Source organism: Gammaproteobacteria bacterium (assembly GCA_021647245.1).
Lineage (GTDB): Bacteria > Pseudomonadota > Gammaproteobacteria > RBG-16-57-12 > RBG-16-57-12 > JAFLJP01.
This window is the reverse complement of the sequence record JAKIVC010000009.1, coordinates 1-57,671: the sequence shown is the minus strand read 5'-3', so window position 1 is coordinate 57,671 and position 57,671 is coordinate 1. Positions and strand designations below refer to the sequence as shown.

Genomic DNA, 57,671 nt, shown 5'->3' with positions numbered 1-57,671 from the left:
GATAGGGAAGTGTTTCGGAGTCCGGGTTAGAGACCTGGCTTTTGATTCGCTCAATGGTTTTGGTTCCTCGCTGTTCCGCATGGGTAAAAGGGTTAGAATCAGCGGTTTTTTATGTTAGGTAAGGAGTAGAGCGTTTGAATAATAGAGTTAGAGCTCATGATCTATTGAGACCTTTGCACGAAAAATAGTTTTTTACCCGCAGTGCCAATACTACCGGGTAATTACTCACCCACGTCCACCTCTTCAACTTTAACCACCTCGGGATTGTCCCATGGGCCGCTGACTCGGTATTCAAATTGAGCTATTTTAGCGAGGTCGTCCTGGAATACTTTTTGGGCTAAAAAGAGCAGTGCTGCAATTTGCGGGGTGGCAACGCCTGTCAAATAGGTGAGCAGTGGTAGGCTGTCGGTAACGAACGGGGTGACAATTAAGCGCTGGTCATACTCTTTTTTTGCTAAGTCAACCGACCCCAGCATATCCATTCTCACCGACGAACCCAGCAAGGTAAAGTTATCGGTTTTTGCAAGGCCATCAACGACATCGTAGTGGCCTCTAATTTCGTTAAAACGAAACCCTTTGCCAAACAGATCTCCAAAATCAAGCAGTAACCGGCGGGGCAGCATCTGGATGCTGAATAGGCCCATTATGCGCCCGGCACCAGGCTCAACATCCAGAATACGCCCATTCTCCAGTTTGAAGTCTATTTTCCCATCTATTTCTGCCACTTCAAATTCACTTAAACCACCCAGCCAGTCAATCGTCGCGTTAACATAACCCTCGCCATTTTTAATTGTTCCAGCAAAGCCCAAGCCACTGATGGTGCGACTGATGTCACTGCTTTCAAGCCGTAGCTTCAGGCTGCTCACACCTAAAGGGAGTGGCTCTGCATGCCATGTTCCCTCAAGTCGCAGTTCGGCAGAATCAGGATGCAGCAGTAACTCTTCCAGCTGGTACCCTCCCTCTAGCCAGCGACTCTTCAGCCGCATTGCTCCCAAGGGGAGTGTGTCATAACTAAAGGATTTCACTTGGATTTGCAGTGGCGGCAGCTTCCACATATCGAAAGGCTCTTGCGACTGTTGTGGCTCAGCTTTCGATAGCTTATTGAGGTGCAGGTACTCCATTTCGGCCACAATCGGATTTTGCAGTAGCTGCTCTGATAGTGCTATACGCCCTTTCGCCTGTGGGCTGTCAATATCGATAAACCACTGCCAGGCGAGCTGTGTGGCTGTTAGGTCAACTGATTGAAGCTGCTGATCAAACAGCTCCAGCTCACCCAGTTTGAGCTTTACGCTGCGAACAATGCCCGGTTCGCCGTCACCCAGTGGCTCTGGCGTGGGCAGCAATGCAAGTAGTTGACTTAAAGAGAAGGCGCTCAACTCACCGTTGATAACCAAGCCTGGCTGCTGTGGCAGTTGCAGCGCGCGCTGCTCGCCAATCAGCACTTCACCCCTTAGGCGTGGTTCTTCAAAGCTGACCCACGCCGCCAGTTGCTGATCATAGGTTAGCTGCATCTGTGGTGGGGCGTTGTTGAGGAGTTGCAGCTCAACAGTGAGTGGCCGCAGCTGCTGTGCTGGTTTTTCTAGCGTACCAGGCAGCGCTAGCGCCAGCCCTAACAGTGTGCTGTCCAATTTAACGGAGGCTACACGCTGGGCAGCTTCTGGATTATGGGGAATAAAAATATGGCCACTCAAGGGTGCCTTACCACTCATCAGCTGGGAGAAGAGTGGGAGATTGAAATACTGGCTTAACATATCGCCACTCAAATGGCTCTCGATCTGTAATTGTGTCGCGCCACCCGGCACATCATGTGCTGTTTCAGCACTTACTGTGATGGGTTCTCCGTAGAGCAAGCCATTGATTTTTTTGATCGCCAGTCCAGCGGTTGAAATGTGCAGCTCTCCACTCAATGCTTCAAAGCTCAAATCGGCTGGCAAAATGTCTAAAGCGACGTTCTGTAGTGAGCCATGGGCATTAAAAGTGAACACCCCTTTTTTAGCGAGAGGAATCTCCAGCGTCAGCGCCACTTGGCCCTCTCCTTTAGCCTTAAACATGGAAAGAAAGTCCACTGAACCCGCCACCGGGCTTTTCAGTAGATACTCCAAAATATCGGGTGTCTCTGCGAGAATATCGCCTGAGATGCTCAAGGAGCTGCTCTCCCCCCCCATATCAGAAATGGCGATATGACTCTGCTGGATGTGTGAATTGAGCACTTCGCCCTGTGTCGCTTTTATCGACATGGCAGCCTGTTGAAAAGCAACGGAAGCATTGATATTGGAGATGGGCAGCCACCCTTTACCAGGCACAATGGTCGCGCCTACCGCCTCAAAGGCCACCTCAAACTGCCCCTCACCGTGGCGATAGGGGAAGTCCGCTATTGCACCATGGTAGATCATGCCACCGCCCACCACTTCTCCTGTGGCAATACCTTGATCAAGCCAGGAGAGTACCGGTTTGGGGAGTAGTGTGAGCGGGAGATAACGTGAGGTGTGTGCCATATCGGCTCGCTTGAATTCAAGTGCCAGGTCAAGAAAAGGGCTTTTGCCTGTCGGCATGAGAAGGTTGATAGCGCCCTCCAGCGAGAGGTGTTGGTTGGAGAGTGAAAATCCTCGGCTATCGAGCGACCAACCCTCTTCCTGTACTCTCCAGCTAAACTCACCGTGTAGCTGCTCAAGTGGGATCGGCTGGCGGAACATCTTTGGCCACTCGAATGAACCGTTTTCTATATTCAGCTGCAACATGCCCTGATCTGGGTTTAGCGCAAGGTGACCACTCACATCGTTAAAGCTCGGCAGCTTATCCCAAGCGGAGAGTGAGATTTTGTTAAGGTCACTACTGACACTGTATTGGCCACTCTCTGAGTAGTGAGCCACAATATTAGCCAGCTCACCCTGCGGCTGTAGGGCGGCCAGCATCGCCTGCTGCTCGGCAGGGAGAAGATCCAGATAGCGAATAAAGTTGTCAATATCTGCCAAATGCAAATAGTCACTCTGTAGGGCGATGGATCGCTCATCACCCGGCACGATGCGAACCACGTGGTTACTCTGAGGCCAGCGGTGCTGCTGGTAACTCAGCGCCAGATCATTCAGTGCAACCTGCCAGCCACCCTCTATTCGCTGCCAATCAAGAAGGGTCTCGATATATTCAAAGTCTCGAGACTCCCCCCCGGCGGCCTTCAACTCTAGCTCTTGCAATGAGAGGATGCTTTGCATGCTGCTTAGCGAGCCGTTAGCCCACTCACTCCACAAGGAGAAGTCCAGACGGCCGCCGGTCACCTGCTGTCCCTGAATCGTCTGCTCCGATAGCCAGTGTGGCAGTAAGATCGCATCACCCGAAAGATAGGCCTGGCCATGCCAATCTGAGCCGAGCAATGGATTACCCACCAGGTCAACAGCCAGTTCAAGTGAAGCCCCTTCTGTGGAGGGGAGCTGAACCGCACCCGATAGTTGATGGTGGTCACCATCATTGGTTAATGAGAATTGGACATCATGAACACGATAATCAAAGGCAGTGTGCTGATCAACCCAGATCAACTCAGCTACATTGACGCTCAGGCTCCCCTGCTTTAAAAGCCACTGCAACAAGTGGTTTGCGGTACCGCCTTCATCCTGCTTGTTTGGTTCGGGGTTATGCAGCTCCGGCACACTGATCTGACCTTGTGGATCACGCTGCAAAGTCAATTTATCGAGGGTAATGTTTAAATGGACAAATGAGATTTGCTGCTTGAGCAGCAGCTGAGCCATATCCAGGCTGAGGCTTATTTCGGGTAGCGTGCTAACGGGAAGTGATTGATGATCCAGCAAGGTGACATGGCGAAGAATAACCTCAGGATAGGTGTAACGCCAGCGGGCATCAAGCTCGCCTATGGAGACCGTTTGGCCCAGCACCTCCCCAGCCCACACTTCAATATCCTGGCGGTACTCGTCCACATGGGGGAAGAGCAATCGAGCCGCAGTCAATAACAGCGCAAGAGTGACTGCAACGGTTGCTAACCCCCCCCAGAAAACAGTGATGGCCCAACGTCTCTTTAGCACGATCAATTCCTGATAAGCAGCAACTGCCGATGTCCCAGCTTTTGGGTAAAAACACGAGGTTTAGGAAGGCTACAAAGGCACAACGTCAAATTGCTCCTGGGTATACATCACTTCAACCTGAAACGTGACCGGCTTTCCAATAAAAGCCTCCAGCTCAGCCACGCTGCTGGACTCCTCCTCCAGCATCACATCCACCACATCCTTAGATGCCAGCACCATGAAGCGTTGCGCCTCAAACTGACGCGCTTCGCGGGTGATTTCACGAAATATTTCGTAGCAAACCGTCTCGGGTGTTTTAAGTGAGCCACGCCCCTCACAGGTGGGGCATGATTCACATAAAATATGCTCTAAGCTTTCACGGGTGCGTTTACGGGTCATCTCAATTAGGCCCAGGCTGGAGACTTCGCAGATGTTACTCTTGGCATGATCTCGTTCTAGGGCGCGCTGTAACTCATTTAATACTTGAGTGCGATGCTCGGGAGCCTCCATGTCGATGAAGTCGAGAATAATGATGCCACCTAGATTACGCAGTCGTAGCTGTCGCGCTATCGCCTGTGTCGCCTCCAGATTAGTTTTGAAGATGGTCTCTTCAAGGTTACGATGGCCGACAAATGCGCCGGTATTGACATCGATAGTCGTCATCGCCTCTGTCTGATCAATTATCAGATAGCCGCCCGACTTTAACTGCACCTTTTTGCTCAACGCCTTCTGAATTTCATCTTCAACTCCGTAGAGATCAAAGATTGGGCGCTCCCCTGGATAGTGGTCAATTCTATCGACTACCTCGGGAATAAATTTTCCGGCAAACTTTTTTGCCTTGGCATAACCTTCACGGGAATCAATGCGTATTTTTTCTACATCAACACCCACAAAATCGCGCAGTGCACGCCGTGCCAGTGACAGATCTTCATGGATCAGCAGTGGCGCTTTGCCTTCCAATTTTCGCTCCTGAATCGCACTCCACACCCGCTCCAGAAAGTGAATATCATCGGCTAATGCCTGTTCACTGCACCCCTCAGTGAATGTTCGGATGATATAACCGTTGTCATTATCATCGCCCACCACCTTGCGTACCGCATTTTTCAAGCGGTCACGCTCTTTTTCATCAACAATTTTTTGTGAAACGCCGATGTGTGCAATACCCGGCATAAAGACCAAAAAACGCGCAGCAATCGAGAGTTGCGTGGTCAGGCGAGCGCCTTTGGTGCCCAGAGGGTCTTTAATCACCTGCACCAATACCTCTTGCCCTTCGCGCAGCAACTGGGAGATCCCCTCTTTGCCATCACTCTCCTGGCCCTCCACCACGATATCCGATTCATGAAGAAAAGCGGCACGTTCGAGGCCAATATCGATAAAGGCAGCCTGCATACCCGGCAACACCCGCACCACTTTGCCTTTATAGATATTACCTACTAGGCCACGCTTACTTTCGCGCTCAATGTAAACCTCTTGTAAGACCCCATTTTCGAGCACCGCAATGCGGGTCTCCCGGGGTGTTACATTGATCAACAGCTCCTCTGACATAATTACCCTTCAACTCTTTCCCGCTTTACGGGTTGTTATTTAGAGACCTTCACAGTTGTAGTCTCATTTCCCTCATGCCCAGATAGCAACACGGATCTTACATATCATCTCGCATTTCTATTGGGGGCTTAGGGCATTTAATCTGTTTTTGTCGCCAGCATCTTTGTCAGTTCAAACAGCGGCAGCCCCATAATGCCTGAATAGCTGCCTTCAATCCGTTCAATAAAAGCGGCGGCAAGGCCCTGGATCGCGTAACCACCTGCTTTGCCCTCAGGCTCGCCTGTTGCCCAGTAGTCCAGCTGCTCTCGCAGGGGTATCTCTCGAAAGTGGACACGACTCACTGAAACAACACAGTCACACCCTTTTTCCGTTACCAGCGCCATTCCGGTCATCACCTGATGTACGCGCCCCGAGAGCGCCGTTAACATTTCGATTCCATGCTCGCGGCTGAGGGGTTTTTCCATTACGCGGTCACCCAGTACCACCACCGTATCCGCCCCCAAAACAGGGCGCTTTTCTGTCACAAACGTCATCTCCCAGCCCGCCTTCGCCTTGCTTGATGCTAGACGACAAACATAATCTGCAGGCGGCTCTGCGGCTACTCTCTGCTCGGCTACATTCGGCACCACCACTTTATAACAGACACTAATTTGATCAAGCAGTTCACGCCGGCGGGGCGAGCGGGAAGCCAGATAGATCTTAGGAAATTGTTTTATCATATAAGAGGGCTCCAAACTAACCGGCTCGGTGGTAGGGGTGCCCTTTTAGCAAGCTCCAAGCGCGATAGACCTGTTCGGCCAATACGACGCGCACCAACGGGTGCGGATAGGTCAAACGCGACAGCGACCAACACTGGTCGGCACGCGCACGACAGCGGGGAGCAAGCCCTTCGGGGCCACCCACCAGCAAGGCGAGATCACAGCCACCCTGTAGCCAGCCATCCAGTTGTGTCGCCAGCTGTTCGGTGCTCCACTCCTTGCCGCCAACCTCCAGCGCTACCACATGCGCACCTTTGGGAATCGCAGCCAGCATCTTTTCGCCCTCATCCTGAGTCAAGCGAGCAATATCTGCATTTTTGCCGCGTTTTCCTGGCGTAATTTCTACCAGATGCAGGCGGCACTCCGCGGGCAAGCGACGAGCATACTCCGTATAGCCCTCCACCACCCAGTGCGGCATTTTACTGCCTACAGCAATCAAGTGGATCTGCATCGGCAACTATGACTCTTGTTTGCTGGTATCGCTGGGTGCCATCTCCCACAGTTTTTCCAAACTGTAGAACGCTCTTGTTTGTGGCTGCATCACATGCACCACTACATCGCCAAGATCAACCAATACCCACTCACCCGCTGCTTGGCCTTCTACACCAATCGGTTGCTCTCCCGCTGCTTTGGCTTTTAATACCACGCTCTCTGCCAATGATTTAACCTGACGATTGGTTTGGCCCGTAGCAATCACCATTACATCACAAATACTGGTTCTATCACGCACATCAATTTCGATAATATCAATCGCCTTAATCTCTTCAAGGGCATCAATTACCAATTTTTTTAACTGTTCACTGTCCATCATTACGACCCTGGTTGTCGACGTTTGTGCTACACAATTTGTGTGTAATCACTCTCTTACGTCTGATTTTGATAAATTTTCTGTTCTCTAATCAACGCTAATACAGATTCGGGCAACAGCCCCTGTGGTAACTCCCCCGCACTGATCATGTTACGGATTTGAGTAGCGGAGATAGGAAGCTGACTCACTGTCACCATTAATATTTTCCCGGCCGGTGCCGCCAGCAGCGCCTCAACACTGTGTACCTGACGTTGCTCCAGCAACATTCGCAGTATCTTCTGTTGCTTTAATGCCCCTTGCCACCCTGGCCGCTCTATCACCACAAGGTTTAGATATTCGGGTACCTTTGACCATTCATGCCATCCTGGCAGCCCCAAAAAAGCATCCATTCCCATCATTAGACAGATGCAACACTCGGCACCCAGTTCACGGCGCAGGCTAGCCGCTGTATCAACCATATAGGAGGGGCCGCTGCGCGCCAGCTCTTGGGCATCGATAACAAAGCGCCTCTGCCCATGCACGGCTCGTTGCAGCATCGCCAGTCGTTGGGCGGCGGTCGCTCCGGGCTGCTCCCGGTGCGCTGGTTCGCCGCAGGGGAGCAGGCGAACCTGCTCCACCCCCAGCAGCTCAGCCACATCGCTTGCGGTACGCAGGTGGGCGTTATGTACTGGGTCGAAGGTACCGCCCAATATCAATGCGGCCTTCATGAATGCATGCGCCTACGCCTAAGTGCGGATCTGCCCATCACCAAACACCACATATTTCTGTGAGGTGAGTCCCTCCAGACCCACCGGGCCACGGGCATGGAATTTGTCGGTGGAGATACCAATTTCTGCACCCAACCCATACTCAAAACCATCGGCAAAACGGGTGGAGGCGTTGATCATGACCGAGCTCGAATCAATCTCACGCAAAAAGCGCCGGGCACGCGTGTAGTTTTCTGTGATGATCGATTCAGTGTGCCCCGAGCTATGCTCATTGATAAACTCAATCGCTTCATCCAGATCTTTCACCACTTTGATCGAGAGGATCGGTGCCAGATATTCAGTGTCCCAATCCTCATCCGTTGCCGGATTAATATTGGCCACCACGTTCCGGGTGGTTTCACAGCCCCGTAACTCAACCCCCTTCTCCTGATACATACCACACAGTTCTGGCAATACCTGCTCTGCAATCCCCTCGGCAACCAGCAGATTTTCCAGGGTGTTACAGGTGCCGTAACGCTGGGTTTTGGAATTAAACGAAACCCGCAGAGCCTTTTCAATATCAGCCTGGTCATCAATATAGATATGGCAAATACCATCCAGGTGTTTGATCACCGGCACAGAAGCACCCTTGCTAATCGCTTCAATCAGCCCTTTTCCTCCCCGGGGGATAATCACATCAATATATTTGGGCAGGGTGATCATCTCCGCCACAGCGGCGCGATCTGTGGTTTCCAGCACCTGCACCAGCGAGGTGGGCAGCCCCACCTTATCAAGCCCCTCCTGAATAGCAGCGGCAATCGCTTTATTGGAGTGGATCGCCTCTTTGCCACCACGCAATACAGCCGCATTGCCAGACTTGAGACACAACGCAGCGGCATCCGCTGTCACATTGGGGCGCGACTCGTAAATAATACCCACCACTCCGAGTGGCACGCGCATCTTGCCGACTTGCAGGCCAGAGGGGAGATATTTCATATCAGCAATTTCACCTACCGGATCGGCGAGCGCGGCAATTTGTCGAATCCCTTCGGCCATCTGGCTGATACCCTCATCAGTCAGTGCCAGTCGATCGAGCATCGCCGCATCCAGGCCACTCGCTTTGCCCGCCGATAGATCTTTGGCATTTTCAGATTTCAGAAACTCACGTTTCGCCTCGAGCGCATCGGCAATCGCCAGTAGCGCTCTGTTTTTATCCCCGGTCTCTGTGCGGTTCAAAATACGCGAAGCGGCACGCGCTTTTTCCCCTAACTCACTCATGTACTGCTTAATATCCATCACTATCCTCTTGCTCTCATGCAGCGAATCAGCGTTTAAGACCCGTGTGCCGATCTCAGCTTAACCCTGTTTGTTTTATTATAACCCAGCGGGCGCTCTTGGCAGGCGAATACCGGCCATGCGCATCGCAAGTGCGCTTAGTTCATCCCAAGGGTTACCCTGCGACTGCCCCTTAATCATGCGGTCAATCTCTGCACACTGCTCCAACATGTGCACCCAGTGCGGGTAACGGTAGCGCAGCAATGCCGCGCTGATGGCTGCTTTGCGCTTATCCCAAATCCGATAGCGCCGCAAAAGGGCATCATTTACACCCCCTCGGCGAGCCTCATAGGCGATATTCAGAAGTGTACGTATCTCTCGACTGAGCGCCCAAAGAACCAGTACTGGCTCCTCCCCCTCGGTCTGCAAGCCATTGACAATTTTAATTACCCGCACTGCATCACCCAGCAGCGCAGCATCAACCAGCGCAAATACGTCATAGCGAGTACTATCCGCCACCACCGAGAGTAGCTGCTCTACATCCAGATGGTTCTGGCCAATCAGCAGGTGCAGCTTTTCAATCTCTTGAGCAGCTGCCAGCAGATTTCCCTCCACCCGGTCAGCCAACACAGCGGCCACTTCCCCCTCGGGCTGCAAACCAATCTTGCGCATTCTTTGCTCAATCCAGCGTGGCAACTGTGCTCGTTCAATTGGCCACACCTGCACCATAAAACCGGCATGTTCAACGGCTTGGCACCATTTACTTTTACTGGCTGCCGGCTCCAGCTTGCCCATGGTAATCAGCAGAAGGGTATCGGGTGCCGGTGCTTTGCAATACGCCTGTAGCGCTTTGCCCCCCGGAATACCCGGTTTGGCATTCAGCAATCGCAACTCGATGATACGCTGCTCTGCAAACAGTGAAAGCGCATTCGCCTCCCGCTCCAGCTCGCCCCAGTCAAAGCCTTTTTCTACATGCAGTACTTCCCGGCCGAGATAACCCGCATCACGCGCCTGTTGTCGAATCGCATCACAACACTCGGCCATCTGTAGCGGTTCATCGCCACTGACCAGTATCACCGGAGGTAAAGCGTGGCTTTTCAGGTGCCTCTCCAGCTGATTAGCGTAAACTTTCACTCAACATTTCCTGTTAGATCACCCAGTGCCACACGTCGCATAAAACGCTCAATCGCCTGTTGGCGCATCCGTTTGACCATCTGTTCTTCTTGCCACTGATGCCCCAGCGCCCGTGCAGGATCGTATGCATAACTGCGTTGAGAGCGATACTGCTCTGCCTCAATCAACGGCTCTCCCTTCGCACCCTCCAGCTTCAGTGTCACTTGGTAGTCGAGCTGATAAACACTGGCTCGGCCTGCTTCGTCCAGCGACTGAATCTGACGTTGATATTGCTCAGCCAGTACCGTAATCCGCACTGCCGCTACTCCATTCAACACCCCCCCTTGTTCACTGAGGGCGCGCCGTAACAGCAGCACGAAGTCGCGTCCCTGCGGCACCGAGTCTGTCGCTACCGGTTGCAATGAGGGCGGCCAGACTTCAGCGCTGCGCAGTTGAAAGCCACACCCCTGCAAGGCGAGCGACAGTGCCAGCAAAAGCCACCCACCATACGCTTTACGATACAACGATATTGACCAGTTTATTGGGTACCACAATAATTTTTCGGATCTCTTTATCCTCAAGGAAGCGGATCACATTTTCATCTGAAATGGCGGCCTCTTCGATCAGCTGATTATCAGCCTCAGCGACCACTTCGATTTTAGCACGCAGCTTGCCGTTTACCTGAACCACCAGCTCGATGGTTTCACGCACTAGCGCCTGAGCATCGACCGTGGGCCATTGAGCCGTCAATATATCACCCTCTCTGCCCAGCGAACGCCATATTTGATGCGTGATATGGGGTACAATCGGTGCCAGCATCCGCAACAGAATATCAACGCCCTCTGCCAAAACAGCCTCCGCACCACTGCTTTTTTTATCCAGCGCGATCAGGATGTTAACCATTTTCATACCCGCCGCAACCACCGTATTAAACTGATATTTGGCGAAATCATGGTTGGCCTGATCCAATATCCGATGCAACTCACCACGGGTTTTTTTCACGCTGCTATCTGCGCTGGAGCCATCATAGTCACCCCCCCACGCTGCGATGATTGCCTGATTTTCATTCACCAGAGCCCATAAACGCTTAAGAAAACGGTGAGCACCTTCAACACCCGAATCATTCCACTCCAGACTCTGCTCCGGAGGCGCTGCAAACATGATAAACAGACGCACCGTATCGGCACCATAGCGCTCAATCAACGCCTGTGGGTCCACTGTATTTCCCTTGGACTTGGACATTTTACGGCCATCTTTCAACACCATGCCCTGGGTCAGCAGGTTTTTAAATGGCTCGTCACCTTGTACCCAACCAAAGTCACGTAACAGCTTATGGAAGAAGCGCGAGTAGAGCAGGTGTAAGATGGCGTGCTCAATGCCGCCAACATACTGGTCCACCGGCAGCCAGTAGCGAGCACGCTCATCCAACATCGCCTCGCCATTATCAGCCGATGCATAACGGGCAAAATACCAGGAGGACTCCATAAAAGTATCGAAAGTATCGGTTTCACGCTCAGCTTTTCCACCACAGTGAGGGCAGCGGGTTTCAATAAACTCAGCCATTTTTTTAATTGGCGAGCTAACGCCATCCAGCACCACGTCTTCTGGCAACACTACTGGCAGCTGATCCTCTGGCACGGACACTGCGCCACAGGCAGGGCAGTTGATAATGGGTATCGGTGCGCCCCAGTAGCGCTGCCGCGAAACACCCCAGTCACGCAGGCGGAAGTTGATTTTTTTCTCGCCCTTGCCACGCTCACTGAGATAATCGGCAATGGCATCCACCGCCTCCTGAAAGCCCATGTGTGTAAATTCACCGGAGTTGATCAACACCCCTTTATCGGTAAAAGCGCCACTCTCCAGATCGATTTCTTCGCCATTTTCAGGGGCGATCACCTGTTTGATTGGAAGGTCATATTTATGGGCAAACGCCCAGTCACGCTGATCATGTGCAGGCACCGCCATCACCGCGCCTTCGCCATACCCCAGTAAAACAAAGTTAGCCGCAAAAACCGGTACCGCCTCACCGCTAACGGGGTGAACCGCCTTTAGTCCAGTGTCCACCCCTTTTTTCTCCATGGTCTCCATGGCAGCTTCGGAGGTCTCCATGTTTTTACACTCATCAATAAATGAGGCCAGTGAGACGTTCTCTTTCGCTGCGGCGAGCGCCAGCAGATGCTCCGGCGCAACCGCCAGGTAGGAGACTCCCATCAAGGTATCAGGGCGGGTGGTGAACACTTTGAGTGGCTCACCATCTACCGTAAACTCCACCAACACACCTTCGGAGCGGCCAATCCAGTTACGCTGCATGGCGCGCACCTGGTCGGGCCAGCCATCCAGTTGATCCAGATCATCCAGTAGTTGCTGTGCATAGTCGGTAATCTTCATGAACCACTGTGGAATCTCTTTACGCTCGACCACTGTGTCGCAACGCCAACAACAGCCATCAATCACCTGTTCGTTGGCCAGCACCGTCATATCATTCGGACACCAATTCACAGGCGCGGTTTTTTTATACACCAGCCCTTTTTCGTACAGTTTGGTAAAAAACCACTGCTCCCAGCGGTAGTACTGTGGCGTACAGGTGGCCACTTCTCGTCTCCAGTCATAACCAAAGCCGAGGCGTTTCAGCTGCCCCTTCATATAGGCAATATTTTCCTGGGTCCAGCGGGCCGGTGGTACGTTATTTTTAATGGCGGCATTTTCAGCAGGCAGACCAAAGGCATCCCAACCCATCGGCTGCATCACATTTTTACCCTGCATGCGCTGGTAGCGCGAAATAACATCCCCCAGCGTATAATTTCGCACATGCCCCATATGCAGACGGCCACTGGGGTAGGGAAACATCGACAGGCAGTAGTACTTCTCCTTAGAAGCATCCTCTACCGCCTCAAACAGCTTGTTATCATCCCAATACTGCTGGGTCTGCTCTTCAATTGCCTGGGGGTTGTACTGATCACTCATTGCCATCTGTCATCTGCCTGCGGAAAATCGGGTTAATCTGAATATAAAGAGTTCTCTGCACAAGTGGGTGCAGCGGCCTTATAGAGATAGAATCGGTAATTTTACCGTAGGATACCCCTCACTGCACCACCTATCCTCTTTTGGCTTGGTTTCTTTAACAAAAAGCCAGACTAGGAGGCTGTCGGACTTAGGGTGAATCTACTGCGGAAAAGCCATTCAGGCCCATTTCTCCGATCATTTTCGTTGAATATGCTCAATATTCGCCTCAAACGATCAAAAAAATGGACTCAAAATGGCTTTCCCTCGCTACGATCACCTAAGCCCGACAGCCTCCTGATATGTATTAACTCGCAACTCATTATTCCAGAAGTCTTTTTTTATGGAATAATGATTGTCTAATACCATCGGACTTTATGTATTTACTCGCCAACAATCCATATTATGGATAATTAAGCTGGTGGCGAGTTAATACATAAAGTCTAGTACATCAACCCTGCGGGCGATTCTGTGGCACTCCGCCTCAGCGTTATAGCGCTTGTCAAGGGAATAACCACTGCCTGCGAGCTATGCCTTGATGCGAAATGCCACAGAATCGCTGACTAGGCAATATAAGAGGGTTGACCTACTCGTGGGTAGGCGCTGTGTGCGTTCGAGAATAAGTATATTCGCAAGCCGGTACCTCTAGTTTGGTGGCCCTATTGAAGGGGATGAAATTATCTGCGCCCTGCGCGGCGGTGCTCGCTTCAATATTAAAAGCTGGCCTCCTGCACAGCGCAATCTTAAAATATTCCCTGTGAACGTGGTCAATGGGTGGGTGCTACGGGGGGTGTAGCCTTCGCGGCGCTACAAATTTGCCGCTATTTTTGTTAAAATCCGCGCTCGCTCAACCTGCATCCACACCATCCTGAGGGTTTTCCATGTTCGAATTGAGTCATGCACGCTATGCGAGTGTGAAGAATGACATATTGTCTGGCCTGACGGTTGCGCTGGCGCTGGTGCCAGAAGCCGTCGCTTTTGCTTTTGTTGCCGGTGTAAACCCTCTGGTTGGTCTCTACGCGGCTTTTATGGTGGGCTTGATCACGGCTGCGATTGGTGGTCGCCCAGGGATGATATCGGGTGCCACCGGCGCACTGGCGGTGGTGATGGTCTACCTGGTGGCAGAGCATGGCGCAGAATATCTGTTTGCAGCGGTGGTGTTGATGGGCATTATTCAGATGTTGGCCGGTGTGTTGAAAATGGGGGTGTTTATTCGCATGGTTCCCTATCCGGTGATGCTCGGCTTTGTGAATGGTCTGGCGATCGTTATTTTTCTTGCCCAGCTGGAGCAGTTCAAAATTACCGATGCAGCGGGGATAAGTAGCTGGTTGCCGGGTAATGAGCTGATGTTGATGCTGGGCCTGATTGTATTGACCATGGCCATCATTCACTTTCTGCCTAAATTGACCAAGGCGATTCCCTCCTCACTGGCGGCGATTATTGTGGTCACTGCACTGGTGATCTTTTTTGGCATGGAGACCCAGAGCGTAGGTGATATCGCCTCAATTGCCGGTGGTTTCCCTGAATTCCATATCCCCATGGTGCCGTTTACCTTTGAAACCCTGATGATCATTTTGCCCTTCTCGCTGATCTTTGCCGCGATTGGCTTGATCGAATCACTGCTGACCATGAACCTGATCGACGAAATTACCGAAACACGCGGTCAAGGTAATCGTGAGTGTATGGGGCAGGGCGCTGCCAACATCGCAACCGGCTTCTTTGGTGGTATGGGCGGGTGTGCAATGATTGGCCAGTCGATGATCAACATCAACTCCGGTGGTCTGGGGCGCTTGTCCGGCATCTCTGCCGCACTGTTCCTGTTGGGCTTTATTCTGTTCGCATCGGATCTGATCGAGATGATTCCACTGGCAGCACTGGTGGGGGTGATGTTTATTGTGGTGATTGCGACCTTTGAATGGTCAAGTGTTCGCATTCTGAAAAAAATCCCACCGGCGGATGCGTTTGTGTTGATCCTAGTCTCTGGGGTTACCGTATTCACCGATCTGGCCACCGCCGTCATTATCGGGGTCATTATCTCCGCGCTGGTGTTTGCATGGCAAACCGCCAAACATATGTGGGCAGAGCAGAGTACCGATGAGAATGGCGCTAAAGTCTATATCATGCATGGGCCGCTGTTCTTTGGTTCTATTCGTAGCTTTACCGACCTGTTTGACCCCAAAAATGATCCCGATGAAGTGGTGATCGACTTTAAATATACCCGCGTCTACGACCACTCCGGCATGGAGGCGATTGATAGCCTCACAGAGCGCTATACCAAACTGGGCAAAAAGGTACATCTGCGCCACTTGAGCCATGAGTGTCAGGCGTTGTTTGAGAAATCGGGTGACTTGGTTGAAGTCAATGTGACGGAAGATATTCACTACCATGTAGAGACCGAAGCAAAGCGCAAGTAAGCGCCATCTTTAGATGACGAATGTGGAGTGGTGCTCAGCTTATCGAAAGCTAGGAGGCTGTCGGACTTAGGGTGAATCTACTGCGGAAAAGCCATTCAGGCCCATTTCTCCGATCATTTTCGTTGAATATGCTCAATATTCGCCTCAAACAATCAAAAAAATGGACTCAAAATGGCTTTCCCTCGCTACGATCACCTAAGTCCGACAGTCTCCTGGGGGCATATTTATTTTATCGAGGCAAATGCGGTCAAGCTGTCCCTTAATATACTGTTGCCAAGACGGTGGTTTGGGAAGAGGGTTTCAAAATCGCCTTGCTGTCCGTGGAGGGCAAGGTAATTGAGGATCACCGTCTCTACCAACAGGTTGACATTGTTAGCGGCAGGTGAGGAGGCTGTTTCAACTGAGCCATCGCGGCGGAAGTAGCCAATCTGTTGCTGTTGTGCTTGTTGATCGGCGTTGCCACCGAGCAGTTGCGGCCGTCCCAATGGATTGTATACCAAGAAAAATGAGGCGGCTGTGGCGGAGCTATCTCCGGTCCAGACACCTTTGCCACGCCCATCTTCGCTCTCATCAAGGCTGCCATTGCTGAATACGGAGCCATCACTGCTGACATACATCATGAGGGGTTGTCCTAGTCGATGAGCATACTCTAGGCAGGCACCCATGCAACGTCCGGCACGCAGGTCTCTCAGCTCGCCGGTGGCACGCTCTCCGGTGTGGTAGTCATATCCACCTATGGTAATAGTGCCGGCGCCCGCATAACCATTCATCACCATTTTCATCACCGAAGCTGTTTTGCGGAATTCGCGATCGCTGTCAAATTCTGCCTGGCTGAAGATGCCACCGGGGCCAACAATCTCGGTGTCGAGGGTTGGGTTGAGGGCGCTGGGGTCACCGTAGCGGTCGACCAAGTCAGCGGTTTTAACATAGCCACAGCTGAGCAGGTCTTTGATCAGTGCAGCTTGTGTGACACCGGTCTGTATGTTGCCAATTTTTGCCGCACTGATCCGTTGTACAGACTCTAGTACTGCAACCGCATCAGCCTGGTCCAGTAGCCCAACTAATTTCCCTGTATCTACTAAGCCGGTGACATCTCTGGGGCGGTCAACTTTTGTGGGCCGCCACTCGGTACGAATCATCTGTGCAGGTGACATTGAGTTGCCCCCCGAATCGGAGCTGACGGAGCCGATCAGTCGTAATAATTCACCGTTTGCCCCGGCTTGTGCAATGCCATACATCGGGTTGTGGGGGTTATTGCCGGTATCATTTTCAGAGCGTGCCGGAATAACCGCACCATTGATATTGGCGGCGGTTCCAGTGCCAAGACGTTCTCGTATGCCGCGTAAAAAGCCACTGTCACTGTGAAAGGCAAGTCCTAGGGAGTCGTCGTAGTAGGGGAGGCCAGAGATAGGGTCATTGAGTGAAGGTACCATGTCGCCTGGCAGCCCCATTCGGTTGTAACCCTCAGTTGAGACAAAATCGAGCTGCCCCCCTTGCTGCCCAATGAGGACATTGGTTCCCGCCATGCTGGCGCCACCGGCAAGATCAAAGCAGATGAAGGGGATTTTCCCTGCGCCAACACTGTTGATACCGCAAGCGAGTTTAAGTGCTTCCATATCGGTAGAGAGTGCAGCTTGTGCGCTATTTAATCCAAACAGAGGGGGCGCCATTACCATGGCTCCTCCCAGTGCCAGTCCTTGGGCCAAAAAATCACGTCGGCTGTAAGGTCGACGATGATGAGTATGCAGAAGAGGCTGGTTTAGTGCGTGGTGTTTGTTCTTCTTAGTCATATTCGTTCCTTATTGCACGGTCATCACGGCGCTGGATAAAAGGGCGGCGCAGCTGCCTTTGGCAACGGCAAGTGTTCGGTCGCTACTGCAATTTATCCCACAACTGGTGAGCCGGTCGATGAGGTTGTTTAGTTCCTGCTTTACGACGGCTGGATCCGGTTGTGTGGCAAGGTTGCTACCATTGATTCGTGATATCAGTGGGTCGAGTAGCTGGTCACGCTTTTCAGTGGTGTCGAAAGCGGTGGTTGAATCGGCTAAAAAGTCGAAACCCGTAAAGTAGCTGGCACGCAAGCTGGTGTCATCGATCAGTGCGTTGCAGTACTCAATGGCCAGCTGCGAGATGGCCACTTGATGGGAGGCCAGGAAGCCATCAATCCGGCTGCTGGATGGGAGTTGTTGTTTGACCATTTCATAGGTGGCCTGAACATCGCTTTGTGTTGTGGGAACATCCGTCAGAATTGACATGCTGGCATTTATTTTGGCAAATGTCCGTAACCCGAGGCGTGGCTGCGGCTCGCTGTCGGCTGGCATGGCCGGCTGTGCGGGTGCGGGTTCCAGAACAACATTAATGTGCGAGCCCAGTTGCTCGAAAGTAAGGAAAAACTGATCCAGGTTAGGACCCTCTTGCAACGGAATAATTGTCCCGTATGACGAGAGACTCATCGGGCTGCTGACAACTTGCTGATCCAAGTTGCGGTAGACCTGCCCAACCGCAGACTCTTCACTGTTGATTCCGATACGCATCCCTTTTACAGCAAAATCGATATCCCCAGGCGTTTCGTTAAGCGAGACATATCTTGGGCTATGGAAGAGATAGCTGTAGTTATCGAACTGGCTTACTTCAAGCAAGATGTAGCTATCTGGGGTGTCGATTAGATGCGAAATGCTGAAGAGCAAGAAGTAGCGCTCACCCACACCCGCGTCTATGTTCTGCTGTATCTGATCAGCAGTGAGTGCCCGCTCATGAATGGCGACCATGCGCAGTTTTCCTTTCCAGGGTGAGCTGCCATCGGCCTCTGCACCAAACAGTAGGGTGTAGTTTTCATCCCAATCATTCAGGCTGTCACCTCGAGTAGCGGTCTCACTGGCAACCAATGTGCCATTAACAAATATTTTTCGCCCTTCAGTGCTGCTAAAGGTGATGGCAACATGCTGTTGAGTGGCTTGTAATATTTCGTCGGCATCAGCGGTTGAGAGTATCGGTTCTCCATTGGTGTCGGTGCTGCTACTGCGCTGGGCAAAGTTATAGTTGTAGAGTGTTTGCCCCAGTGTGAAGTTACGCAGGGAGTTATTTGCCGAATAACTGATGATACGGGCAGGCCCTTCCTGTGTGACGTTGGCGGGGACTAACCACGCTTCAATGGTGTAGGCGTTGCTTGATTTCAGCCGCTCAGCCAGTTTGGCGCTGGTGGCGGTGTTGCCTCGCGCTGAGGTGGAGAAGAACTCGATTCCCCAGCCACCCACCCACTGGTAATCGTCTCCTTCAGTGCCGGATAGTATGAGATTTAGAGCGGGCTCGATGCCGCTGGTATCGTACAGTGTGTCGCCAAGGCCACTTTTTAATTCGTAGCGGGCGATAATATGGTCATCAAAGCGATTGCCGCCGCTAGCGACGATTCCGTCGTAGAGGTTGAGCGCTTTACTGTTAACCAGTGCGCTGTCCAATTCGGTGATAGGGACGCCATCTGCAAAGCTTTGTATAGCGATGATAAATTCATCGGAATCGGATTGGCAATCATTCCAGCAGTTATGAAACTCTTCACTCAAGCGTAATACTAGACGGGAGTCAGCCGGGTTGTTCAGGTCGATGCGCCGGCCCGTGCGTATCGCATCATAGGCGACATTAACATCACTCTGCGCTATGTAAGGTGCCTGGGGGAAGTCACCTTCTTCGCTGTGGCAGCTGGCACAATACTGTGTCAGCAGGGGCCACACAGTGGTAGAAAATAGCGCAGCATCGGCGGGCAGTCGCTTGCCACCATCAGGATCTTGGATGGGTGGTGCGATCAGCTTGACTTCGTTGTTACCGGGGAGTGGGTCATTAGGGTTTAACCACAACTCAAGGTAGGAGGTGATGGTTTCAGCGCAAATGAGGTCGGAGGGTTCCCAGCAGTTATGGCCTGCAGCAACCCGGGTGACTATTTCAGAGTTCTTAGGCGTTGTGGTGTCTACAATGGTGAGTGCCGCTGTATAGGCGAAATTGACATTATCATCACGTACGAATTGTAATTGGTCACTGTCGGTGCCATGGCAGTTCCCACAGCGGTTGCTGGCGCGCAGGCTATCCCACACATACTCTTTAAAACGAGCAATATCATCATCTGTTGCCGCAGGGCCACTGTAGTCTTTGGGGGGCTCGTTGCTGCGATCGACTTCAGGATTATCGGTTGTATCAACCCCTTGGCAGCCCGTGAGGAGGGAGAGGGCCAAAATGAGGCAGAGAGTGTATCGATTAATCATCCGTTATTCTCCCATGCAGTAGACAGCGCTTTCGGCAAAGACGGTCTTGAGGTTGTAGTTGTTGGTTTTAAATGATTCAGTGATTTGATCGATCTTGTTGTGATCTGCACTGTTTTCAGGGTCTCTGAAACAGATGTTTTTAAATACTTTTTTAACCTGACAGCGAGCAAACGCTTCGCTGTTGGCAAGTTCGCGGCCAAGGCTTTTTGCACCCGTACCATTGTCAGGAAGACCAAGGTTGTTGGTATCCCAGCCGAGCAGCGAGTTTGCCCCGGCTCGCCAGTAGTTAGCCCAATTATCATTCGGTGTGGCATAGCCGTAAGGGAAGTTGCTGGCGTTAATCAGGTATTTTGGTTGGACACTGTTTGCGGTGTACTCCAAGCGCCCGTTACGTGCATCAGGGTCGGTACCGCTGTCATACACGTAGTTGTAGTAAGCATAGGCTTGTGCGAGTGGATCCATGCCTGCGTGGCAGCCTAGGCAGGCATTAATAAAGATGCGGCTGTCTCCACCGGGGCTGCGGGAAGCATCTTGGCGGATTCGATCAGGAGAGCGGGTGTTATCTTTTATTTGCTCTAGGTCGTTACAGAGATGGTTAAGGATGGTAAACCTCAGCATTGCACGGTTGGTGCCATCGACAAAAAAGGCTTGCGCCGCTGCTCGACTGGTCATTATGCCTGCGGTTGCGGCAGCCGGTAAGCCATTGACAGAGGATTGGGTGACGGCAACCAGGTCAGCCTTCAGGTCAACACCACTCTGTTCCATCTGCTCGTAGTGGTTGTTATTATTTTGCGAATAAGCGGGCAATCCAAGAGACGCTCTGCCAACATAAAGGATGTCATCATAAAGCAGGGTGCGGAAATCCAGATTATCACGTATTGCGCCAATCATAGTGGCAGTGTAGTCATTCAGGGGAGCAAAAGCGGTTTGCGCTTCGTTGGTCCAGGGTGTGATAATGGTTTTCAGGGTGGTGCTGTAAAAGTCCGGGTGCTCTATGGCAAGTTCGGCGGCACCAATCGCATCACCACCTTCAATGAGTAGCTGCATCTGGTCAAGCAGCACGGTGTCAGCCGGAACACCGGCGATCCTGTCGTGTATCTGCTTGGCTTGTTCACGTGAGCCGGCATAAGCTGAGCTACAGCATATGGCTGCTGCTAACAGAGAGATGGCAATTTTTTTCACGGGGAAAGAATCCTTGTTGAAACAGAATGTCGTTTAAGCATATGTGCTTTTTGCACTATGGATTGTGGGGGAATTCACAGTTCTTGAATGTGGTGACTGCTAAGCTGTATGCAACGCCCGATATGGGTCGTGTGGCTGGTTGCTTGACCTTCCTGGCTTGTGCAATTTGTCAGTTTAAAGGGGTCAATCCTCCATATGAAATGCTGTAAAAATCGATATAAGGGCGTTCTGTGCGTTTAATTTTTTCTCTATTGCTAGCGGCGCTATTGGTCTCTTCGTTGATGACGCTATCGGGGTGTGTGGATGATAATCAGACGCCTGATTCTGCACTGCCAGACTATCCAATCGCCTATGTTAAGCGTGCCCTCTACGATAATGAAGGCGAGCTAACCCCCTTGAGTGGTCGTGAACTGCTGACTTTTCGTCCGGGTGGTGACCTCTACATAAGAGACCGCGCCTCATCTACTGCACCCGAACGTATTGTGACCACCTCAGTGACGCAGGGTGCGGGCGATGTACGTGATCTGAATACCTCCTATGACGGCACCAAAATAATTTTTTCGATGCGTGAGCCAGAGATGGAGGGTGTGCCCGACGATCAGCAGCCCACCTGGAATATCTGGGAGTACGATATTGTTGGCCAGCAACTTAAGCGTATTATCAGTAGTGATATCATCGCAAGACAGGGGCAGGATCTCGCCCCGAGTTACCTCCCTGATGGACGTATTGTGTTCACCTCAACACGTCAACGAGAAACAGGACGTACATTGCTGGATGAGGGGAAACCGCTGTTCAAAGGCGTTGAAGAGTCGAGGCAGGAGCATGCCGCCGTGCTGCATGTGATGGGTGATGATGGGACTGATATTCAACAGATATCATTCAATGCCAGCCACGATTTTGATCCCACAGTGCTCATGAGTGGTCGTATTCTCTTTAGCCGTTGGGATAACATGGGCGGACAAAATGCGATTCGTCTTTACACTGTTCGCCCCGATGGTGGTGATTTGCAGCTTCACTACGGTGCGCACAGTGCACAGGTAGGGCATGGGGATGCCTCCACAGGTTATGTTCAGGTGCGGGAGATGGAGGATGGCAGGCTGTTGGCAACTCAAACCTTACGTGGACAGGAAAACCGGGGGGGTGATCTGGTTATTATTGATGCTGAAAACTATATTGACCACGACCAACCTACCGAGATTAACCGGGGTGTGCTCAGTGGCCCTGGCCAAGAGGCGGCGACTGTTCTTGATGTACAACTTGAAAATCAATCGCTTTCAGCCGGGGGGATGTTTATGTCGGCCTACCCACTTTGGGATGGTAGTCAGCGAATTCTCACCAGTTGGACACCCTGCCGCATCATAAGTGGAGGGGTAATTGTGCCGTGTCCTGCTGCTGATCTAAATAGTGAAGAGACGGTTCCCGCCGACCCACTTTTTGGGCTCTATCTGTATGATATTGGCAGCCACACGCTGCGTCCTTTGGTGATAGCCCAAGAAGGGGTTGTTATTAGTGATGTTGCCACGCTGCGTGAGCGGGACTTTCCTGCGCGTCTCTACGATGGATTTCCTGGTGATGGCCGCATTGATCGTGACCTTCATGATCGCGGAGTGGGGCTGTTACATATTCGCTCTGTTTATGATGTTGATGGAAGGGATACAGCACAACCTAATCTGGCCACTCTGGCCGACCCGCAACAGACGGCGGCGGCTGATCGTCCGGCGCGTTTTATTAAAATAGTAAAATCGGTCACACTGCCTGATCGGGATACATTGATTGTTAACAGGAGTTCGCTGGGTATCAGTGCCCAGCAATTGATGCGTGAAATTGTTGGCTACGGGATGATTGAGCCGGATGGCTCGGTGATGGTTGAAGTGCCTGCCAACATCCCTTTTGCCATTGAACTGCTTGATGAAAATGGGCGGCGTATGCGTAGCCGCCATCAAGCTTGGCTGCAGGTTCGCCCCGGTGAAACATTGACATGCAACGGTTGTCACAATCACGGTAGCGGAATGCCTCACGGTCGTATTGATGGCCCTGTTGCCGTTAATAGTGGCGCGACGACCAGTGGTCAGCCCTTCCCTAATACAAATCCTGCAATGGTTGCCCATATGGGTGAAACCATGGCTCAGACACGTATGCGCCTTAGTTGTGAGACCGACTGCGCCGAGCGTAAGCTGCAGATGGATGTTGCTTTTGTCGATCATTGGAGTGATAGCGCACTGCGCCTGCCTGATGATAGCTTTGAGTACCGTTACGCTGACCTGGACAGTGCGCTTTTACACCCCACCAATGAAAGTTGCCAAAATAGCTGGCAGCTGCTCTGCCGCACTATTGTCAACTACCCCGAGCATATTCACCCACTTTGGGATCTGCCGCGGGTAGACAGCGCACTGGTCGATAGGCGTTGTACAAATTGCCATAGTGACCTGGATGAGGTGGGTGTTTTGCGGGTACCAGAGGCACAGTTACAGCTCAATGGTGGAGTCTCGCCAGAAGATGCCGATCACCTCATCAGCTATCGCGAGTTATTCTTTGCTGATAATGTTCAAGCGCTGCAAAATGGTGCATTGCAGGATATTTTGGTAGAGAGTGGTGAGTTTGAGACAGTGGAGAGTGGTGAGTTTGAGGTAGTAGAAAGTGGTGAGTTTGAAACAGATGAAAATGGAGAGCTCATTCTTGATGATAATAATAATCCTATCCCTATCTTGATCACTGTCCCTATCTTGATCGATATTCCCATTCTGGTCACGCAGCTCGCACCGGGCCCTTCGATGTCAAGTGCAGGTGCAAATGCACGTTATTTCTTGTCGCTTTTTGATAGTGGAGCGATTCACGAGGGGTGGTTAACTCCGGCTGAACTTCGCTTGATTAGTGAGTGGCTGGATATCGGCGCCCAGTATTACAACAACCCGTTTGCGGTGCCTGAGGAGGAGTAACTGGTGAAATGTAGGCTGTTATTTCCCCTGTTACTGCTCTTTTTCTTTTCACCCGTAGCCTCTGCGGAAGAGACGGTGCCGCAAGTGGCTGTTATTGATCCCTATCTCGATCTGCACAGTGGCCCTGGGCGTGGTTACCCAATTATTCGTGTGGTGAAAGAGGGCGAATGGGTTTCGATTCACAAGCGTAAGAATCGTTGGTTTCTCATCAGTACCCGACAGGGAGAGACGGGGTGGGTTGCTAGAGATCAGCTGGAACGCACCTTAAATCCGCAAGGCGAGCAGACCACGATTAAGGCACCTAACTGGAGAGATTTCTCCCAACGTAGCTGGGAGCTGGCAATGATGGCGGGCGACCTGGATGGTTCGCGGGCCATGGAGATTTCTGCACTCTATTTTATGACTCAAAACCTTGGCCTCGAAGCGAACTACGGTATCGGTTTAGGTACATTTTTTACCTCAGAGGTTGTAGGGCTGGCGATTCAGCATCAGCCCTTTCCCCGTTGGCGGGTGGCCCCTTATTTCAGCTTGGGTGGTGGGGTGATGCAAATCAAACCTAAAGCAACGCTGGTTAAATCTGAACGTCGTCAAGAGGGATACGCGAGTGCCACTATGGGATTGCGTACCTACCTGAGCCAGCGCTTTGTATTACGACTTCAGTATAAAGAATATGTACTCTTCAACAGCGATCAAAACAATGAGGAAATTATCGAATGGAAAATAGGTTTTGCTGCTTTCTTTTAGCAACGCTTCTATTGTCCAGCTCGCAGTTAGTGCTGGCGCAAGAGCTTGATGCGCTGGGTGCGGATACTCAAATAGAGCGCCGTGATATCAGCGAGGCATTGATTGATAGTGAAAACTTCGAGGTAACGGCCTCCGCAGGCATTATCAGTATCGAAGATTTTGGCAGCAATATGGTCACGGTTGCCCGCCTTGCTTACCACATTAGCGAAGACTTTTTTGCTGAAGCGGCATACGGAATAAGTGAAGCGGGCTATACCAGTGCCGAGCTGCTGTATGGTGATGTAAAAATCTTGAGCGATGATGAACGGAGCTACCGTTATTACAATGTATCGCTTGGTTATAATTTGCTGCCAGGTGAAGCCTTTATTAGCCAGGGGCGTACCTACAATACGGCGTTCTATGTGATCGGAGGTGCCGGTCTTACCGAGTTTGCGGGGGATGAGGTGTTTACGCTCAACTATGGTGTGGGCTACCGATTACTGGTAAACGACTGGCTGGCACTGCGTGTTGACGGACGAGACCACGTCTATAGCAGTGAGCTGTTTGGAGAGAAAAAAAATGTCCATAACCTCGAAATGTTATTTAGCTTATCACTTTTTTTCTAGATCGGATTGCCAAGGAGTACCCGAATGAAACCAATAAAAGCTCTACTCGTTATTTTTATTGCCTGCACTATTTTGTTGTTTAACAATGCTTTTAGCGCCAGCCTAGAAGGTGCCGCTCCCGATTTTACCTTGGATAATCGCAAGGGCGAAAACATCCGCCTCAGTGACCACCTGGGTGAGGTGGTGATGATTAACTTTTGGGCCTCATGGTGCGCCCCTTGTCGCCAGGAGATGCCGCTACTTGAAGACCTCCATAAAAAATATCAAATGATGGGCTTTACACTGCTCGGTATTAATGTGGATGAGGAGCGTGAAAATGCCGAGAAACTGCTGGAGCAGATCCCAGTCTCATTTCCGGTGCTTTTTGATGCAGACAGTGCAGTGAGCCGCCTCTACAGCGTAAAAGCGATGCCCACGACTATCTTGGTTGATCGTGATGGCCAGTTGCGGGTTTTACACAAAGGCTATCAACCCGGTTTCGAGGATCAGTATGAAGCCGATATCAAGGCGTTGATACGGGAGTAGTGGGGTGCGATTTATCCTCTTTATTGTGTTTTTGGTACTTCTTCAAGGCTGCTCTATTGAGCCTTGGGTGTTGCCCTATGAGCGCGCACGGCTGGCTGACCCGATTATGAATATGGATCCAAATCCTGTCTCTAGTAGCTACCTTAACCATGTATACCAGGCACGTGAGTCGGCGCGTGGTGCTGAAAGCGGGCAGGGGGGTGGTTGTGGCTGCAACTAGGACAAAACGCCATTTCGTACTCATTATATTGCTGTTGGCTTGTTTGCCTTTGACGGCAGCTATCCTGCCAGAAGATCGTTTTGATGTGCTCTATCACTACTATGCGGGTGGCGGTGTGGATATTAGTGGTCCATCGTTGCTGTTTCGTAAACAGGTTGCCGCTCCGCTATCTGTGTCAACCCACTACTATGTCGATACCATCAGCAGTGCCTCAATCGATGTGGTGACCCAGGCCAGTCCCTACAATGAAGAGCGTACTGAGTATGGCTTGAATGTGGATTACCTCAATGGTAAAAATCTGCTCTCAATGGGGTATACCACTAGCTCGGAGAATGATTATGTTGCCAACACAGTGAATGTCGGTATATCGCAAGACTTTTTTGGCGACCTGACCAATATCTCATTAGGCTTTTCCCGTGGCAGTGATACAGTTAGTCGATCAACCGACAATGTGTTTGAAAGGGCGGTTGAACGACGTAACTATCGATTTGGCTTGTCGCAGATTTTAACTAAAAACATGACGGTTACGTTTGCATTTGACCTCACAACGGATGAAGGTTTTTTAAATAACCCCTATCGTCGTTATCGCTATTCGGATTTAGCAGGCGGTGAGTCATGGGATTATGAAGTCTACCCAGGCACCCGCACCAGCAACGCGCTGGGCTTGCGGGGCCTCTATTATCTCCCCTACCGGGCGGTAGTGGGTGCTGAGGTTCGCCAGTTCTCTGATACCTGGGGGATTAATGCTCAAAACTGGCAGCTTTTTTATCGTCATCCAACCGACAATGGCTGGTTGTTTGAGGTAAGATATCGCCAGTACAGTCAAAACCGTGCTGATTTTTACTCCGATCTTTTTGATGCCCAAAATGCACAAAATTATATGGCAAGGGATAAGGAACTCAGCACCTATGAGAGCCAGACATTCGGCATCACTGCCAGCTATGGGTTTAACCTTAGCGGAGTTCAGTGGATAGACCGGGGGAGCATAAACCTCAGCTGGGATCATCTACGATTTGACTATGCTGATTTTCGTAATGCGGATGTCAGTAGTGATGTCGGCAATGAGCCGCTTTATGGTTTTTCGGCTAATGTCATACAAGTATACATCTCTGTATGGTACTAAAAACATCTAACGATCTGTTTAGGGGGAATTGTGCGTTTTTTTACCATCTGTCTTCTGCTGCTTGCCAGCATCTCATTTCAAGCCAATAGTGCACCAGAAAATATAGATAGCCAGCTGCAAAACCTCAAAAAAGAGATTATGCAGCTTAATCGTCAACTCTTTATTCTTGAGGAAGAGCTGCTCTTCCCCTCTAGTACACAACTTGCCGTTTATGTATCAATCGATGTGGGAAAATACTTTGTCGTTGATAATGTAGAGCTGAAAATAGATGGTAAAACGGTCACCCACTATCTTTATACCCAGCGTGAGCAGCAGGCACTCGCTCGTGGTGGTGTTCAACGTCTTTATGTGGGGAATATTCACAGTGGGGAACATCAGTTAACCGCCATTTTTAATGGTATGGGGCCCAATCAACGCCCTCTCCAGCGTGCCGCCTCAATTACTTTTAACAAGGCAAAAGAGGTTAAAAATATCGAGTTTTCAATCAAGGATGATGAAGACAAGCAGCAGGCCCAATTTATTGCCAAGGAGTGGTAATGCTCCGCCAGATTTTCTTATGGCTCTCTCTGGTGCTGCTTTGCTGTAGCACGCCGCTCTATGCCGATCAAAATACCTCGATCAAGGATCTCGATTACGGCGTGGTCTTTTTTGATCTTTACCAGCAGCGCTATTATCGCTCTGCGGTCAATCTTGGGATTAGCTTGCAGCAGCAGAAACTGCAACACCATAAAGGTGAGGCGGAGCTATTGTTGGGTAGTATTCTGCTCTATTACGGAATGCACGATGAGGCCGAGGCGATTTTTTTGCGCCACACAACACCGCAACAAAATCCAGTGAGTGACCGTGCTTGGTTTTATATGGCAAAAGTGCGCTATCAGCGTGGCCTCTACGATGCTGGATTGCAGGCGCTGCTTAAAATCCAAGGTGCCCTTCCAGGTGAGCTGCAGCGCGAGCGGCACCACTTACAAATTATGTTATTAATGGGGCAGGGGCGCTTTAGCTTGGCCGCAGAGGTGGGCAAGCAGACACAGGCACCAGGTGACCTTTTTGCGCAGTACAACCTCGCGGTTGCACTTGAAAGGGCAGAGAAAAATAGGAAAAGTTCCGCTGCACTGCGGCAACTTATTTTAGCTGAGGCTGAAAGCCCGGAAGCGGAGATGTTGCAACATAAAGCGCGCATTATTCTTGCGCAGCGCTACCTAGAGCACGGTAAAACCCACAATGCCATTGTGTTACTCCACCAGGTTCCTATTGATACGGTTTTTTTTGATCAGGCACTGATTGCCCTCTCATGGGCCTATTACAAACAGGGCGAAAATATAAAAGCACTGGCACCGCTGCGCTTACTTAAAGAGCGCAACAGCCGTGATATTGAGGCAAAAGAGGCGTGGCTTCTTGAGGGCTATGTTCAGGAGCATGCTAATGCTTTGCATGAAGCGAAAAAGAGTTATGAGGGTGCCATCTCGCACTATCAACGGGAGATAGCGCAGGTTGACGAGGTGGTTGACTCCCTAGGAGATGGGCGTTTCTTGAATCAGCTTTTGCCGCAGTTGCACGGCATATCACAAGGCTTTGGCTGGGAGGAACGCATTGAGCTACCTAAAGCCAATACCCCTTATATGGCGGTAATGCTCTCCAGTTATCCGTTTTTTGAGGCATTGAGAAACCTACGTGATCTGCGCTACTTACAGCGTCAGCTCTCTATCTGGCGTGATGACATACCCAGCTACCAGCATATGATTAAATTGCGACAAATGCGTTATAACGAATTTCTACCGTTGCTTGAGCTGGTCAAAAAGGATAACCACTACCAATCCCTAGTCAAACAACACCAGCAGCTGACACGGCAATTGGATGCCATCGATCAGCAACAGGCAATCTATCAGCTGTTGGATGAGGGGGCTGAAAAACAGCTGGAGCGGCTATCAAAAATCGAAGTGATCATTGAAATGCTACCTGAAGGTGATCTGCTTGAGGGTTACCAACAGCGCTATCAACGGCTAAAAGGGCGGCTTACTTGGCAACTTACGGAAACATTTAAGGTGCGTAGTTGGCAGCGTCGCAAAGAGCTGCGTGCACAACAGCGTATTTTGGATGAGGTTGCTGAGAAACGAGAGGTGCTGACTAGAACAGAGCTGACCACTCCTGAAATGTTCTCCCAGTATGAGCAGTATACTAATCAATTGAGTGGTCAAATGGAGACGCTGGGCCAGCAAGTAGAGCAGCTCTACACTCGACAGGAAGAGGCGCTTCTTGAGCGGGCGGTAGAGGCTTTGCAACACTACCGTAGTCGCTTGGCACTCTATCGTGATCAAGCGTATTATCGTGTTGCCTATATCAAAGACAGTGCCCTGAATACGGTTGAGGCGGCACAATGATGCTCAATAAAAAAACTGCATTATTGGCCATCTCACTGGTGCTGAGTGGTTGCAGCAGCAAGGTGCCGATCGAAACACCTGAGCAGCGTCTTATCGCTTATCAAGCTCCGATATCCAAACATCAGATACCCAAAACTGAACTAACTGGAATGGAAGAGGAGTACCAAAAAGCGGCTGAAAGTCAATTTTTTCAAATTGAAGCACTTGCACGACATCGTCTAGCAGATCTTGCACTGGAAGAGAGTGAGGATGAGCTACTCAATGACAGCATGGATGACATGGATAGCACTACCCGCAGTAGTGGCTATTTTCGGGCGATCACTGTTTACCAGCAACTGTTAAAAGATTATCCGGATCGAGTAGAGAATGATGGTATTCGTTATCAACTGGCTCGTGCCTATGATTATGCGGGTGAGCCACGGGTGGTTTTGGAGGTGTTAACTGAGCTCGTTGACCAACATCCTGAATCAAGCTTTTTCTCTGAGGCTCAATTTCGTCGCGGTGAGCTGCTCTTTACCCTTGGCCGGTTTGATGATGCGACTGTAGCCTATAAAGAGGTCACCGATCGCGGTGCAACTGACCCCTATTTCAAACATGCACTCTACAAACAGGCGTGGGCGCTGTATCGTTCTGACCGAATCGATGCGGCACATCACCATTTCGCCGATCTACTGGAATTCCTGCATACCCCGGGCAGCATGGATGATGTCGCTGTGGCCAATAGTGAGCTGGTGCGAGATGTGTTGCGTATCCTGGCCGTTAGCTTTTCCCAAATGGAGGGTGTGGAGTCGGTTGAGGCGTTTGCACAAGCGCGTAATAACCAGCCTTATACTGCACTGATTTATCAGGCGCTCTCTGATCAATTTTCTATGCAGCGCCTTTACAGGGAAGCGGCGGGTGTGTATGGCTTTTATCTGCAACGTAATGCTAACGATGCGCACGCCGCCGGTTATCATTTGAAACAGATTGCACTATTGGACAGGAGTGGTGACTTCAAGGAGGCCCTGCAAGCAAGACAACAGTTTGTCGAAAACTATGGGGCTGACAGCGGGATATTGGAGCGTCACCCGGTTGCGGTGTATAAAGCAATTGAGCCAGCACTTCAAAAGAATATTATCTATCTTGCTAAATATTACCACGGCCTTTACCAGAAAAATAACCAGCTAGCCGATGTGGCACGCGCTCAATACTGGTACCAGTATTTCCTGAATAGCTTTCCAAATGATGAGAAAAGCAGTGGTGTCCATTTTCTGTATGCTGAAAGTCTGTACGAATCGGCAGCCTTTGAGCAGGCCGCAATGGCCTATGAGAGCGCAGCTTACGAGTACCCAGTGCACGATAAAATGGCAGAAGCGGGCTATGCGGCCTTAATCAGCCACGAAAAACGCCAAAACATTGATGAACAGCCACACCTGCAGCAATTTATCGCCAGTATCAACCGTTTTATTAGCCACTTTCCCCAAGATGTACGAATCAACGAAGTACGGCACAAAAAAGCAGATCAGCACTTGGCATCCAATGAGTATGCAGCTGCCGTTGATGAGTTGAATACGCTTGCCCATGCGTTGCCAGCCGACTCACCACAGCTCGGTACGGTTTGGTATAAGCTCTCTTACAGTCACTTCATGCTGGATGATTACTTGGCGGCAGAGGCCAGCTCCCAGCAAGCGCTCTTATACGTTGAAAAGCCTCAGCAGCGTAAAGAGATTAAAGAGCGGCTTGCGGCTGCAATCTACAAACAGGGCGAACAAGCGCAAGCTGCTGGTGACTTGATGGCCGCAGCCGGGCACTTTTTGCGTATTGTGAGTGCGGTTCCAGGAGCCGCTATTATCGCCCAGGCTCAATACGACGCGGCAACAGCTCTTATGAGTAATGGCGATTGGCGGGCGGCGGTTAAGGTGCTGGAGCGCTTTAGAGCCAGTTATCCACGCCATAAGTTAGTGATGGGTGCGCGTGAAAAGCTGGCATATTCCTATATGGAAATGGGGGAAAGTGTGAAGGCTGCACACGCTTATAGTGCGCTCGCCAGTGTAGAGACTGATCCGGAGCGAAAACGTGGCTGGTTAAGCCAGGCCGCAGAGCTTCATTTGCAAGAAGGTAATAATAGATTGGCGGTTAATATGCTTGAGCAGTATCTCGCCCTCACAAAAGTGGAGGATGTGAGTTATTTTGAGGTGAGTATGCGTATTGCGGATATTCACCACAAACTGGGTAATACCCGCTCTTATAGATCCAGCCTCAGGAGCATTGTTAGAAAGGTGGGGGAAGACAACCCCGATATCGGGCTGCGCCAACAAGCCGCTAATGCCTCGTTAAAGTTGGCAGATAGTTATCAAAAGGTGTTTGCATCGATTGCTCTTAAAAACCCGATAAAAAAGGCGCTGAAGCAGAAAAAGGAGGCGATGCAGGCAGCACTTGATCTGTATAAACAAGCCAGTCAATACCGCATCAGCAATGTTACCACCGCCTCTACATATCAAATTGCTGAAATATATCGGCTGTTTAGCCATGCACTAATGACCTCGGAGCAACCAAAAGAGCTCGAAGGTGAAGAGCAGGAGATGTATATCATGATGCTGGAGGAGCAAGCCTTTCCCTTTGACGAAAAGGCGATTGATCTGCATAAGCTGAATATCAATAGAATTAGCAGCGGCCTTTATGATAAGTGGGTTAAAAAGAGTTTTCAGGCGCTAGGGGGTCTTCAACCTGCCCGCTTTAATAAGCAAGAGAACGCCTTGGATATGATTACAGCATTAAACTGAGAATGCCCCTTGGGGAGTTCATCTGCCGTTGTCAAATGAGTATGTCATGACATTTGAGTTTAAAACCCTTGGCGTTATCCACTCCTGTTTTAAAGAGAAGTTTGGCATTCCACGACAACCAGGGTTAGTGGCAGAGGCGCGAGCAACGCTGGAGCTGCTGCCCCCTTATAATCAACCTGAGACAGTACGCGGTATTGAGCAGTTCAGCCATATCTGGCTATTGTTTGTCTTTCATGGTTCTCCACATGATAAATGGCAAGCACTGGTACGACCACCGCGCCTAGGTGGGAATCAGCGCATTGGGCTGTTTGCCAGCCGGACAACCTTTCGCCCCAACCCCATCGGTATGTCAGCGGTAAAGCTGGAACGTGTGGAGAGTGGTGTAGATCGCCTCTTTTTACACCTGAAAGGGGTGGACCTTCTTGACGGAACCCCGGTTGTCGATATCAAACCCTATATCCCCTATGCGGATAGCATTCCAAACGCAGATGGCGGCTTTGCTCAAAGCGCCCCGTCGCGTAAACATACTGTCACCTTCACAGCCGATGCCGCTAGGCGCTGCCATGAGCTCAGCCATCAATACACCCATTTGCACACCATGATAGAGCAGTTGCTGCAGAGTGATCCTCGTCCTGCATACAAAGAAGAGGATGGGGGGCGGGTATATGGGATGCGATTGTGGGATTTCGATCTGCGATGGCGCGTAATAGGGGATCGGGTAGAGGTTTTAGAGTTGGCGAAGGTTAATGGGGAGTAAGGGTTAACCAATAAGCCCGATCATTTATAAACCATCTGCAATACACGCCCATCAAACAGTTTATTCTGCCTTAATAAACGATGCCCGTTTGTGTAATAAAAATCAGTGATTTGACGCGGGTTTGGCCTGGTTGGAGCCTATAGAAATAGCCATTATTTTTAAGCGATAAATAGGTGCTTAGAAATATCGTTGACGGGCTACGCAGATTATTCTAGGATCGGGTCGACTATAAATATAAGTCAGTTATATTTGCGTGAGCAAGTAATAAGATTGACGAGGAAGGGAATGGCCATAAGAGCTAAATATAAGCTTGGCCAGTCAGCATCTGATATTCGATGTATTGATTGTACCGCCCAAGGGCGGTTTTTAGACTCTCTTATTTTTAAGCCCAAAGTTGACGTATAAAATTGTTCTGTTAAAGCATGAGTTACAGGTAATCGTTCGCTATTGCGAAGGGTTCCATGCAAAAAACAGAAGACGTTGTGCGTCAGAGTGTCAAATTGTGGCTTATTTCAGATATACAGTATATTCGGGTTCGTACCTGGATGAATAAAAACCAACAATCTAGATTGAGCAGGAGGGGCAAGATGAGTGATGGTGTTGATCACAGCAAACGTCGCACACTTACCATAGCAGCAGGTGCCATGGGTGGTGTTGGAGCTGCGTTTGTCGCAGTTCCATTTGTGTCGTCAATGTTGCCGAGTGCCAAGGCGCAGGCAGCAGGTGCGCCAGTGGAAGTTGATGTGAGTCGTATGGAACCCGGCCAGCGCATAACCGCTGAGTGGCGTGGCAAGCCTGTGTGGGTTATTCGTCGGACTAAAGACCAGTTAAAGGGTATGGATGGTCTAGTGCCACTGCTCCGTGACCCAAATTCAGAGATGCCAATGCAGCCTGACTACGCACAAAACCCTTATCGCTCCATTCGAGATGAATACGCGGTTATAGTTGGTATTTGTACTCATCTTGGCTGCTCGCCTACTTTCCGGCCTGAGGTTGCTCCGGCAGATCTGGGTGAAGATTGGGTAGGCGGATTCTTTTGCCCATGCCATGGCTCAAAATTTGATTTGGCTGGCCGTGTGTATAACGGTGCGCCAGCACCTAAAAACCTCGAAGTTCCACGTCATAAATTTATTAGTGACTCGGTAATTTTTGTGGGTGCTGATGATCAGGGGGTTGCATAGAATGAAGAATAAGCTACTTGAGTGGGTCGATGATCGATTTCCACTGACCAAAACATTTAATGAGCACTTAGCTCACTACTACGTCCCGAAAAATTTCAACATGTGGTACTTCTTCGGTTCGCTGGCAATCATGATGCTGGTGATTCAAATCGTGAGTGGTATTTTCCTTACTATGAATTACAAGCCAGACGGTGATGCAGCCTTCGGCTCCGTTGAATACATTATGCGCGACGTAGAGTGGGGCTGGTTAATTCGTTACATGCACTCAACGGGTGCTTCTTTCTTCTTCATTGTTATCTATCTGCATATGTTCCGCGGCCTGCTGTATGGTTCATACAAAAAGCCTCGTGAGTTGGTATGGATGATCGGTGTGGGTATCTTCCTACTATTGATGGCCGAAGCCTTCATGGGTTATTTGTTGCCATGGGGTCAGATGTCATACTGGGGGGCGCAGGTTATTATCTCGCTGTTCGGTGCCGTGCCCTTTGTAGGGCCGGAATTGGCATTGTTGATTCGGGGTGATTTTGTGGTCGCCGATGCGACGCTTAACCGCTTCTTTGCATTCCATGTTATTGCTGCGCCACTGGTGCTTCTCGGGTTAGTGGTTGTCCATATTACGGCTCTACACGAAGTGGGTTCTAATAATCCCGATGGTGTTGATATCAAGAAAGATAAAGACGCAAATGGTATTCCTCTTGATGGTATTCCCTTTCACCCCTATTACACGGTGAAAGATGCTTTCGGCGCATCACTATTCCTTATCTTCTTCTGTGTGGTGATGTTCTACTGGCCAGAAGGGGGTGGTTACTTCATTGAAGCGCCCAATTTTGTACCCGCAGATCCCCTGAAAACGCCGGATCATATTGCGCCTGTCTGGTACTTTACGCCGTTCTACACCATTCTGCGTGCGGTTCCGAGTATTGGAGGGTCACCGTTCCCTGGTGTAGTAGCAATGGGTATTTCAACCTTGATCTTTATGCTGTTGCCTTGGTTAGATCGCAGCCCTGTGAAGTCAATTCGCTATCGCAGCACCACCTTTAAGCTCTGGGTGGCGATGTTTGTAGTTGTATTTTTCATCCTGGGATTCTTGGGTACGAAAGCACCTAGCCCGCTGTATAACATCGCTGGCCAGATTTGTACTGTTCTGTACTTTGCATTCTTTGTATGTATGCCTTGGTACACCAAGAACGAAAAATGTAAGCCAGTACCAGAAAGGGTGACCGACAAATGAAAAAGTTAATGATCGCCATTTTGATGATGGCATTACCTGCTTTGGGAATGGCTGCAGGCCCTTCAATCCCACTGCTCTCTGCAAACATTGATTTGGATGACAAGGAGTCTCTACAAAGAGGCGCGGCAATCTTTATACATAATTGCCTGAATTGTCACTCTGCTCACTACATGCGTTATAACCGCGTGAGTGAGGATCTTGGCATGGCTGAGTCAGAGATCAAATCCATGATGTTTACCACTGATAAAGTGGGCGACACCATGGTGGTGGCACTGGATCCAAAAGAGGCGAAAGCCTGGTTTGGTACACTGCCTCCCGATCTGACCGTTATCGAACGCTTTCGTGGTGCGGACTGGTTATATACCTACTTCCTTTCATTTTATAAGGATGATAATCGCCCATTTGGTGTGAATAACCTGCTGTTCAAGGATGTGGGTATGCCACACGCCATGCTCAGTATGCAGGGCCTCGCTGATCCTATCTATCGTGATGAGACATTGCCTGATGGTTCTATCCGCAAGGTTGTTGAGTCACTTTCTCAGCCTGCAGGTGGCGCAATGAGCACGGCAGACTATGAGGAAGCGGTTCGTGATCTGGTCGGGTTTATGGTCTATATGGGCGAACCTGCGAAGCTGGTACGTTACGACTTGGGTTGGAAGGTAATCGTATTTTTAATCTTCCTAACCTTTTTGCTCTATTTGTTGAAGAAAGAGTATTGGCGCGATATACATTGAGTTAGTTGCGGTAAATTCTTGAAGAAGGGGGACATTGTCCCCCTTCTTCGTTTATAATGATTCGATTATTTTTCCAACCCTGTTTTTTTTTAGGAGATGTACGCATGGCGTCATTGGCCAACCGACGTTCGATCATGACCCTCTATTCCAACTCAAACTGCATTCATTCACATCGAGTGCGGATTGTGTTGGCTGAAAAGGGGATCACCCATGAGGTGATTGAAGTTGATCCCGATAATATGCCAGAGGATCTTCTTGAGTTGAACTCATACGGCACTGCACCGACACTGGTTGATCGTGATCTGGTGCTTTTTGGCTCTCAGGTTATCATGGAGTATATGGATGAGCGCTTTCCACATCCACCCCTCATGCCGGTAGACCCCGTGATGCGAGCGCGCAGTCGACTGATGCTGCACCGTGTTGAAAATGATTGGTACACCCTGGTGGAAGAGATTAATACCAAGGGTGAAAAAGCGGTTGCCAAGGCGCGTAAAGAGCTGCGTGAGAGCTTGACCATGGTGGCGCCTATTTTTGCACAAGGCGACTACTTTATGAGTGATGATTTTAGCTTGGTTGATTGTGCCATTATCCCGGTGTTGTGGCGTTTACCTCTCTATCGCATTGAACTGCCCGCTGAAGCTCAATCAATTAATGATTACGCAGATGCTCTGTTTAAGCGCGAAGGTTTCCAGGCAAGTCTCTCTGAAGCAGAGCAAGAGATCAGGGCGATTTAAAGGTTGCATATGGAAGAGATGACATCAAGTCGGCCCTATTTAGTGCGGGCCATGTATGAGTGGATTGTGGATAACTACCTCACCCCCTATCTGCTGGTAAAAGCAGATATTGAAGGGGTTGTTGTTCCCGAGCAGTTTATTGAAGATGGAAAAATCATCCTCAATGTTAACCCGAGTGCTGTGCAGTCACTACAAATGGGCAATGAACATATTCAGTTTAGCGCCCGTTTCAGTGGCAAGCCAATGAACCTCCATGTGCCGGTTCATGCCGTGATGGCCGTTTATGCTCGGGAGAATGGTCGTGGCATGGTCTTTAATGATGAAGTTGATGTCCCCGTACCACCTGACTTACCTCCTGAGCGGGAGCGTGCCAAAAGTGCACCCAAACCCTCACTGACTTTGGTAAAGTAATTAATCACCCCGCTTCGCGGGGTTTTTTTTGGAGTATTCAATGAAATTCTCTGCACCACTCATTGAAGGGCGTCTAGTAAAGCGTTACAAGCGTTTTTTAGTTGATGTGATGCTTGCTGATGGTGAGCAGGTGACGGCGCACTGTGCCAATACCGGCTCAATGAAAAACTGTCAGCCTGAAAATGCTCGGGTGTGGCTTAGTCGCTCAAACAACCCGAAGCGTAAGCTGGCATATAGTTGGGAGCTGGTTGAAGTTGCCCCCTCCATCCTGGTAGGAATCAATACCAGCCTTAGTAATAGACTGGTCAAGGAAGCTATCGAACAAGGCACGATTACAGAGCTACAGGGTTATCAGGATATTCGTGCAGAAGTGCAATATGGCGATGAAAAGAGCCGGGTCGACTTTCTGCTCAGCGGGCACCATGAGTTGCCCTCGTGTTATGTGGAAGTGAAAAATGTCACCCTATGGGATCAGCGATCCAAGGGTTATTTTCCTGATGCGGTAACCACAAGGGGCACCAAACATCTGCGGGAGTTGATGTTAATGGTTGAGCAGGGTTACCGTGCCGTACTCTGCTTTTGTGTTCAGCACGCAGGTATTAAAAGTGTGAGCAGTGCCGATGATATTGACCCACTCTACGGAAAGACGTTACGGGAAGCGATGAAGTGCGGTTTGGAAGTGATTGCGTATGGTGCAGAGATGAGTGTAGATGCCATCACACTACGACAAGTGATGCCGGTTATCCTGCCCAATACGCCAGCAGCAGTGCTAGCGCAATAAGTATAATATAGGGGTAGGCGACGGTTGGTCGTGCACTGTGACGAAGATATTCAACGATTGTGCCGAGAGTGCCTGGGCGTGAGGCCTCCCACTCGCTGTAAAATTGCATCCCCACGCTATCTGGCTCAGCTTTAATCTGCTTTTCCAATACCAACAAGCGATCACCACACCGCCCTTGCACCGTTCGCCAGATACCCTCTTGTAGCCAGAATATGACGGTAAAGCTTATGATGGCCAATAGCGGCAGTTCAAATAAGCCAAGGGAGGTCGCGGCTGTGATGATGGCAGCGACCTTGATAAGCAGGCCATACTGATCATAACGCTCAAAATCACGGTGTAGTATGCTCCACTCTTGTTGCAAAATTGAGTTGTCAGTCGTTGCCATGAAATATCCAGGTGAAGTCGATGCCATAAAAAAGGGGCGGCTGAATAGAGTAGATCAGCGTTCCTAGACTTTATGTATTAACTCGCCACCAGCTTAATTATCCATAATATGGATTGTTGGCGAGTAAATACATAAAGTCCGATGGTATTAGACAATCATTATTCCAGAAAAAAAGACATCTGGAATAATGAGTTGCGAGTTAATACATATCAGGAGGCTGTCGGACTTAGGTGATCGTAGCGAGGGAAAACCACTTTGAGTCCATTTTTTTGATCGTTTGAGGCGAATATTGAGCATATTCAACGAAAATGATCGGAGAAATGGGCCTGAATGGATTTTCCGCAGTAGATTCACCCTAAGTCCGACAAGCCTCCTAGGGTGGTGTTTCAGTTGCTTACCGTGTTAGCGCGGCTATTTTTTAAAGCCGCCCTGATCAATGCTGATGCGCATTGGATTGTTACGGATACGCACCCGCTTCAAGTGTTGCAGCATATCTTTGGGCATGCCCGTTGGCAGGTCAACGGTGCTGAAGTCGTTGTGTAGTTTGATGTGCCCAATGTGTTGGCTATCAATGCCGGCCTCATTAGCAATCGCACCCACAATATCGCGGGGTGTAACCCCTTGGTCACGGCCTACCTCAATACGGTATGTCGTTAGTTCAACATCGGACTGTTGACGGCGTGGACGACGCTCTTTGCGCTCACCACCGCGTGATGGACGGGGGCGGTCACGCTCATTTCGTTCGCGGGATTCACGCGGTGCAGGGATCTCTTCTTTGTACTGTAGCGGGCGCTCTTTTTGGCAAAGAAAAGCCAGTGCAGCAGCAACCTCGTGCGCGCTAATATCTTGTGATTGAGTATAGTCATCGACGAGTTGGGTGAAAAAGCCCAGCTCTTCGCTCTCAATGGTATCAGTGATCAACTGTTTGAATTGCTCAACACGTTTGGTTGCAATGCTATCAGCACATGGCAGTGGCATCTCTTTGAGTTTTGCTCTGGTTGCCTTCTCAATCGCAAACAACATACGACGCTCACGGGGCGATGAAAATAGAATGGCGACACCACTGCGGCCTGCGCGACCCGTACGGCCGATGCGGTGTACATATGACTCTGTATCATGTGGCATATCATAGTTAATGACATGGGTAACACGGGAGACATCAATGCCACGCGCCGCTACATCGGTGGCGATAACAATATCAATTTTCCCACTTTTCAGGTGGTTGATGGTGCGCTCGCGCAGCTGCTGACTCATATCACCGTTTAATGCAGAGCTGGGATAGCCTCGTGCTTCCAGTTTCTCAGCAAGCTCAACCGTGGCTGTTTTGGTGCGGGAAAAAATGATCACGCCATCGAAGGGCTCGCTCTCAAGAATGCGCGTGAGCGCATCCAGCTTAAAGCGAGGGGTGACCTGAATATAGCGTTGCTCGATATTTTCAACCGTCGAGGTTTTGGACTTAATTTTGATTTCAACAGGGTTGTTCAGGTACTTCTGGGTTACCTTCTTGATCGCCGCCGGCATGGTGGCAGAGAAAAGAGCCACTTGACGCTGTTTGGGTGCATGCTCCAAAATCCACTCTACATCTTCAATGAAGCCCATACGCAGCATCTCATCGGCCTCATCCAGCACAAAGCTGCTGAGCTTCTCAAGAGAGAGGCTTTTGCGTCGCAGGTGGTCCATTACGCGTCCAGGAGTACCCACAACGACGTGAGCGCCACGACGCAGGTGCTTAAGCTGGATATCAATGCTCTGGCCACCGTAGACTGGTAGAACATGGAAGCCTGGCATATGGCGAGCGTAGACCTGGAAAGCTTCTGCAACCTGGATTGCAAGTTCACGGGTGGGGGCTAATACCAAGACCTGCGGATATTTTTTACTGACATCAATTTTTTGCAGCATTGGCAAAGCAAACGCGGCGGTTTTACCGGTGCCGGTTTGTGCCATGCCTAAAATATCATTCCCTTCTAGTAAAGCGGGAATGCTGGCCGCCTGAATGGGGGAGGGGGTCTCGTATCCGACCTCTTGGAGTACTTTCAGTAGTGGAGCGGAAAGGGCTAAGTCTGCGAAGCTCGCATTTTCGGGTGTTGTCATAGGGGGTACCTTGTTAAGCGGCCGCCCCTCTCTATGAAAACTATCACTGTGGGGTAAACCGCATGGGTTAAAGCGACGCGCAGTATAACGGAATGGCGATCAAAAAGCTTGTACAAAATGTAAGCAATTTATCCAAGAATCATCCGAGGGGGCAGCGCAGCGGCTGATGGTACGTTACAATACGCCGTAGATTGAGTTTTTAGTGAGAAGAGTATATGTGCGGTATTTGTGGTGAACTGCGTCTGGATGGCACCTCGCCTGAGCTGGGGCTACTCAATAAAATGCTGGCTGCAATTGCCCGGCGTGGGCCAGATCACAGCGGTAGTTATTCAGATGGGCCGCTGGCGCTGGGGCATCGTCGCCTTTCGGTGATTGATCTTTCCGAGCATGCTAACCAGCCTATGGTCGATCCACAATTAAGCCTGGCGATGGTTTTTAACGGCGCAATTTATAACTACCCTGAGCTGAGAAAAGAGCTGCAAGGCAAGGGCTACCAGTTTTTCAGCAGCGGTGACAGTGAGGTCATTCTCAAGGCTTTTCACGCTTGGGGTGAACAGTGTGTGAACCGCCTACAGGGGATGTTTGCCTTTGCAATCTGGGATATGCAAAAAAAGGAGCTGTTTTTATCCCGCGATCGCCTCGGCATCAAGCCGCTCTATTTTTCTCAAAATGATCATGTTTTTCGCTTCGCATCCAACACTCAGGCGCTCTTGTGCAGCCGTGATACCGATGTCTCGATCGACCCCATCGCACTGCACAATCAATTAACCCTGCATGCGGTTATTCCTGCGCCGCGCACTCTTTTGCAAGGCATTAGCAAACTAGAACCGGGCAGCTCAATGCGAATCAACCTAAAAGGCGAGGTGACCCAACAACGCTATTGGCAGCTCACGGCACAGCGCCCCGTGCAAACATACAGCGAAACAGAGTGGATAGAGAGAATACACGATGCCCTGCGCCTGGCAGTGCGGAGACGGATGGATATTGCCGATGTGCCGGTAGGTGTTTTACTCTCAGGTGGCCTGGATTCAAGCCTGTTAGTGGCGCTGCTGGCCGAAGCGGGCGTAAATGAGCTACGAACCTTCTCCATCGGTTTCGATGATATCGGCAGTGAAGCGGGTAGTGAGTTTGAATTCTCCGACCTTGTGGCCAACCACTACGGCACTCGTCATCAAAAATATCATATCCCCAACAGCACCGTATTGCCACGACTGCCTGAGGCGGTTGATTGCATGGCAGAGCCGATGGTTGGGCAGGATGCTGTTGCCTTTTATCTGTTATCAGAGCAGGTTTCGCAGCAGGTTCGAGTGGTTCAAAGTGGCCAGGGTGCCGATGAGCTGTTCGCCGGTTACTTCTGGTACCCGGAGATGGAAGCGGCAAGCGGCAGCTACCTTGAACGCTTTGCTAAACACTATTTTGATCGCTCTCACCGCGAATTTATCGAGAGCGTTTGCGCCCAATACCAAGGAGCCGACTATACTAGCGAATTGGTGGCCGACCACCTTGGCTCACCCGGAGCGGATGAGTTTCTTGATCAGGTACTGCGCTTTGATGTGAGTACATTGATTGTAGATGATCCGGTCAAGCGGGTAGATAACATGACCATGGCCTGGGGTCTGGAAGCGAGAGTCCCCTTCCTTGATCATGAGCTGGTTGAGCTGGCGATGCAGCTTCCTCCACAACTGAAACTACAATCTGGCGGAAAACATCCGCTGAAAGAGATTGCCCGATCCATCCTGCCGCAGAAAATTATCGACCGCCCTAAGGGCTACTTTCCGATGCCCGCGCTTAAATATGTACAGGGGGAGTTTCTCGACTTCATGCGTGACATTCTCAACGCACAAGCGAGCCGCGAACGGGGGTTGTTTAAGCGTCCCTACCTCGACAAACTACTAGCTTCACCAGAGACGCACTTTACACAGCTGCAGGGTAGCAAACTCTGGCACAGCGCACTGCTGGAGCTTTGGTTGCAGCGCAATGTGGATAGTCGAAAACTATTTTAAAGTAGCCGCCGGTCATGAAGGATCGGCAAATTTAATATCACCCTGCCTCTCGGCTGAAAATGCAAGATGTTGGTTTTACTGTGTAATCAATAGTTTGTGCAGTATGTGAATCTCTATCTGGGGATTAGGCTACTACTCAGGTGCGAAAAAGGTATAATCGCCAGCCCGTTTTAAGTAAAGCTGCTTTGTAATGAAAGGTCTTAACCCCCACCAAAAAGAAGCCGTACTCTATATTGATACCCCCTGTCTGGTGTTGGCCGGTGCGGGCAGCGGAAAAACCCGGGTTATTACCGAAAAAATTGCTTACTTGATCCAAAAGTGTGGTTACAAACCCAACACCATTGCTGCCGTCACCTTCACTAACAAAGCCGCCCGTGAAATGAAAGCGCGGGTTGGGAAGCTCCTGCAAGGAAAAGAGTCACGGGGTTTAAAGGTCTCAACCTTCCATACCCTAGGGTTAAACATTCTAAAGCGCGAGCACAAAGCCCTCGGATATAAAGCCGGTTTCACCATTTTTGATGCCGCTGATAGTGCCGCACTGATTAAAGAGCTGATGCACCGCTCATTTGAGGGTGATGGCGAAATGGTACAGCAGGTGCAGTGGCAAATATCCAGCTGGAAAAACGCCATGATCAGCCCCGACCTTGCTCTAAACCAAACCGAAGGTGAAGAGCTAAAAGTGATCGCTGCCGCACTATACGAAAAATACCAACGTAACCTCAAAGCCTATAATGCGGTCGACTTTGATGACCTTATTTTGATGCCGACACAGCTGTTTTCCCAGTATCCCGAAATTCTAAGCCGCTGGCAAACGCGTATTCGCTACCTGTTGGTGGATGAGTATCAAGATACCAATGGTTCACAATACACCCTGGTAAAACAGATCGTCGGTCAGCGTGGTTGCCTGACGGTCGTGGGTGATGATGATCAATCGATTTACGCCTGGCGCGGTGCACAGCCAGAAAATATGGCACTGCTGAAAGAGGATTTCCCCGCGCTAAAACTTATCAAGCTAGAGCAAAACTACCGCTCCATGGGACGTATCCTTAAAGCCGCCAATGCCCTGATCGCCAACAACCCCCATGTATTCGAGAAAAAGCTCTGGTCTGACAAGGGCTATGGTGACCCGCTGCGGGTATTGCATTGTCGAAATGAAGAGCAGGAAGCTGAGCGCGTGGTCTCAGAGCTGCTGCACCACAAATTTCAAAACCGCACTCAGGACAAAGATTACGCGATCCTCTACCGTAGCAACCACCAGTCAAGGCTCATAGAGCGTATGTTGCGAGAGCACCACATCCCCTACCGCCTGAGTGGTGGCAGCTCATTTTTCTCGAAAATCGAGATAAAAGATATGATGGCCTACCTGCGACTGCTCGTGAATCAGGATGATGACAACGCCTTCCTGAGGATAGTCAATGTGCCGCGCCGCGAGTTGGGGCCATCTACCCTCGAAAAATTAGGCAGTTACGCCACCCTGCGCGGCATTAGCTTGTTTGCCGCCAGTTTCGAAATGGGGCTGGGAGAGTCCCTCAAAGAGCGCCAATTAGAGCGGCTGCAACGCTTCACTCACTGGATTAACCTGCAAGCCGACAACGCAAAAAGAGGCGATACCCTGGCGGTGATAAAAAGTGTAGTGACCGAAATCGGCTATTCAGAGTGGCTGGCGGAGAGCAGTAAAAATGAAGCGCAAGCCGAGAAGCGTCTGCAAAATGTGTACGAACTGATTGAATGGTTGGGGCGGATGTTGCAGGAGGGCGACAAATCGTTCGCCGAAGCGGTCGCCAGCATGGCGCTGCTCGACATACTTGACCGCCAAAATGAAGAAGAAGAGAGCGACGCCGTTACTCTGATGACTTTGCACGCTGCAAAAGGGCTCGAATTCCCCCATGTATTTCTAATCGGTGTAGAGGAGGAGATACTGCCACACCGCAACAGCATCGAAAATGATGACATCGAAGAGGAGCGCCGCCTCGCCTATGTTGGCATCACCCGTGCTCAAAAAACCCTCACTTTCAGTTATGCGGCCAGGCGAAAACAGTACGGTGAACTCACCGCCTGCGAGCCTAGCCGCTTTCTGCACGAACTACCACAAGACGATCTCGAATGGGAGGGGCGCGGCGGTGACATCTGTCCGGAAAAGAAAAAAGAGCGCGGGAAAGCCAACCTAGCTAACCTAAAAAGTATACTCAGCAAGCCTTAAGACAAGTCAGCCTAAAATCCGGCCCCTCGCAACTCAACAGTGGCTGAGTGATTTTTGGTAGCCCGTCAAACCTGTGCACTGCCTACTCATTATCGTCAGCGCGTTACCGGCAGAATCAGCGGGTATGCAGGCCGCATTCAGATTTAGTGGTATCTACCCAGCGCCCCGAACGGTCATCACCCTGGCGGGTGCAGTGGGTGCAGCCTACCGAAGAGAAGCCCTTGGCAACCATTGGGTGGAAAGGGAGTTTGTGGTCGCGGATGTAGTTATCACGCTGCTGCTTGGTCACATCAATCAACGGATAAAACTTGATAATGCCACCTCGGTACTCAAATACATCAAGCGAGGCGCGGTGCTCTGTTTGCCAGCGCATCAACCCGGAAACCCAGACACTGTACTTCTCTTTTACCTCTTGTAGCGGCTCTACCTTATTAATGCTACAGCAGAGATCCTGATCGGTTTTCCAGGTCTCATCTTTGAGCGTGAACTCATACTTCCACTTCTCAGCACGCACATCCTCAACCTTAAGGTTGTAGAGTTCAGTTAACTCCTCTTTGTAGAGCAGGGTATCCTGGAAGTGATAACCGGTATCAATAAAAATCACTTTTTGGTGTGGTGCTGCTTGAGAAAAAAGATGCAGTAAAAAGGCCGAATTAGTAGCAAAAGATGAGGTGAGCATCACCTCATCTTCCATAAAATCTTTATAGAGTTGCTGCACACGTTCTTCGGGCGACAATGGCCCATACAAGCTGTTCAGGTGGGCAATTTGAGAATCAATCTCGGCCCGCTCATCGTCTGTTATCTCTACTGCATCACTCATTTCTAGCGGCCACCGTACATCTGGGTCTCGGGATAAGACAATTTATGAATTATTCGGGTTAGATAATCGGCCATTATAACCGGTTCACCCAGTTAAACACCCGTTTAAGGGGAGTAAAATTTAAAAACGGGGAAGGTATTTTCTATCACGATATAAAATTCTTTTATTATGATGGCGTTAGCAGGTTGTCACAACCCCTATAGTGGCTTTTTTGTCGTTAAATTTACGACACGCTGAGGGTGTCTGTAGTATCATTGGCGTTTTTCTCGGCAACGCGGTTGATATAAATAATGTTGGAACTGAGCCCTGTTTTTAAAATGATCGACGATATGCTTGAGCGTACTGCTACGCTGAGGGGGTATCTTTGACTACGATACCAAGTCTGAGCAGTTAGTTGAGGTAGAGCGCGAGTTAGCGGAGTCATCGGTGTGGGATAACCCCGAGCGTGCCCAAGCGCTGGGTCGTGAACGTGTTGCGTTAGAGCGCGTGGTAAAAACCATCGATAACATGGAAGGGGGCCTTGCAGATGCCAAAGAGCTGCTGCAAATGGCCTCAGAAGAGGATGATGAAGAGAGTGCGGCGGCGCTAGAGGCTGACCTTGCTGCTCTGGAAAGCGAGCTGGCGACCCTTGAATTTCGTCGGATGTTTTCAGGTGAGATGGATGCCAATAGTGCCTATATGGACATTCAATCAGGCTCGGGTGGTACTGAGGCTCAGGACTGGGCTGAAATGTTGTTGCGGATGTATCTGCGCTGGGGCGAAGCGCAAGGCTTTGCGGTTGAGTTGATGGAGTGCTCCCCCGGTGATGTGGCCGGGGTCAAGAGTGCCACCATACACTTTAAAGGTGAATACGCCTTTGGCTGGTTGCGTACCGAAACCGGCGTGCACCGCTTAGTACGAAAATCACCCTTTGATTCCAGCAGCCGCCGCCATACTTCATTCACTTCGGTTTTTGTCTCCCCCGAGGTCGATGACGATGTGGATATTGAGATCAACCCGGCGGACCTGCGTATCGATACCTACCGCGCCTCCGGTGCCGGTGGTCAGCATGTTAACCGTACCGACTCCGCAGTGCGGATTACTCATCTTCCCACCAACAGCGTGGTGCAGTGCCAGAATGATCGCTCGCAACATAAAAATAAAGCAGCGGCCATGAAACAGCTCAAAGCAAAGCTCTATGAGCTGGAGATGATGAAACGCAACCAAGAGAAGCAGGCGCTGGAAGATACCAAATCTGACATCGGCTGGGGAAGCCAGATTCGCTCCTATGTGCTGGATGCGTCGAGAATCAAAGATCTGCGCACCGGTGTTGAGACCAGTAATACCCAAGCGGTGCTGGACGGCGATCTGAATCAGTTTATAGACGCGTCGCTGAAGAGCGGATTATAGCGGCCTGATCATTACTGAAGTTGTGATTGGAGAAAAGCAGATGAGTTGGTTTTACCTCGTTATTGCCGGTCTGTTTGAGGTGGGCTTTGCCAGTACTTTAAAATTGACAGAAGGCTTTACGCGGCTGTGGCCCTCAGTGATCTTCTTCATCTGTATTATTGCCAGCTTCCACTTTCTTGAAAAATCGTTAGCTGAGATCCCCATTGGAACGGCCTATGCGGTTTGGACCGGGATCGGAATTGTGGGAACCGTGATGGTTGGTATCCTCTTTTTCAAAGAGCCATTAACGTTGTGGAGAATATTTTTTCTGGTGACGTTGATTGGCTCTATTGTTGGGTTAAAGTTTGCTTCAAGCCATTGAACCACTGCTCTTTATTCAGAAGAGATGTAACCTGAATATTGCCAGCGCTCGCGCTCACTCAGCGTAAGCAGTTGCGGGATTTTGCTGCAACATTATTTTAAATTTTACGCCTCTCTAGAGGCTCAGAAGAGATAGATAACAGCCGCTATGAACGAACCAGAAAAAATTGAAGTTGAAGATGAAAACAAGCTGATCGCCGAACGCCGTGGCAAGCTGAATGAACTGCGGGAAAATGGCAACGCTTTCCCGAATGATTTTCGGCGCAACGTGGTGGCAGGCGAGCTACATGCCAAGTTCGATGCGCTGGATAAAGCGGCCATTGATGAGGCCGAGCCGGTGCGGGTGAAAGTGGCCGGTCGCATGATGCTAAAACGTGTGATGGGTAAAGCGAGTTTTGCCACCCTGCAGGATATGTCGGGCCGTATTCAGATCTATGTGCAGGGGAAAATGCTGCCGGAGGGGGGTTACGACGAGTTTAAAAAGTGGGATATTGGAGACATTATCGGTGTTGAAGGGGTGATGTTTCGCACTCAAAAAGGTGAACTCTCTATCAAGGCTGACGAGATTCGTCTGTTAACCAAATCACTGCGTCCATTGCCAGATAAATTTCATGGCCTAGAAGATCAGGAGACCCGCTACCGCCAGCGCTATGTTGACTTGATCATGAATGATCCGACCCGCAAAACCTTCCTGATTCGCAGTCAATGTGTCAGCTTCATTCGCCGTTTTCTGGAAAAAAAGGGCTTCCTTGAAGTCGAAACCCCCATGATGCAGGCGATTCCCGGCGGTGCCACGGCACGCCCTTTCACTACCCAACATAATGCTCTGGATATGGAGCTGTTTCTGCGTATCGCCCCCGAACTCTATCTGAAGCGTTTAGTGGTAGGTGGTTTTGAGAAAGTGTTCGAGATCAACCGCAACTTCCGTAATGAAGGGCTTTCAACCCGCCATAATCCTGAGTTCACTATGCTGGAATTCTACGAAGCGTATGCGGACTATAACGACCTGATGGATATCACCGAAGAGATGCTGCGTGGCTTGGCTCAAGAGGTGTTAGGCAGCACCACAGTTCCCTATCAAGGTGATGAGTATGACTTCGGCAAACCTTTTACCCGCATGACGGTGACCGACTCGATTTTACACCACAACCCAGCGTTAAAACCTGAACAGTTGGCAACACTGGATGAGGCCCGTAAGGTGGCTGATACGTTGGATATTCCGCTCAAGGCAGGTTATGGGCTAGGTAAAGTGCAGATCGAAATTTTCGAAAAAACAGTCGAGCACAAACTAAAAGATCCCACCTTTATCACCGCCTATCCCACCGAGGTTTCACCGTTGGCGCGTCGTAATGATGACAACCCGTTTGTGACCGACCGTTTTGAGTTCTTTGTCGGTGGTCGAGAGCTTGCTAATGGTTTCTCAGAGCTGAATGATGCTGAAGATCAGGCAGAACGGTTCCGTATGCAGGTGGCCGAGAAAGATGCCGGTGATGATGAAGCGATGCACTTTGATGAAGATTACATTATCGCCCTTGAGCACGGCCTGCCACCCACTGCCGGCGAGGGGATCGGAATTGATCGTCTGGTGATGCTGCTGACCGACTCACCCTCAATTAGAGATGTGTTGTTATTTCCCCACATGCGCAAGCAGGGGTAGTGTGAACAGAGATCTCACGCTACTAATTCCGGGCTTTATGCGGCCGGAGTGTGTACTGGCATCTGAGCAGCCCACCCTGTCACGGCTATTAAGCCGGGCAGATGGGGTGCGCTGTGCCACCCGTCACTTTGAGCCGTTGATACTCAAACTGTTTTCGATTCAGGCTGAGCCTGAATCACTGCCGGCGGCTCCGCTCACCTACGCGCTGGATGGTGGCGAACCGGGCGATGAGTACCTGTTGCGGGTAGACCCCATCTATTGTCAGCCGGATCGTGGCCGAGTGGTCTTGATGGCGCGAGAGCTGGGGCTGCTTCAAGCAGAGGCCGATAGCATGGTTGCAGATCTTAACCATCTGTTTGCTGAAGATGGTTGGCAGTTTATTGCCGCGCATCCTGACCGTTGGTACCTTAAAATGCCCGCCGCCGAGCAGCTCAAAACCAGCCCCCTCTCATCGGTGATGGGTCACAATATTCACGACTACTTACCGCAATCTCCCCAAGGTGTAGCACTGCACCGCGCCATGAGCGAGATCGAAATGTTGCTGCACAGCAACCAATCGAACCAGCAGCGTAGCGCCTCCCAGCAGCTGCCGGTAAATAACGTATGGATCTGGGGCGGTGGCCGCCTACCGGCCAAACCAAAAACCACTTGGGCACAAATATGGAGTGATGAGTCGCTGGTGCTAGCCGCTGCAAAACATGCCGATTTGCCCCGCTGTGAATCGCCGGAAAGCGCCACGCAATGGTTACAACATGCCATCACACCAGGCCGACACCTGATCGTACTGACAGCGCCTGAAGAGGTCTACTCGTATGAACAAACATGGTTTGAGCCGTTAGCCACCGCCCTTAAGTCAGGAGAGCTCAACACCCTTACCCTGTGGCTCGATAATGGCTATCAATACCCGATAAGCAAAAAGAGCCTGCGTCGTTGGTGGCGCAAACGGCGTGAAATGAAGCAATTTCTATGAGTATCATCATCGAACGCCGCCACGCTGATCCTGAGGCGCTGGCCAACCTTGCAACAGAAATGCCTCTGCTGGCACGCATCTATGCAGCGCGTGGCATAACCCACCCGAACCAGCTTGATAATGGCCTGAACCAATTGCTAGCGCCCGCTCTGCTCAAGGGTGTTGATGGTGCAGTAGCGCGCCTACAACAGGCGCTCGATCAACAGCAGCGCATTCTGGTAGTGGCCGATTTTGACTGTGATGGTGCCACCGCTTGTGCCGTTGCACTGCGTGGTTTAGCGATGCTGGGGGTACAACATCTCGACTATATTGTACCGAATCGCTTTGAATATGGTTATGGCCTCTCACCCGAAATTGTCGCGGTGGCGGCCACGCGCAAGCCAGACCTGATCATCACCGTCGATAATGGTATCGCCAGCATTGAGGGAGTTACCGCCGCCAATCAGTTAGGCATTGATGTGTTGGTAACCGATCATCACCTGGCAGCCGCGCAGCTACCGGATGCCATTGCCATCGTCAACCCCAACCAGCCGGGAGATACCTTCCCCTCCAAAAATCTTGCCGGAGTCGGGGTGATCTTCTATCTGCTATTGGCGCTGCGCCGACAGTTGCGTGAGCAGCAGTGGTTTGTTACTCAGCAACGCGCAGAACCCAACCTGGCATCCCTATTAGATCTGGTTGCCCTGGGCACGGTCGCCGATGTGGTGGCGCTGGACCACAATAACCGGGTTCTGGTCAGCCAGGGGCTGGCGCGTATTCGCAGTGGCCACTGCTGTGCCGGTATTCAGGCTATTTTGCAGGTCGCCGGGCGCAACCAGTCAGATATTAGCTCATCAGATCTCGGCTTTATGGTTGGCCCGCGCCTGAATGCCGCTGGCCGTCTGGATGAGATGTCACTGGGTATTGAGTGCTTGTTAACAGACGATGCCACGCGGGCGAAAAATATAGCTAACGAACTGGATGGACTCAATCAGGATCGGCGCAATATCGAGCAGGGAATGCAGCAACAGGCGATGGTAATACTGAATAAAATGGAGCTGGATGAGGCGCTTCCCGTGGGTCTCTGCCTCTACGATGAAAGCTGGCACCAAGGGGTGGTGGGGATCCTGGCATCACGTATTAAAGAGAAGCTGCACTGTCCAGTGATCGCCTTTGCTCCGGCGGATGACGGCAGTGGCCAGATAAAAGGTTCGGCACGTTCGGTCAGCGGGGTACATATTCGTGATGTGCTGGATGCCATTGCCTCACGCCATCCCGGCCTGCTCAATAAATTTGGTGGCCACGCGATGGCGGCGGGCCTGACACTGGCAGCAGAGCACTTCACGCAGTTTAAACAGCTGTTTGACCAGGAGGTGCAGCGACACCTTAGTCGTGATCAACTGCGTGGTGTTATTCATAGTGATGGCGAGTTGGCGGCAGATGAATTTAACCAGGCAACCGCCGAACAGCTACGCCACGCCAGCCCGTGGGGGCAAGCCTTCACCGAACCGGTATTCGATGCTGTCTTTAGCCTGCACTCACGGCGTATTGTGGGCGAAAAACACCTCAAACTACAGCTGCGCCACGCCGCACTGTCGCAGCCAATTGATGCGATTGCCTTCAACAAAACTGACCACGAATGGCCTGTCGAAGTAAGCCAAGTTAAGGTCGCATATCAGTTGGATATTAATGAGTTTCGCGGCAACCGCAGCTTGCAGCTACTGGTTCGCTATATTGAGCCGGTTAAAGGGGGATAACCCCACGGCGGGTTAATCGCCGGAAGCTCCACGCCATTGCCGCTCCCCGCGCCACCATAAACAGCATCAAAGCGGCCCACAGTCCGTGGTTTCCCCAGGGTTGCAGTAGCCACCAGGCGGGAAAGAAGACCAGCAGGGTTGAGGCTAGCATGGTGTTGCGCATTTCTCGAGCGCGGGTTGCGCCGATAAAAATACCATCAAACAGATAACCCCACACCGCTACCAGCGGCATAAAAATTGACCAGATAAGATACTCATTAGCTACCGATCTGACCGCCTCAATATCACTGAGCTGGTCGATCATCCACTGGCCAGCCAGTGCATAAAAAGCTACAAACAACAGCGCAAAACCGAGTGACCAGAAAGCGGCGGTATAGATTGCACGCTTAAGGGCTCTGCGGTCACATTTGCCGATGGCACGGCCAACCAGCGCTTCTGCCGCATGGGCAAAACCATCCAGAGCATAGGCCATCAGTGTTTGAAAGTTGATCAGGATAGCGTTGGCAGCCAGTATCAGGTCGCCCATTTTAGCCCCCTGTGCGGTGAAGAAGGCGAGGGTAAAGATTAAGCAGAGGGTTCTCAGCATAATGTTGCTGTTCAGGGTGACCAGCTGACGCAGCTTGTGGCGCTTTAAAATCTGCTCCCACTGCCACTGGGCTGGGTGCTGTTTTAGCAGTTGGAAGGTCAACACAATACCCACCGCACAGCCAATATACTCTGCGATGACTGAGGCGATGGCAACACCATCCACAGTCATGCCTAAGCCAACCACAAACCAGAGGTCAAGCACGATATTGGTGAGGTTGGTTACCAGTAACATTACCAGTGGGCCGCGGACATTCTGCATTCCGAGCATCCAGCCGATCAGTACATAGTTGAGCAGCGTCGCCGGCGCGCTCCAGATACGAAGGGTGAAATATTGCTGGGCGTAGTGTTCGACTGGGTGGCTGCCATCAAGTAGATAGAAGGCGAGCTGGCCAATGGGGTACTGCAATAATAAAATAAGTAGCGAAAAGAGTAGGGCTAACAGGCTTGCCCGTACCAGCGTGGCGTGTATTTCATGGTTATTCTCCTCACCAAACGCCTGTGCAATTAGCCCAGTGGTGCCCATGCGTAGAAAGCCAAAGCCCCAGAAGAGAAAAGAGAATATTAACGCACCCAATGCGACGGCACCGAGATAGTAGGCGTGTTCGAGATGCCCCACCACCGCAGTATCTACCAGCCCCAGCAATGGAATCGAGAGATTAGAGAGCATCAGCGGCAGCGCAAGGCGCAATATCGGGCGATGGTGCAGCAGAGCGGGGCTAGGCATTGGCAGTGAGCGTTTTTATTGCTCTCATGCTATAACAGCGGCTCGAGCTGTGGCCATACTGCCTCCAGCAGCAGCGGCTGTGCCTCTCTGCGGGGGTGCAGGCCATCGGCTTGAAAAAGGGCGTTGTTATGTGCCATTTTTTCAAGTAAAAAAGGCACCAGTGGTAGTGCATATTGCTGGGCAAGTTGATGGTAGATGGCATGGAACTTTTGGTTGAATAGCACGCCATAGTTAGGTGGCAACCGCATACCAACCAATAACAGCTGACTATTTTGTTGCTGGGCGAGTTGAATCATCGCCTCAAGATTTTTCTTTAACTGCTTAAGAGAGCTGCCGCGCAAGCCATCATTTGCACCCAGGGCCAGAATCAACAATTGTGGCTGATACTGCTCCAGTGCCGTAGGCAGGCGACTAAGGCCACCCTGGCTGGTCTCGCCACTGATGCTGATGTTGACCACTTGATAGGGGCGGTTATCATGGGTCAGCCGTTGCTGGAGCAGTGCCACCCAGCCCGCAGCCTCATCGATACCATGAGCGGCACTGAGGCTATCACCCAGTACCAACAGCGTGGGTTGGGGTGCGGCCAACAGGTTGGCTGAGAACCACAGCAGGGTGAAAAGCATGAGCAGTTGAATGCTACGTTGTAGCCGGTACGGAATTGTCATAAATAATTTGAGTCACGAAGGAAGTTAAACTGATGACACATAGCATATTGAAAACCCAGGCATTGGGGAAGCGCGTTAACAGCCCCGAAGGTGAGTTGGTGCTGTTAGAGCGTGTCGAGATGCATGTAGCAGCGGGTGAAACAGTGGCAGTGGTGGGTGCCTCCGGCTCTGGTAAATCAACATTGCTGGGGCTGCTGGCGGGCCTGGATGAACCCAGTGAAGGCGAAGTGTTTATCGCGGGTCAGGCGCTGTTTGAGTTGGATGAGGATGGTCGCGCCGCACTGCGTGCCGCCAAGCTAGGCTTTGTTTTCCAGAACTTTCAGCTGCTGGATAACCTGACAGCGCTGGAAAATGTGATGTTGCCGCTGGAGCTGGCAGGCCGAAAAAATGCTCAAGAGTATGCCAAAGAGGTGCTGGCTAAAGTTGAGCTGGCTCATCGGTTACACCACTACCCCAAACAACTCTCGGGGGGCGAACAGCAGCGCGTTGCCATTGCCCGTGCCTTTGCGCCCAACCCAGCACTGATGCTGGCGGATGAGCCGACCGGCAACCTGGACAGCGCCACCGGCGAACGAATTATCGACCTGCTGTTTCAGCTCAACAGCGAACAACAGACCACCTTGGTGCTGGTCACCCACGACAGAGGACTTGCCCAGCGCTGCCAACGGCGACTGGAGCTTCATCAAGGACAGCTAAGGGAACTCTCATGACCACGGCGCTGGCACTGCGAATGTTGCGCCGTGAATGGCGCAGTGGCGAACTGCGGGTGATCTGGTTATCACTGCTGATTGCGGTGGCCGCCGTAGTGGCGGTGGGGGTCTTTAGTGACCGGGTTAATCAAGCATTAATACAACAAGCTAACGCATTGCAGGGGGGCGACCTGATTCTCTCCTCGGATAATCCACTGCCCCTGACATACCGCCAACAAGCGGATCACGCCGGGATATTATGGGTAGAGGGTTATGAATTTCCCTCCATGGTGATGGTAGACGATCGGGCACGCCTGGTGGCGGTCAAAGCGGTTTCGAATGGCTACCCACTGCGGGGTCAACTGTTAATTAGCCAAGATCCATTTGCCCCTGCACAGGTGGCCAGCGGGTTACCCGCTCCGGGCACTGTTTGGGTGGAGCCACAACTGCTGAGTGATCTGGCCCTTTCGGTAGGCGACTCACTAAGCTTGGGGGCATTAAGTGTGCAAATCAGCGCGGTGATTCGCAATGAACCCGCCCGTGCAGCGGGAAATCTATTTTCATTATCACCACGGGTCTTGTTAAACAGCGCCAACCTGGCGGCAACCGAGCTGGTTCAACCCGCCAGTCGGGTACGTTATCAGCTGATGATGGCGGGCGATATGGCGCAGATTAATCAACATAAAAAACAGCTGCAACGGCAGCTACAACCCGGCGAACGGCTACTGGATATAACCGATGGCCGCCCTGAGGTAAACATGGCCGTAGAGCGTGCTGCCCGCTTTTTGGGGTTAGCGGCACTGGTGAGTGTGTTGCTGGCAGGTGTCGCCATCGCCATGGCCAGTCGCCGCTACAGTGAACGACACTATGACCACTGCGCCGTGTTGCGCTGCCTGGGAGCTAGCCATCGGCAAATATTAAACCTGTTCCTGTTACAGCTCTTGATTGTCGGCACCGTCGCCGGAGGGCTGGGTGCTGCACTGGGCTATTTGGCGCAAGCGGGCTTGGTTAATGCGCTCGCGCCCCTGTTTAGTGGCGAACTACCCCCGCCATCACTGCAGCCCGCCGCCGTCGGTATTTTGGTGGGTCTGGTCACACTGTTTGGTTTCTCATTACCGCGTTTTATCGCCCTTAGCCGAGTCCCCGCGCTACGGGTATTGCGCCGGGAGCTGCAAGGGGCTGGCACCCAGCCGTGGCTGGTTTTCCTGATCAGCCTTAGCGCACTCATGGTGCTGCTGGTCATCCAGGCAGGTGATGTACGGTTAGGGCTCTTTGCCTTATTGGGCGTAGCGGTGTCGCTGCTACTGCTGGCCTCACTGGCCTGGTTGATGGTGTGGGGAATTGGCCGCCTTAAAGGGCAGGTGGGGTTATCGTGGCGCTTTGGATTGCTGAATATCTCTCGCCGTACCACCGCCAGCGTAGTGCAGGTGAGTGGCTTTGGCCTCGGCATCATGGCGCTATTACTGCTCACCATGGTGCGGGGTGACCTGCTCAGTGAGTGGCAGCTGCAACTACCCGAAAATGCCCCCAACCGTTTCCTGATTAATATCCAACCCGATCAAGTGGCCGCGGTGGCGCAATTTTTTCGCCAACAGCAGGTCGATAACGTTCCCCTCTATCCCATGGTAAGAGGGCGCTTAGTGGCGATCAACAACAACATACTCAGCGTAGACGACTTCCCGGACGACCGGGCAAAGCGGCTACTGATGAGGGAGTTTAACCTCTCTTGGTCACAAACAATGCCAAACGGCAACCGCCTGATCGAAGGGGCGTGGTGGCAAGCCAGTGACCAACCGCAATTTTCAATAGAGCAGGGGATTGCCGAGGCATTCGGTATTCGACTGGGTGATCGGCTACGCTACAAAATTGCCGGTGAGGAGGTAGAGGCAACCGTCACCAGTTTGCGTAGCGTGGAGTGGGACAGCTTTCAGGTCAACTTCTTTGTGATTGCATCCCCTGGCGTGCTGGATAACTACCCCAGCAACTATGTGAGTAGTTTCTACCTGCCTGAAAATAAATACCCACTGCTTAACCAGCTGCTACAGCAGTTCCCCAATATTACAGTGCTGGATGTCTCCTCCATTATGGAAGAAGTCAGGCGAATTGTAGAACGGGTCATTATGGCGGTAGAGTTTGTCTTCCTCTTCACACTACTGGCTGGCCTAATGGTGATGTACGCCGCCATACAATCCACCCTTGATGAGCGCATTCGCGAGAGCGCACTGCTGCGCACCTTGGGCGCACAGCGGGGGCAGCTTCAAAAAGGATTGCTAGCAGAGTTTGCCGTGCTCGGGCTATTAGCCGGAAGCGTCGCTGTCGTCGTCTCATCAGCTGCCGCCGCACTCTTGGCCGAGCAAATTTTCAACCTCGCCTACCTCCCATCCCCCTGGCTATGGTTGGGAGCACCCATCGCCTCAGCACTCGCCATCGGCCTGGCTGGCGTATTAAGTACCCGCTTTATACTGAAGCAACCCCCACTGGTCAGCTTGCGATGCTGATAAAATGGAGTGGTCAACTACCTTGAAAAACATCAAAAAGCCGTCGTGGACGAGGTCAGAAAAACAGAGCCCGTGTTGTATCGCTTTATCTCAGTCGAAAACACGCGGGTCTGCCGCTAAATCAGATCGCCGACTATTTTGACTTAAACCACCATGGCAGCGTGCCTGGAATCATTAAATGATTCGAGAATCAGCTATGTGTTGATGGGGAGTTGGAGGCTAAAGTTGATGAAGCGGTTAAAATGATTAATGTAAAGACTTGACCCCTTATCATTTGTCAGAGCACCGAAATGATTTGGGGCCGCCGCAAGTCTGGGCTGCTTATGAATCTGGACTTTTCGCTTTATTCGAGGAAACATCAGGTCGGTTGGTTGCGCTAGTTGAGGCATCCGGCCTAAATGACGTTAAACCTGGCTGGTGGATCGATTCAGAATTTCGGGGTCGAGGCTACGGGAAAAAAGTTATAGACATCTTGGCGCAGCATCTGAAAGCGCGTGGGGTGACGCGCATCGGCCCAATGGCAATCACCACGTATCAACAGCAATACGACAAACAGTCCAGTAAGTTGGCACAGCGTTTACGGAGCTACTTTGAATAACGCAGCTAATCGGGTAACCGGGGGTCTCTAACCCCCAGTCCCCACAACACCCTGCATGCGGCTCCGCACAGGGCGTTTCATTTAGCATGGTGAAGCGCAATCCATCCATCACGTAACGCATAAAGTCCCTGGGAT

Annotated in this window: 45 protein-coding genes; 26 read left to right on the top strand and 19 right to left on the bottom strand. The window is 51.0% G+C overall.

The genetic code is table 11. The features are described from left to right. Nucleotides 1-221: 221 nt before the first annotated feature. The 10 genes from L3J94_04100 to leuS form a co-directional block, all read right to left on the bottom strand. Complete coding sequence (locus L3J94_04100) at nt 222-4,031, bottom strand: TIGR02099 family protein (protein MCF6217938.1); 3,810 nt, start codon at nt 4,029-4,031, stop codon at nt 222-224. Nucleotides 4,032-4,100: 69 nt separating this feature from the next. Next, a complete protein-coding gene (gene rng / locus L3J94_04095) occupies nt 4,101-5,555 on the bottom strand; it encodes a ribonuclease G (protein ID MCF6217937.1) in 1,455 nt (484 codons plus the stop codon). A 137-nt stretch (nt 5,556-5,692) separates the two neighbouring features. Next, on the bottom strand, nt 5,693-6,274 hold the full coding sequence (locus tag L3J94_04090) for a Maf family nucleotide pyrophosphatase (protein MCF6217936.1): 582 nt from the start codon (nt 6,272-6,274) through the stop codon (nt 5,693-5,695). Between the two features lie 16 nt (nt 6,275-6,290). Beyond that, a complete protein-coding gene (rlmH, locus tag L3J94_04085; protein ID MCF6217935.1) occupies nt 6,291-6,764 on the bottom strand; it encodes a 23S rRNA (pseudouridine(1915)-N(3))-methyltransferase RlmH in 474 nt (157 codons plus the stop codon). 6 nt (nt 6,765-6,770) lie between these two features. Beyond that, nucleotides 6,771-7,121, bottom strand: a complete 351-nt coding sequence (gene rsfS / locus L3J94_04080; GenBank protein MCF6217934.1) for a ribosome silencing factor — start codon at nt 7,119-7,121, stop codon at nt 6,771-6,773. A gap of 56 nt (nt 7,122-7,177) precedes the next feature. Then, nucleotides 7,178-7,828 carry a nicotinate-nucleotide adenylyltransferase gene (gene nadD / locus L3J94_04075; protein MCF6217933.1) on the bottom strand — a complete coding sequence of 217 codons (651 nt, stop codon included), beginning with the start codon at nt 7,826-7,828 and terminating at the stop codon, nt 7,178-7,180. A gap of 18 nt (nt 7,829-7,846) precedes the next feature. After that, nucleotides 7,847-9,103 (bottom strand): glutamate-5-semialdehyde dehydrogenase, encoded by a 1,257-nt coding sequence (locus L3J94_04070; protein ID MCF6217932.1) that lies wholly within the window; start codon nt 9,101-9,103, stop codon nt 7,847-7,849. Nucleotides 9,104-9,181: 78 nt separating this feature from the next. Next, nucleotides 9,182-10,216 carry a DNA polymerase III subunit delta gene (gene holA, locus L3J94_04065; GenBank protein MCF6217931.1) on the bottom strand — a complete coding sequence of 345 codons (1,035 nt, stop codon included), beginning with the start codon at nt 10,214-10,216 and terminating at the stop codon, nt 9,182-9,184. Continuing rightward, nucleotides 10,213-10,689, bottom strand: coding sequence for an LPS assembly lipoprotein LptE (gene lptE / locus L3J94_04060; GenBank protein ID MCF6217930.1), 477 nt, complete (start codon nt 10,687-10,689; stop codon nt 10,213-10,215). Before lptE ends, holA begins: the two co-directional genes overlap by 4 nt. A gap of 19 nt (nt 10,690-10,708) precedes the next feature. Beyond that, a complete protein-coding gene (gene leuS, locus L3J94_04055) occupies nt 10,709-13,159 on the bottom strand; it encodes a leucine--tRNA ligase (GenBank protein MCF6217929.1) in 2,451 nt (816 codons plus the stop codon). Between the two features lie 917 nt (nt 13,160-14,076). Between leuS and L3J94_04050 the strand changes: the two genes are divergently transcribed. Further along, complete coding sequence (locus tag L3J94_04050; protein MCF6217928.1) at nt 14,077-15,609, top strand: SulP family inorganic anion transporter; 1,533 nt, start codon at nt 14,077-14,079, stop codon at nt 15,607-15,609. Nucleotides 15,610-15,833: 224 nt separating this feature from the next. On the opposite strand, the gene L3J94_04045 is transcribed toward L3J94_04050, so the two are convergent. Genes L3J94_04045 through L3J94_04035 form a run of 3 tightly spaced genes read right to left on the bottom strand, consistent with a single transcriptional unit; the run spans nt 15,834 to nt 21,041 of the window. Continuing rightward, nucleotides 15,834-17,399, bottom strand: coding sequence for a general secretion pathway protein GspF (locus tag L3J94_04045; protein MCF6217927.1), 1,566 nt, complete (start codon nt 17,397-17,399; stop codon nt 15,834-15,836). 9 nt (nt 17,400-17,408) lie between these two features. Next, on the bottom strand, nt 17,409-19,859 hold the full coding sequence (locus L3J94_04040) for a LamG domain-containing protein (protein MCF6217926.1): 2,451 nt from the start codon (nt 19,857-19,859) through the stop codon (nt 17,409-17,411). Between the two features lie 3 nt (nt 19,860-19,862). Beyond that, nucleotides 19,863-21,041, bottom strand: coding sequence for a hypothetical protein (locus L3J94_04035; GenBank protein ID MCF6217925.1), 1,179 nt, complete (start codon nt 21,039-21,041; stop codon nt 19,863-19,865). A gap of 230 nt (nt 21,042-21,271) precedes the next feature. Here L3J94_04035 and L3J94_04030 point away from each other — a divergent pair, with 230 nt between their 5' ends. From L3J94_04030 to sfsA, 16 genes are all read left to right on the top strand, one after another. Next, nucleotides 21,272-23,977, top strand: coding sequence for a hypothetical protein (locus L3J94_04030; protein MCF6217924.1), 2,706 nt, complete (start codon nt 21,272-21,274; stop codon nt 23,975-23,977). Between the two features lie 3 nt (nt 23,978-23,980). Continuing rightward, nucleotides 23,981-24,721 (top strand): SH3 domain-containing protein, encoded by a 741-nt coding sequence (locus L3J94_04025; GenBank protein ID MCF6217923.1) that lies wholly within the window; start codon nt 23,981-23,983, stop codon nt 24,719-24,721. Beyond that, on the top strand, nt 24,691-25,326 hold the full coding sequence (locus L3J94_04020; protein ID MCF6217922.1) for an outer membrane beta-barrel domain-containing protein: 636 nt from the start codon (nt 24,691-24,693) through the stop codon (nt 25,324-25,326). Before L3J94_04025 ends, L3J94_04020 begins: the two co-directional genes overlap by 31 nt. 24 nt (nt 25,327-25,350) lie before the next feature. Beyond that, nucleotides 25,351-25,851 carry a TlpA family protein disulfide reductase gene (locus L3J94_04015; protein ID MCF6217921.1) on the top strand — a complete coding sequence of 167 codons (501 nt, stop codon included), beginning with the start codon at nt 25,351-25,353 and terminating at the stop codon, nt 25,849-25,851. Between the two features lie 4 nt (nt 25,852-25,855). Then, on the top strand, nt 25,856-26,071 hold the full coding sequence (locus L3J94_04010; GenBank protein ID MCF6217920.1) for a DUF4266 domain-containing protein: 216 nt from the start codon (nt 25,856-25,858) through the stop codon (nt 26,069-26,071). Continuing rightward, on the top strand, nt 26,058-27,194 hold the full coding sequence (locus L3J94_04005; protein MCF6217919.1) for a DUF3570 domain-containing protein: 1,137 nt from the start codon (nt 26,058-26,060) through the stop codon (nt 27,192-27,194). The genes L3J94_04010 and L3J94_04005 overlap by 14 nt, the downstream gene beginning before the upstream one ends. Nucleotides 27,195-27,224: 30 nt before the next feature. Continuing rightward, on the top strand, nt 27,225-27,731 hold the full coding sequence (locus L3J94_04000) for a hypothetical protein (protein MCF6217918.1): 507 nt from the start codon (nt 27,225-27,227) through the stop codon (nt 27,729-27,731). Then, nucleotides 27,731-29,572: a hypothetical protein gene (locus L3J94_03995; protein ID MCF6217917.1), complete on the top strand. Its 1,842-nt coding sequence runs from the start codon at nt 27,731-27,733 to the stop codon at nt 29,570-29,572. Before L3J94_04000 ends, L3J94_03995 begins: the two co-directional genes overlap by 1 nt. Next, complete coding sequence (locus tag L3J94_03990) at nt 29,569-32,334, top strand: tetratricopeptide repeat protein (protein ID MCF6217916.1); 2,766 nt, start codon at nt 29,569-29,571, stop codon at nt 32,332-32,334. Before L3J94_03995 ends, L3J94_03990 begins: the two co-directional genes overlap by 4 nt. Nucleotides 32,335-32,380: 46 nt before the next feature. Continuing rightward, on the top strand, nt 32,381-33,091 hold the full coding sequence (gene tsaA, locus L3J94_03985) for a tRNA (N6-threonylcarbamoyladenosine(37)-N6)-methyltransferase TrmO (protein ID MCF6217915.1): 711 nt from the start codon (nt 32,381-32,383) through the stop codon (nt 33,089-33,091). A 587-nt stretch (nt 33,092-33,678) separates the two neighbouring features. Next, nucleotides 33,679-34,272, top strand: coding sequence for a ubiquinol-cytochrome c reductase iron-sulfur subunit (gene petA / locus L3J94_03980; protein ID MCF6217914.1), 594 nt, complete (start codon nt 33,679-33,681; stop codon nt 34,270-34,272). Between the two features lies 1 nt (nt 34,273). Beyond that, nucleotides 34,274-35,503 carry a cytochrome bc complex cytochrome b subunit gene (locus L3J94_03975; GenBank protein MCF6217913.1) on the top strand — a complete coding sequence of 410 codons (1,230 nt, stop codon included), beginning with the start codon at nt 34,274-34,276 and terminating at the stop codon, nt 35,501-35,503. Continuing rightward, entirely contained in the window at nt 35,500-36,237 is a 738-nt protein-coding gene (locus L3J94_03970) for a cytochrome c1 (GenBank protein ID MCF6217912.1), read from the top strand. The genes L3J94_03975 and L3J94_03970 overlap by 4 nt, the downstream gene beginning before the upstream one ends. Nucleotides 36,238-36,341: 104 nt before the next feature. Further along, on the top strand, nt 36,342-36,971 hold the full coding sequence (locus L3J94_03965; protein MCF6217911.1) for a glutathione S-transferase N-terminal domain-containing protein: 630 nt from the start codon (nt 36,342-36,344) through the stop codon (nt 36,969-36,971). Nucleotides 36,972-36,989: 18 nt separating this feature from the next. Next, complete coding sequence (locus tag L3J94_03960) at nt 36,990-37,382, top strand: ClpXP protease specificity-enhancing factor (GenBank protein ID MCF6217910.1); 393 nt, start codon at nt 36,990-36,992, stop codon at nt 37,380-37,382. A 40-nt stretch (nt 37,383-37,422) separates the two neighbouring features. Further along, nucleotides 37,423-38,163 carry a DNA/RNA nuclease SfsA gene (sfsA, locus tag L3J94_03955; protein ID MCF6217909.1) on the top strand — a complete coding sequence of 247 codons (741 nt, stop codon included), beginning with the start codon at nt 37,423-37,425 and terminating at the stop codon, nt 38,161-38,163. Here the strand turns inward: sfsA and L3J94_03950 are convergent. Together L3J94_03950 and L3J94_03945 are read right to left on the bottom strand one after the other, a co-directional pair. Then, entirely contained in the window at nt 38,123-38,548 is a 426-nt protein-coding gene (locus tag L3J94_03950; protein ID MCF6217908.1) for a hypothetical protein, read from the bottom strand. The genes sfsA and L3J94_03950 overlap by 41 nt on opposite strands. A 411-nt stretch (nt 38,549-38,959) precedes the next feature. Then, complete coding sequence (locus tag L3J94_03945) at nt 38,960-40,639, bottom strand: DEAD/DEAH box helicase (GenBank protein MCF6217907.1); 1,680 nt, start codon at nt 40,637-40,639, stop codon at nt 38,960-38,962. A gap of 215 nt (nt 40,640-40,854) precedes the next feature. On the opposite strand from L3J94_03945, the gene L3J94_03940 reads away from it, so the two are divergent. Further along, nucleotides 40,855-42,642, top strand: coding sequence for an N-acetylglutaminylglutamine amidotransferase (locus L3J94_03940; protein MCF6217906.1), 1,788 nt, complete (start codon nt 40,855-40,857; stop codon nt 42,640-42,642). A 190-nt stretch (nt 42,643-42,832) separates the two neighbouring features. Next, nucleotides 42,833-44,842: a DNA helicase Rep gene (rep, locus tag L3J94_03935; GenBank protein MCF6217905.1), complete on the top strand. Its 2,010-nt coding sequence runs from the start codon at nt 42,833-42,835 to the stop codon at nt 44,840-44,842. A 115-nt stretch (nt 44,843-44,957) separates the two neighbouring features. On the opposite strand, the gene L3J94_03930 is transcribed toward rep, so the two are convergent. Beyond that, complete coding sequence (locus L3J94_03930) at nt 44,958-45,662, bottom strand: phosphoadenylyl-sulfate reductase (protein MCF6217904.1); 705 nt, start codon at nt 45,660-45,662, stop codon at nt 44,958-44,960. 290 nt (nt 45,663-45,952) lie between these two features. On the opposite strand from L3J94_03930, the gene prfB reads away from it, so the two are divergent. The 5 genes from prfB to recJ all read left to right on the top strand — a co-directional run bounded on the left by prfB (nt 45,953) and on the right by recJ (nt 51,774). Next, nucleotides 45,953-47,051, top strand: a protein-coding gene (gene prfB, locus L3J94_03925; GenBank protein MCF6217903.1) for a peptide chain release factor 2 whose coding sequence is annotated in 2 segments (ribosomal slippage) — nt 45,953-46,027 and nt 46,029-47,051 — 1,098 coding nt in all. Because the reading frame shifts where the segments join, the coding sequence is not laid out codon by codon here. Nucleotides 47,052-47,091: 40 nt separating this feature from the next. After that, nucleotides 47,092-47,412 (top strand): multidrug efflux SMR transporter, encoded by a 321-nt coding sequence (locus L3J94_03920; GenBank protein ID MCF6217902.1) that lies wholly within the window; start codon nt 47,092-47,094, stop codon nt 47,410-47,412. Between the two features lie 147 nt (nt 47,413-47,559). Continuing rightward, entirely contained in the window at nt 47,560-49,068 is a 1,509-nt protein-coding gene (lysS, locus tag L3J94_03915) for a lysine--tRNA ligase (protein ID MCF6217901.1), read from the top strand. 1 nt (nt 49,069) lies between these two features. After that, nucleotides 49,070-50,038 carry a hypothetical protein gene (locus tag L3J94_03910; GenBank protein MCF6217900.1) on the top strand — a complete coding sequence of 323 codons (969 nt, stop codon included), beginning with the start codon at nt 49,070-49,072 and terminating at the stop codon, nt 50,036-50,038. A gap of 59 nt (nt 50,039-50,097) precedes the next feature. After that, the gene (gene recJ / locus L3J94_03905; GenBank protein ID MCF6217899.1) at nt 50,098-51,774 is read left to right on the top strand and encodes a single-stranded-DNA-specific exonuclease RecJ; all 1,677 of its coding nucleotides are present in this window, start codon (nt 50,098-50,100) and stop codon (nt 51,772-51,774) included. Here recJ and L3J94_03900 read toward each other — a convergent pair. Together L3J94_03900 and L3J94_03895 are read right to left on the bottom strand one after the other, a co-directional pair. Continuing rightward, a complete protein-coding gene (locus L3J94_03900) occupies nt 51,761-53,086 on the bottom strand; it encodes an MATE family efflux transporter (protein MCF6217898.1) in 1,326 nt (441 codons plus the stop codon). The two genes, recJ and L3J94_03900, sit on opposite strands and share 14 nt — an antisense overlap. A gap of 29 nt (nt 53,087-53,115) precedes the next feature. Further along, nucleotides 53,116-53,751, bottom strand: a complete 636-nt coding sequence (locus L3J94_03895) for an arylesterase (GenBank protein MCF6217897.1) — start codon at nt 53,749-53,751, stop codon at nt 53,116-53,118. Between the two features lie 32 nt (nt 53,752-53,783). Between L3J94_03895 and L3J94_03890 the strand changes: the two genes are divergently transcribed. Together L3J94_03890 and L3J94_03885 are read left to right on the top strand one after the other, a co-directional pair. Beyond that, nucleotides 53,784-54,461 (top strand): ABC transporter ATP-binding protein, encoded by a 678-nt coding sequence (locus tag L3J94_03890; GenBank protein ID MCF6217896.1) that lies wholly within the window; start codon nt 53,784-53,786, stop codon nt 54,459-54,461. Continuing rightward, entirely contained in the window at nt 54,458-56,938 is a 2,481-nt protein-coding gene (locus L3J94_03885; GenBank protein MCF6217895.1) for an FtsX-like permease family protein, read from the top strand. Before L3J94_03890 ends, L3J94_03885 begins: the two co-directional genes overlap by 4 nt. Before the next feature lie 524 nt (nt 56,939-57,462). Here the strand turns inward: L3J94_03885 and L3J94_03880 are convergent. Further along, nucleotides 57,463-57,671: hypothetical protein (locus L3J94_03880; protein MCF6217894.1), on the bottom strand; the 209-nt coding region annotated here is incomplete at its 5' end.

Excerpts from the sequence above, each read along its gene's own strand:
- rng (MCF6217937.1), bottom strand. The coding sequence starts at position 5,555 with ATGTCAGAGGAGCTGTTGATCAATGTAACACCCCGGGAGACCCGCATT.
- L3J94_04090 (MCF6217936.1), bottom strand. The coding sequence starts at position 6,274 with ATGATAAAACAATTTCCTAAGATCTATCTGGCTTCCCGCTCGCCCCGC.
- rlmH (MCF6217935.1), bottom strand. The coding sequence starts at position 6,764 with ATGCAGATCCACTTGATTGCTGTAGGCAGTAAAATGCCGCACTGGGTG.
- rsfS (MCF6217934.1), bottom strand. The coding sequence starts at position 7,121 with ATGGACAGTGAACAGTTAAAAAAATTGGTAATTGATGCCCTTGAAGAG.
- nadD (MCF6217933.1), bottom strand. The coding sequence starts at position 7,828 with ATGAAGGCCGCATTGATATTGGGCGGTACCTTCGACCCAGTACATAAC.
- L3J94_04070 (MCF6217932.1), bottom strand. The coding sequence starts at position 9,103 with ATGGATATTAAGCAGTACATGAGTGAGTTAGGGGAAAAAGCGCGTGCC.
- leuS (MCF6217929.1), bottom strand. The coding sequence starts at position 13,159 with ATGAGTGATCAGTACAACCCCCAGGCAATTGAAGAGCAGACCCAGCAG.
- L3J94_04050 (MCF6217928.1), top strand. The coding sequence starts at position 14,077 with ATGTTCGAATTGAGTCATGCACGCTATGCGAGTGTGAAGAATGACATA.
- L3J94_04045 (MCF6217927.1), bottom strand. The coding sequence starts at position 17,399 with ATGACTAAGAAGAACAAACACCACGCACTAAACCAGCCTCTTCTGCAT.
- L3J94_04040 (MCF6217926.1), bottom strand. The coding sequence starts at position 19,859 with ATGATTAATCGATACACTCTCTGCCTCATTTTGGCCCTCTCCCTCCTC.
- L3J94_04020 (MCF6217922.1), top strand. The coding sequence starts at position 24,691 with ATGGAAAATAGGTTTTGCTGCTTTCTTTTAGCAACGCTTCTATTGTCC.
- L3J94_04015 (MCF6217921.1), top strand. The coding sequence starts at position 25,351 with ATGAAACCAATAAAAGCTCTACTCGTTATTTTTATTGCCTGCACTATT.
- L3J94_03995 (MCF6217917.1), top strand. The coding sequence starts at position 27,731 with ATGCTCCGCCAGATTTTCTTATGGCTCTCTCTGGTGCTGCTTTGCTGT.
- L3J94_03990 (MCF6217916.1), top strand. The coding sequence starts at position 29,569 with ATGATGCTCAATAAAAAAACTGCATTATTGGCCATCTCACTGGTGCTG.
- tsaA (MCF6217915.1), top strand. The coding sequence starts at position 32,381 with ATGACATTTGAGTTTAAAACCCTTGGCGTTATCCACTCCTGTTTTAAA.
- petA (MCF6217914.1), top strand. The coding sequence starts at position 33,679 with ATGAGTGATGGTGTTGATCACAGCAAACGTCGCACACTTACCATAGCA.
- L3J94_03975 (MCF6217913.1), top strand. The coding sequence starts at position 34,274 with ATGAAGAATAAGCTACTTGAGTGGGTCGATGATCGATTTCCACTGACC.
- L3J94_03970 (MCF6217912.1), top strand. The coding sequence starts at position 35,500 with ATGAAAAAGTTAATGATCGCCATTTTGATGATGGCATTACCTGCTTTG.
- L3J94_03965 (MCF6217911.1), top strand. The coding sequence starts at position 36,342 with ATGGCGTCATTGGCCAACCGACGTTCGATCATGACCCTCTATTCCAAC.
- L3J94_03960 (MCF6217910.1), top strand. The coding sequence starts at position 36,990 with ATGACATCAAGTCGGCCCTATTTAGTGCGGGCCATGTATGAGTGGATT.
- sfsA (MCF6217909.1), top strand. The coding sequence starts at position 37,423 with ATGAAATTCTCTGCACCACTCATTGAAGGGCGTCTAGTAAAGCGTTAC.
- L3J94_03950 (MCF6217908.1), bottom strand. The coding sequence starts at position 38,548 with ATGGCAACGACTGACAACTCAATTTTGCAACAAGAGTGGAGCATACTA.
- L3J94_03945 (MCF6217907.1), bottom strand. The coding sequence starts at position 40,639 with ATGACAACACCCGAAAATGCGAGCTTCGCAGACTTAGCCCTTTCCGCT.
- L3J94_03940 (MCF6217906.1), top strand. The coding sequence starts at position 40,855 with ATGTGCGGTATTTGTGGTGAACTGCGTCTGGATGGCACCTCGCCTGAG.
- rep (MCF6217905.1), top strand. The coding sequence starts at position 42,833 with ATGAAAGGTCTTAACCCCCACCAAAAAGAAGCCGTACTCTATATTGAT.
- L3J94_03930 (MCF6217904.1), bottom strand. The coding sequence starts at position 45,662 with ATGAGTGATGCAGTAGAGATAACAGACGATGAGCGGGCCGAGATTGAT.
- L3J94_03920 (MCF6217902.1), top strand. The coding sequence starts at position 47,092 with ATGAGTTGGTTTTACCTCGTTATTGCCGGTCTGTTTGAGGTGGGCTTT.
- lysS (MCF6217901.1), top strand. The coding sequence starts at position 47,560 with ATGAACGAACCAGAAAAAATTGAAGTTGAAGATGAAAACAAGCTGATC.
- recJ (MCF6217899.1), top strand. The coding sequence starts at position 50,098 with ATGCCTCTGCTGGCACGCATCTATGCAGCGCGTGGCATAACCCACCCG.
- L3J94_03900 (MCF6217898.1), bottom strand. The coding sequence starts at position 53,086 with ATGCCTAGCCCCGCTCTGCTGCACCATCGCCCGATATTGCGCCTTGCG.
- L3J94_03895 (MCF6217897.1), bottom strand. The coding sequence starts at position 53,751 with ATGACAATTCCGTACCGGCTACAACGTAGCATTCAACTGCTCATGCTT.
- L3J94_03890 (MCF6217896.1), top strand. The coding sequence starts at position 53,784 with ATGACACATAGCATATTGAAAACCCAGGCATTGGGGAAGCGCGTTAAC.
- L3J94_03885 (MCF6217895.1), top strand. The coding sequence starts at position 54,458 with ATGACCACGGCGCTGGCACTGCGAATGTTGCGCCGTGAATGGCGCAGT.